This window comes from Bacteroidota bacterium (assembly GCA_020161395.1).
GTDB lineage: Bacteria > Bacteroidota > Ignavibacteria > Ignavibacteriales > Ignavibacteriaceae > UTCHB3.
The window spans coordinates 346029-403699 of record JAIUOE010000004.1 but is presented as its reverse complement, the minus strand read 5'-3'; the positions used below and the strand labels follow the sequence as shown (position 1 = coordinate 403699).

Below are 57671 nucleotides of genomic sequence, written 5' to 3'. Positions count from 1 at the left end.
GCAGGTGACCGAAATAATCGAGTCGACAGCACAGGAAGCGGGTTTCGCTCAAAAGGATATCTATGACATTTTGATAGCAGTCGATGAGATATTGTCGAACATTGTTTACTATGCCTATGAGGAAGGGGAAGAGGGACAAATCGAAATCAGGATGATTTACAGCGACAAGTCTCTCCGGCTCGAATTTATCGACGAAGGCAGGGAGTTCAATCCTTTGATAAAGTCAGATCCTGATCTTTCCATTCCACCTGAGGAACGGGAAATTGGAGGACTGGGAATTTTTATAGTTAAAAAATTGATGGATTCTGTTGTCTACTCCCGGGAGGGAAAGCGGAATATTTTAAAGATTACAAAAACAAAAACCGGAGAATAAAATGGATATTAAAATCAACCGGAGCGCCGGACAATTGGAACTGGAACTTGACGGAAGACTTGATATAACTTTTCAGGAGGTACTTGAAAACGCTGTAACCGATACTTTCGCTGAAAGGCCGGAAAAAGTGACTATCAACTGTGCTAAACTCACTTTTATCTCGAGTGCCGGTCTTCGTGTTTTTATGAAGGCACACAAACTCTCTGCAACTTCGGGTACTCAGCTTTTTATTTCAAATTTGAACGAAACAACCAGAAAGATATTTGATATCACAGGATACCTTTCTATTTTTAATTTAATCGATTAACCGGAAGTAAATCATGGATATTACCAAAAGCACAAAAAGTGATGTAACAATTCTGGAACTGAAAGGAAGGTGTGAGATTCAGGATTTTGATCTTTTGAGCAAGCACTTGACAGACATTATCGAATTGGGTGAAAAGAGGCTGATTTTGGATTTTTCGTCACTTCATTTTATCAACAGTGCCGGTTTAAGAGCCATAATTGTGGCTGTTCAAAAAATGAACAATGCCTCCGGAAAAGTGGTTTTTTGCAATGTAAACGAGACAGTTGAAAAACTTTTCGGGATCACAGGATACTCCTCGCTGCTCGAAAGATATTCATCTGTCGAAGAAGCGCTCGAAGGCATAAAAGGTTAGAAAACCGGCTTTAGATTGTCTAATGGTTTCTTGACGGTTTGTTTCCCTTTCCCGATATTTTTTGGAACGGCGATATTGAAGAGCAGTTTATTATCGCCGTTTGTAAATTCCACGGCATCCCTCGTGGAGAGCAGACTGATCTTTCCATCTTGGATAAAAAGAGTAAACTCGAGATTTCCGTTCATTCTGTCCCAAATCTGTAACAATCCGGTGGAGGAAAGCGCTGCGACATGTGATTTTCCGAATTCGGATAAACCGGTTAAAGCGAAATCACTCTCTTCGAATTGAGAAATTGCTCCCTTCTCTATCTCTATTGATGAGAGAAGCCCGCCATCTCCGGTTGTCAGCACACTTCCTTTGGTGTTGAATATTGCACCTGAAACTATCCCGTTCTCATTCTGGTAGGTTCTAAAATTAAACAACTGATTCGTGTTCCAAAAACGGGTAGTCCTGTCGTCAGAAGTTGAAACCAGATACCCACCCTTGTCACCTGTAACAACCGAGTTAACAGCTCCTGTGTGTCCGGAGAAGGTGCTTTCCTTTTTCCCTGTAAAAGGATCGACAAAGTAGATAACACCCTCATATGTTCCGGCAATGGCAAGTTTGAGCTCCTCTGAAAATCCCGTTGAAGTAAATTTACCTTTTAGCTCGGAAGTAATGGCATTGAGGGCACCTAAGGCATTTGCAGGCATAATTTTTAATTTTCGGTCGCCACCGCTTGAAATCAGAAAATCCTTGCTAAACTTTAACGAAATTATTTCTTTTTCGTGGATTTTCTCCAACAAATCAATCTCTCCGTTTTGCAGGTTTATCACACATATTTCTCCATCCTGATTGCCAATTGCCACTTTTTTGCCATTGTTGTTGAGCGAAAGAGCAGTTACGGGGGAGAGAGCTTTATAAATATTCTCAGGTTTAAATGTGCCATTTAATGCAACTTTGAATACTTCACCACCGGAGGTGGAGTAAACAAGATAGTCTTTTCCTGATGCGAAGAGTGCAATTTCTCCCTGAAAAGAGTTAAATTCTCTTTTTTCCAGTTCTGTTTTGTTTAGATCCCAAAAAAGTGATCTGAAGCCGAATGAGAAACTGACACCCTCGGTATCATTTTTGAAAAGGAAAAGCGACAAGGTATATTCATGTGCGTTAAATGATTTGTAGATGGTTTTTTCACCGATATTTATCAGTAAAATCTGATTTTCGAGGGTTGTAGCTGCTGCCAGTCTTCCGGAGGGGGAGGCTGACAGAGAGGTAATCATTGAAACAGGTTTTGTACTCATGACTCTGTTCTGTTTAGGTGTTCCGGCAGGATTACAATCAAAAAATTTTATATCACCGTTAAAAGATGAAGCAAGCAGCACTTTCCCGTCGTCGAAATTTTGAAGTCCTGATACATCTGAATCGAATATCTCGCTTGAATCGGTGATTTTCTGCTGACGGGTATCGAAGAGATACAGTTTTCCTGAAGTTGCCCCCAAATACAGAATACCGGTTTCTTTGGCAAAAGTTGCTGTGTTGATATCTGCAGGAAGGTTTTTCATGTCAAATAGTGTAGTCAGGGAATCGGGATCCAGCCCAATCAGAAGACCCCCAAAACCGCTGCACCAAATAATATTTGAAGTTTTATCGAATATAACACTATTAATTGCCCTTGTTGAAATTTTCCTTTTCGATAGAAGCTTCATTGACTCAATATCATAAAGACTGACCACACCCTTCGAGTCACCGGTGAGTAAAATATTCCCGGAGAAGAAATTCATTGAATTGACAACACCCGGCAAATTTTTAATATTTCCTGTCAGAATGCCTGTATCGTAATCCCAAATCTTAAGCAGATTATCGAATCCGGAGGTTATGCAGATTGTACCGTCTGGTGAGATAACGGCAGTTCTTACTCCGCTGGAGTGATTGTTCTGAGGAACAATTTTTTCTGCCTGAGGGTAAGAAAAGTTGACCATTAAGGTACATAACAGGAATAAAACCGCCGTGAAATAGTTAGGCATCTGCATTTCCTTTTAAAGTTTTCCGATTTTCCATAAATTAAAAATAGTAAATCTTTAATTTACACTTTAAAAGAATTTTCTTTTTGGTGAATAGCACAAAAACGGAGAGAAATTGAGCGAGACATATGAAAAAGCCGGAGTGAGTATAGAAGCCGGTGAAGAAACAGTAAGAAGAATCAAGAAAATGGCAAAATCCACCTTTAATAAAAGTGTCCTGAGTGATATCGGGCTTTTTGGCTCATTTTATGAACTTGATCTTGAAAAATATAAAAAACCGGTTCTGGTTTCAAGCGTGGACGGTGTAGGAACAAAGTTAAAAGTGGCATTTGCGATGGGAAAACATGATACGGTTGGTCACGATCTTGTGAATCATTGTGTTAATGATATTGCTGTATGCGGAGCGGAACCTCTTTATTTTCTGGATTACATGGCGTTCGGAAAACTGAATCCCGCCGTTGCAGAGGATATTGTCAAAGGGTTTACACAAGGCTGTCTCGAGAACGGTTGTGCACTTATTGGTGGGGAGACCGCTGAGATGCCCGGTTTGTACAACGAGGGGGAATATGACATGTCGGGAACCATCGTTGGTGTGGTCGAGAAGGAAAAGGTAATAAACGGATCAAAAATTAAGAATGGTAATCTGCTGATAGGATTCAAGTCCTCAGGTTTGCATACGAACGGTTACTCTCTTGCGAGGAAAGTATTATTCTCAAAGTTTTTACCGACTGACTATTCGGAGGATCTTGGTAAATCCTATGGTGAGGAGTTGTTGAGCATCCACAAATCGTATTTAAAATTGATTAGAGCCTTTACTGAGCATGATCTGGTTTCGGGGCTCTCCCATATCACCGGAGGAGGTATAGAAGGAAACACAAACAGAATTCTACGGGAAGGTTTGGCTCTCTCTATTGATTGGTCCGCCTGGGAGTTTCCTGCAATATTTAATATCATCCAAAAGACCGGCAACATTTCCGATGAAGAGATGCGACATGTCTTCAATCTTGGAGTCGGGCTTGTTGCAGTGGTACCGGAATCCAATGTTGACGCTGTTACAAAAATCTCCCTGAAAGAAGGTGAGACTCCTGTTGTAATGGGTAAGGTGGTAACCGCATAGATGAGGCGATTCATTCCTTTAGCCATTCTGATTTTATCTTTTTCGATTAACACTTTTTCGCAAGAGGTTACCGGTAAACCTTTCGACACTTGTATCGATGTAATTTCGTATCATCTTGAACTCAACCTCGTAGATGCATTCAAAAAGAGAAACAATCGAGCTTTTGAGGGAGAGGAGATTATCTCTCTTGCGGTCAAACACTTTCCTAAAGATGGAAATATCTGGCTAAATGCTTCGAAGAATTCAATTGAAATTAAAAGTGTGTCAGGTCATTTACAAATTTCAGAACGGGATGGTGACAAAGTCCATTTTCTACTTGATAAAAGTGTAAAAAAGGGGGACACGATAGTCTTCTCGATGAAATATGCACATACCGGAGTGATTGATGAAGGATTGTATGTTTCTCCCGGATCCGTCTTTACCAATAATGCACCGATAGAAGCGAGGGACTGGTTCATTTGTAAAGATCATCCGAGTGACAAGGCATTTTTCTCCGCTAAAATTTCGGTGCCATCCAACATCACTGTTGGTGCCGTAGGACTGCTCGAAAGTGTCAGCGATTCAGCAGGAATAAAAAAATGGTACTGGAAGAGCCGGTTCCCGATGTCCACCTATTTAATGGTCTTTTCCGCTTCTTCAGATTACAAAACTGAAAAGTTTAATGTAAGTTCTAAATTGACCGGCAATGAAATTCCGGTAGAACTATACTGGCGGAAGGGGGAGGACAAAGAGAGTGTGGACTATATCAGAAAAGCAATGCCATATATGCTCGATTTCTTCGAGGAGAGATTTGGTAAGTATCCTTTCGAGAAGATAGGTTTTGCAACTCTTACTTCAGATTTTCCTTATGGTGGCATGGAAAACCAGTCTTTCATAACGCTTTGTGCCGGTTGCTGGGACGAACTGCTCATTGTACACGAATTTTCGCATCAGTGGTTTGGTGATCTTGTCTCTCCAAAGAGCTGGAAAGACCTGTGGTTAAATGAGGGCTTTGCTGAATATATGGAAGCCCACTGGGTCGAGATTTGGACACCAAAAGAGAAGAATTACTACAAATCGATCATTGAAGACTATGCGAATTACTATTTTATCATAAACCCCAAGGAAGCCATCTCGGAAAAATCGTGGGACTATAATACTCCCCCAGGGGGTGAACTTTACAATCCTGCACTCGTTTATAAAAAAGCCGCATGTGTGATACACATGTTGAGACAGGAGCTTGGCGATTCAACATTTTTCCATCTGTTGAAAAGATTTATGTCTGAGCCCTCCTTTATGTATGCAAATGCATCAACAGAAGATTTCGTAAAGCTGACTAATGAGGTGAGTGGCAGAGACTATTCCTGGTTCTTCCATCAGTGGCTCGATTTCCCGGGTCACCCTGTTTACGCTAACAGGACGCGTTTATTCACCGAGAATGGATCTGACTGGCTGGAGATTACTCTTATTCAAAAGGATTGGGAAAGAGTATATTACAAATCAAATTTCGAACTTCTGGTTGAATATGAAGACGGAAGGAAAGAAACTTTCAAAGGATTCAACAAAGAGAATGGAGAGACTTTCAGATTTAAAACCGGAAAAGGGGCGAAATCCGTAATTTTTGATCCGGATAACAAAATTATATTAAAGAAGGAGGAATAATCCTCCTTCCACTTTACATCAATAGAAAAATCATCAACCCGGAGGCCATGTCATTTTTCTGCCGCCGAGCAGGTGGATGTGTAAATGATGAACCTCCTGTCCACTGTCATCCCCGTTGTTGATTACCAGCCTGTAACCTGATTTGTCCACTCCTTCGGATACCGCAATTTTTTGTGCAGCATCGATTAGAGAAGCTAGTAATCCTGAATCCCGGGATAAATCGAAATTTTGAATTTTATCAATTTCCAGTTTTGGAATTATAAGAATATGAACCGGAGCTTTCGGATTGATATCCCTGAAAGCGAGCACTTCATCATTTTCAAAAACGATGTTCGCCGGGATTTCTTTCCGAACGATTTTAGAAAAGATGGTTTCTGCCATTCTATTCTCCTTTTTCGATACCGTATTTTTTAAGTTTGTTGTACAAATGACTCCTTTGGATATCCAGGTCTTCGGCTGTCTTGCTTATATTCCAACTGTTTATCTCAAGTTGTCTTAGTATATAAGCTTTTTCCGCCTTGTCCTTGAAATCCTGAAAAGAACTGCTCTCAGATATGAGATCATCAATCGAGACTTTTTCGACCGGCAGAAGAAAGTCGATATCTGCGAGTTTTATCACCGGTGAATTAGCCAGAATGATTATCCGCTCGATAATGTTTCTAAGCTCTCTCACATTTCCGGTCCACTTCAGTTTTTTGAGGAGGGTTATTGCGTCATCGGCGAATTGAGGCACAGTTTTTTTATGCTTTGTCGCAATTTCTTTTGCAAAGTGCCGGACAAGAACGGGGATATCATCGACCCTTTCGCGTAGAGGAGGCACCCTGACCGGGATCACATTTAATCGGTGATAAAGATCTTCTCTGAATTCACCTTTGGCGATCATCTCGTTCAAATCCCTGTTTGTTGCCGAAACAAGTCGCACATCGACAGGTATTTTCTTTGATCCACCCACCCGTTCAATTTTTCCATCTTCAATTGCCCTTAAAACTTTTGCCTGTGCCTGCAGGCTCATGTCACCAATTTCATCGAGGAAGAGGGTACCCTTGTCGGCAAGTTCAAATTTCCCCGTCCTTTGGTTCATGGCACCGGTAAAAGACCCCTTTTCGTGACCAAACAGTTCAGATTCGATCAACTCATTTGGTATCGCAGCGCAATTTACCTCCACAAAAGGCATCGAAGAGCGGGGAGACGCGGAGTGAATTGCTCTTGCTACAAGCTCTTTGCCGGTACCGTTTTCGCCAAGAATCAGAATCCTGGCATCCGTCGGGGCTACTTTTTTAATTATTTCAAGAATCGAGGTTATCTGTGATGAAATGCCGAGAATAGGAGAAGGAGCTTCAATCTCTTTCTTGATTGTCTCAAATTCTTTTTTCAGAATTGCAGTTTCAGATGCATTCCTCACGGTTATGAGCAACTTTTCCCTGTCGACGGGCTTTTCAAGAAAATCGAAAGCTCCGTTTCTGGTTGCTTTTATCGCATTGTCTATGTTGCCATAGGCAGAAATAATTACAACATTCAGATTCTTGTCAATTTCCCTGATATGCTTAAGAGTCTGGAATCCATCCATTCCGGGCATATTGATATCGAGCAGGACAGCATCAAACTTGTCTTCTTTTATTAATGTGAGTGCCCGTTCTCCATTTTCTGCAGATCCGGTTTCATAACCCTCATAGTCGAGGATCATTGCGATACTTTCTCTTATTCCGGGCTCATCATCTACAATAAGTATTCTTGGCATTTGGTGTCTATTTATTCGGTTTATACAATTTCAGGTAATTTGACGGGAGTTCCCCGCTTTTTTTTCTTAATTCATTTCCAAATTTAATTCCCAGCAAGTTAACAGAAATATCTTTGCCTGAAAATTTTGAGTCAATTTTGAAAGATTCTTCGAATACTTCGATAAAATAGCCAAAAAGCTCTGTAATCCCCGGGATAAAACTGTTGTACTCAAGAAATGCAGATCCAAAAAAATGAGACAACTTGTCGATATCGCCATATTCTGTCTTTGGTGAATCATAAAAAAGAAATCTGGGAAGATTCCGGTTTTTTTCTTTGAAAATTTCAGTGGAAGATGAGAAAAAGGGGATGCTCAATCTCATTTTTAACAGAGGTGTAACAACTGTGGCTTCTTTTACTGTGAGACAAGCCCATGTGCAGGCAATCAGTGCATCAGATATATCAGAGTTTGAAATTATAAGACTTTCCTTAAAAATGGAGTCAACTGATGCAAGTTCTCCATACTGCTGCCTGATCTCAGCAAACCCGGGAGAGGAGATATAACGGGAAAGTTGATCCACATTTCTGCCGGTCGTACTTTGCTGAGAATAGACGATGTTTGCGAATCCGGAAATTGTTACTGACAATATCAGAAATATTTTAAAAGGAGCCATTTCCAAATATAAAAAACTTTCTCATCTCGAGTTATTTTTGTAAGTTTACATAATAATTATAGGTATAAAAGGAGATCATATGGAGACGAATAACAAGAGCAATGAAATGCTCGACGAGTCTCTCTATTCGGCTGAAACACATCTTATATACGGTAAGAATGTCAGCTCTAAATGGGACTATTCCCATCATGTGGTTTCACCACTTTCATCTTCAGTTATCTTCAGGCTCGATTCAGTTGAGAGAGGAGCCGAAGGTTTTCTGGAATTTGGTGATACAAATGTATTAAACTCTGAACTTCAACCAATCTATATTTACGACAGACTTGGTGAACCTAACAAGGATTTACTCGAAGAGAATCTGTCGTATATTGAAAAAGGTGAAATGGCAGTCACCTATACAACAGGTATGGGAGCAATTTCCGCCGTTCTGGGTGTCCTGCTTCGTGCGGGTGATGAGATTATTGCGCACAGAACTTTGTATGGCTGCACTTTTTCCCTCTTCAAAAACTGGTACCCCAGACTGAATATCCGGTATGTTTCAACCGATCTTACTCAGACGGAAGACCTCGCCAATCTTATAACCCCGGATACTAAAGTAATCTACTTCGAAACACCGGGAAATCCGAATCTTGATCTGATCGACATTGGTGAAATAAGAAAAATCGTGGATGAAGAGAACAAAAAACGGGCGGAACAGGACTGGATATATATCGTAGTCGACAACACTTTTGCCACTCCATTTTGTCAGAGGCCCATTGAACTGGGAGCAGATTTTTCAGTTCACTCCCTTACGAAGGGAATTGGAGGATTCGGGACTGACATGGGGGGGGTTGTAATTGGGCCGAAAAAGTTTCAGAGTCTGCTTTTACTATACAGAAAAGACTTTGGAGCTGTTCTGGGTACGAAAGCCGCCTGGACCGTTCTGACCTACGGATTACCTACATTGCACCTCCGAATCAGCAGACAGACAGAAAATGCCGGAAAAATTGCCGGGTTTCTTGTAAATCACCCAAAAGTGGAGTTCGTTAATTATCCCGGATTACCTTCCTACAGATTTTACGAACTCGCACAAAAACAGATGACTGACTTTAAAGGTAATTTTGCACCGGGAAGTCTGATGTTTTTTGGAGTAAAAGGTGATACACTCGAGGAGCAGAAGGAAAAAGCAAGAATTGTTATGAATTATGCAGCAAAGTATGCATACACACTCACTCTGGCAGTCAGTCTCGGGCACACCAGAACACTTATTGAACATCCTGCAACCATGACACACTCGGTTATACCGGCTTCGGAGTTACCGGGTCACGGTATACACCCCGGAGGGATAAGGCTGGCAGTCGGAATAGAAAATCCTGACGATATCATTAAAGATCTTGCGAGATCACTGGAACAAATTTAAGAACAAACAATTCGGATTCACAATGAGAATAGGAATACCAAAAGAAACAAAATTCGAAGAGAAAAGAGTCGCTCTTGCACCGGCAGGAGTTGATGCGCTGGTCAGGAACGGACATACAGTCTATATACAGTCCGGTGCGGGTGATGGAAGTCATTTTTCAGATGAGCAGTACAAGCAGGTCGGAGCAAGAATTGTTTACAGTTGCGAAGAGGTATTTGCCCGGTCTGAGATGGTTGTAAAAGTCAGCAGAATATCGGAAGAGGAACTTGGATATTTACAGGACGATCAAATTATTGTATCCTTTTTAAATCTCGCAGTCGTAAGTAAAAAAATAATTTCCACATTTATCGAGAAAAAAATTGTCTCAATCGGTCTGGAACTTATCGAGGATGATTTAGGCTTGCCTGTGCTTCATTCAATGAGTGAAATAGCCGGTCAACTGGCAATTCAAGCGGCTGAAAACCTGCTTGAATCCACAAACGAGATTTCCCGAGGTGTTTTGCTTGGTGGAATACCCGGAGTTGCACCCGCTGCAGTAGTAATTCTTGGAGCAGGAGTTGTGGGAACCGTTGCCGCACAGGCTGCGATTGGAAGAGGTGCACAGGTTATAGTTCTTGACAAGGATATCCACCGTCTCAGAAGACTCGAAAAAATGTTCAACAAGCAGATAACCACTGTGGTTGCAAATCCCTATACGATATCAAGGGGAGTAAAATTTGCAGATGTACTGGTTGGTGCTGTTATGATCAAGGGAGAGAAAACTCCAAATCTTGTAACCGAAGAGATGGTGAAAACAATGAAAAAGGGGAGTGTAATAATAGATGTTTCAATAGATCAGGGAGGATGTATTGAAACAAGCAGACCTACAAGTCTGTCAAGTCCCACATATGTAATGCACAATGTTATTCATTACTGCGTTCCCAACATGACCGCACTTGTTGCCAGAACTGCGAGTTTTGGACTCACCAACGCAGCACTTCCTTATATTCAGTCGATAGCGGACAAGGGAGTAAACAGTGCATTAATGGGCGATCACGGACTGACAAAAGGTGTCTGTACAATGAGTGGTTTCTGCTCCAACGAAGCAATCGCAGAAACTTTTAATGTCGAATTCAGAAGAATTCATATATTTTCAAATAATTAGGTAACGAAAATGACTGATGAAATGAGAGTTAAACCCAGCTTGTCATCCTCCATGTTAAAGAACTACAAGAACAAGTTGGTCAGTGCCGAAAAGGCAGTAAGTGTTATTAAATCCGGTGATAATATCGCCATCCATTCGAATTGTGCGTTCCCAAGGACTCTTATCGAAGCACTGGTTGAAAGAAAAGATGAATTGAGAGATGTACAGTTGATTCATGCTCTGTCTGTTGGTGAATTGCCCTATCTGCAACCCGGGATGAGAGATTCATTCAATCACAAATCATTTTTTATGGGCGGGGAAGCAAGAAAAGCCGTTGGTGATGGAAGAGCTGATTTCATGCCATTGTACCTGTACGAATTTCCCATCCTTGTAAAAAAAGGTTATTTGCACATCAATGTTGCACTTGTGCATCTATCTCCGCCCGATGAGCATGGTTTCTGCAGTTACGGTGTTGAAGTGGGAATTATAAAAACCGCCGCCGAAAATGCCGACATTGTAATAGCACAGGTTAATCCCAACATGCCACGGGCGTTGGGTGACAGCTTTATCCACATCAGCAAAATCGATTATATTGTTGAAGTGGAAGAACCGATTCTTGAACTACCGCAAGGTGCCAAGGACTCCGATCCTGCTATGGATGCTGCATATACCGCAATAGGCAGAAATATAGCTGACCTGATAGAGAATGGTTCCACACTCCAACTCGGAATAGGTGTGATCCCGGATAATGTATTGAAATTTCTTGGTGATAAAAGGGATTTGGGAATTCATTCTGAAACATTCAGTGATGGTCTGATTGATCTGGTGGATCGAGGAATTATAACCAACAGTAAAAAGGGACTCCACGAAGGGAAGATAATTGCCGGATTCGTCCTCGGAACAACAAAACTTTACCAGTTTATTGACAACAATCCTTTGATTGAATTTCATCCACAGGAATATGTAAACGACCCGTTCATTATCGCCAAAAATAAAAAAATGGTTGCCATTAATGCTGCTTTGGAAGTGGATATTACAGGACAGGTTTGTTCAGACTCAATTGGACCCCGACTCTACAGCGGGTTTGGAGGCCAGGTGGATTTCATCAGAGGTGCGACTAGATCCGAAGGAGGAAAGCCTATAATCGCTTTGCCATCTACTACAAAAGATGGCTTAATCTCGAGAATAACCACCCAGTTAAAGCCGGGTGCCGGAGTAGTGACCAACCGTGGTGATGTCCATTATGTGGTCACTGAATACGGTGTTGCCCAACTGTGGGGCAAAACTGTCAGAGAAAGAGTTAGAGAATTAATCAACATTGCTCATCCCAAATTCAGGGAAGAACTTGAATTTTATGCCAAATCAGTAAAATATATCTAAAAATGTTCGCGGTTATTGGCGATATTCACGGTTGTGTAAATACTTTGCGAAGTCTGCACACGCGAGTGAAAGAGACCTATGAGGATATAGAATTTTACTGTACGGGCGATCTTGTCGACCGTGGTAATTATTCACCTGAAGTGTTGGATTTCGTAATGGAAGAAAATATACATCCGGTCCTGGGGAACCATGACCGGATGTTTTTCAGCTATTTCACCAGTCCTGACAGTTCGCCTGCAAACCTGTGGATATATAATTCATCTTCCAAGACCCTTTATGACTATGAGCATAATCCTGGGCGTCTGGTGGATCACCTGGAGTTTGTTGGGAGTCTTCCGCTTTTCTATGATCTGCCTCGACATATTATTTCGCATGCAGGAATAGGAAAACACTGGCTTTCGATCCTGGATAACAGCGGAAATATCGATGTACAGAAATTAAATCAACTGGCAATCGACAATATTGACAATGAGAACGGATTGCTTTGGAACAGAGCCGAATTGTTAAAAACAAACAAGATTCAGATTGTTGGACACACACCTGTTCCAAACTTCAAGTATTATAAAAATCAGAGAGCATATTACATAGATACAGGAGCTGCTGCAGGAAACAAACTGACAGCTTTGATTTTTGGAGAAGGAGATGAGGCTGATATCATTTTTGAACGAACTGATAAAAGGGATTTTAGCTCGACATTCTTCAGATAGTTCAAAAATTATTACATTAACGATTTAGCTGATTTTTTTTAATTTTAGCGATGGATAATCATTAATTTTTGAGTCATAACAGACATTTCTACCATTTTTCACAACATTTGGATTCCCGGCCATTAAAAGAGTTGCGTCTACACCAGTCAGGTTGTCAAAACTCCTAATATTATACTTTATAACGGTACTTTTTGCTTCTATCATAACAGGTTTTATGCCGGAAGTTGAAATACCTGCGAACAAGGTATACTATATTCCAGATTACCTTCTCGATAATGCTTCGAAGAAAGAAACCGTTGAGTCTAAAAAACAGATTCAGAAAAAATCTTCGGTTCCTCGAAATACCATCCAGCCACAGCGAAAAACAATTCCGCTTTTATCGCTCGATTTAACGCCACAGGATACGATCGACAAAAAGGGTGATTCGCTCAAAATATCCGATTCGAGTTTGGTGAAGGATACGGTTAAAAAAGACACTGTCAAAATCGATTCTTTGGCATTGGACTCCACCGCACGACTAAAACACTTCAAAGTTTCAAGGGAAGATGTTCCCTACACAAGTTTTAAAACAGAGAAAAACTCCTCATTTTTTGCTCATTCGGTTAATTACAAACGGGTTATTGAAATTGATTCTGCCGGTGGTTTTGTAAATATAAGGGAATACATTGGAAATACGCCCTACCGATACACATTGCGGGTTCCATTTGATCAGTATTTGCAGATGGCAATTGATAATAAAAGCAAATCGCTGTGGCAGGAACTGGGGTACAAATATGAACTGAAAGTAAAGAAAAAAGAACTTTCGGATCTCCTCAAAGACATCACAGATTTCGAAATTCCACTTCCCAGCGTGGGTGTTTTAAGTATATTTGGACCTCCGGTAATCAGTTTAAGAATTGGCGGTGCTGTGGATATCAGAGCCGCATGGAGAAATGAGTCGACCGAAGGAATTACAGCTTCAAGACTCGGAAACACTCGTAATGAGCCCGATTTCAAACAGCAGGTGCAGATAAATGTAAGCGGAACGATTGGCGACAAGCTTAATATTAACGCCGACTGGAATACAGAGCGAACATTTGAATATGAGAATCAGCTCAAGATCAAGTATACAGGATACGAAGACGAAATAGTACAAAGCGTGGAAGCCGGTAATGTGTCCCTTCAGACATCAGGACTCGTCGGCGGGTCCGAGGCTCTTTTTGGAGTAAAAGCAAACTTTAAAATGGGCCCTTTCACTCTTACGGCACTTGTTTCACAGAAAAAAGCTGAGGTAAAAGAAAAAGACCTCGGCGGCGGTACAATTTCTCAGGATTTCGTAAAAAGAGCATATGATTATTCGATTAATCACTATTTCCTCGATACACTCTATGCAGATACATCTGCTCAGTTGAACCTTTTCTACAGGTATTATTCAAAACCGACTCCCGAAATTATACAGCAGTTTTTCGTCAAGGATATTGAAGTCTGGAAATCGATCAATCAGACTCTAAAAGATCCAAATGAGCGGTCGGCGAATGCGTTTATTTCTCTGCCGCCAATCGCACAGGGCCAATCTTACAACGACAGCTACAGAAGAGTTGATATTGAGGAAGTTCCCGGACAGCAAGTCAAGGGAAGATTCATCAAACTGACAGATGGTGTGGATTACATAATTCACAGGGAGACTGGATTCATTTCCTTTAAAACTAATGTCCAGGATCAGGATATCATTGCAGTTGCCTACAGAACTGAGGGACCAAATCCGTCAAGTGCTGCTGATGATCAGTTTTTTGGCGAATTTCTGGATCAGACTTCCGCACAGAGTGATACAACTCGCAGATTAGTGCTAAAACTGGTAAAACCTCAGTTCCTTCAACCTCAATTGACCACCGCATGGAAACTTCTCCTCAAGAATATCTATCCTATGGGTGGCAGGAATGTGAAAGAAGAGGGGTTCGAGTTCGACATCAAATACGAAATCGATGGCGGTGATCCTCAGTCTGTGTTGGGAGATGTAAGATTATTGAATGCACTAGGTCTCGATCTGGTCGGTCCAAGTAAACTACCACCACCGGATGGTAAATTTGACTTTAAAGCAGGTATCACAATAATTGCTGAGACAGGTGAGGTGATTTTCCCGACACTTCAACCATTTGGTCGAAATCTGCCGAGCACCGTGCCTAACAGTGATTCGATAAAGTATCTTGCCGTCTATGATCAGTCACTTACTTTTGCCAAGCAGGATAAAATAAAAGACAAATGGCTCCTGACAGGAAAGTTTTCAGGCGAAGCGTCATCTACCTACCAGCTTGGATTCAATGTTGTCGAAAATTCAGTAAAAGTTTATTTGGACGGGCGCCAGTTAAGTCCCGGAAGTGATTATATCGTCGACTACAACATTGGTCAGGTTACAATTCGAAATGCAGCCGCACTTGTTCCCGGTGCAAAACTGAGAATAACCTACGAAGAAAACGATCTTTTTCAGCTCGCTTCGAAGACCTTGTTCGGTGCCAGAGGTGTGCTTGACATATCTAAAAAAACAAAACTCGGTTTTTCAGCTCTTACACTTTCGCAACAGACCCTGTCAGACAAGGTAAGAATCGGCGAAGAACCCCTTAGCAATTTTATACTTGGTCTCGACTTTCAGACAGCCCATGATCTTCCGTTTTTGACAGATCTTGTCGATAATCTTTTTTCAACAAAGGAAATGTCGTCAGTCAGTTTCACGGGTGAAATGGCGTATATGAGTCCTGATCCGAATACCAAGAAAAGCACGATTGAGAGCGACGGTGGTAAATCAATTGCGTACATAGATGATTTTGAGGGTGCAAAGCGAACCATTCCGATAGGTATAACTTATGGAGCCTGGAAAGACCTCTCTGTTCCGGACAGTCTTCCGGCTCTCTCCGGGTTGTCGAGAACGGAACGAATGAAGTACAAAGGCAAATCGTGGTGGTTCAATGTGCTTCCATCTGATGTTACAGTATTCAACATCTGGCCCAACAGGCGTGTTGCGAGAGGTGAGGAGCAGGTAACGGTTTTGGACTACATCTTCCAGCCGGACACTGCAGGCAGCTATAATTATGAACCCAATTTCAATGACAAGACGAAATCGTGGGGTGGTATGATGAAAACTTTATCATCGACTGCGAACAACCTTGTTGATGAAAATATTGAGTTTATCGAATTCTGGATGAATATCAGAAATGCACCTGTCAACTCGAAAATGTATATCGATCTCGGTAAAATATCAGAAGATGTTATTCCTAACAACCGTCTGGATTCAGAAGACAGACCTCCGCAGAACGAGTTGATTGATGAAGGTGAGGATACAGGTCTCGACGGGTACTTTGATGCTCAGGAGAGAACTGTATTTAACAGCCAAAAAGGTGACCCGAGCAATGATAACTTTTCTTTCAACAATTCGGGTATTTTCAACCTTTACAATTACTTTAACATTAACGGTACAGAAGGAAATGCTCAGCTTACCGATATCGGTAGAATTCCTGACACAGAGGATTTGAATAAAAACGGTGTGCTCGATCAGGCGAATTCATATTTCAGATATGAAATTCCCATTGACACAACTGCTCAGAACAATCCTTATATTCAAGGTGGTGGTAACAATGCCGGCTGGTATCTTGTTCGAATTCCGTTGAAGGACTTCAAATCGGAAATCGGAAAACCGAGTCTTACACTCGTTGAATATATCAGGCTTTTTGTAACCGGTGCAAATGATCTCGTTGCTATCAGACTTGCCGACTTCAATCTCGTTGGAAATCAGTGGAGAAAATCGATAGAGGGTGATACTGTCCTTTCGATTTCTGTGGTGAACATAGAAGATAACCCTTCCTACAGTTCGCCTCCGGGTGTTCAGAGAGAAAGAGACAGAAGCAGACCTGATCAGGAAATTTTCAGGAATGAGCAGTCTCTTGACCTTGTATTAAATGGACTCAACCCTCAAACCAGCAGGGAAGCGATCAAGTATCTGTTCAGACCTCTTGATGTATTCAATTATTCCGAAATGAAACTCTTTATCCACGGTGATTCGGCACAGGTTCCCGGAGGCGTGTCGTATCAGTATCAGCCGGGAGTCTATTCATCCGAGATTTATTTCCGGTTCGGTACGGATACCAACAACTATTATGAATACCGACAGCCTGTGGAATCGGGTTGGCAGGAAATAGGCATCATCTTTAGTCAACTCACTGCCATTAAACAGGCAAGAGACAGTGCCAACTCGATATACCGCTTACCGGTCGATGGTAAACCCGGTCACTATTATGTTGTTAAAGGAAATGCCACTCTGACATCCATCAAGTTCCTCAGTGTTGGTATTACGAATACTTATCCTTTTGCAGATCTTTTTGGTGAGATATGGATAAATGAGTTGAGGGTGGTCGGTGCTGATAATACGCCCGGATGGGCATATACCGCATCTGCCTCCTTGAAGTTCGCAGATATTCTAACGGTAAATGCGAATGTAAGCCAGACTGATCCTTATTTCCACCGGCTTGCTGACAGATTCGGGAGTAGAATTGAAAGCCGTAACTGGGGTGTTTCTGCCGATCTTGACATCCTTAAACTTTTACCTGTGCCACTTCCGGGAAGCAATCTTAGATTGAACTATTCCCGTACTGAGGGAGTCGGGAATCCTTTATACCTCCCCGGAACAGATATAAAAGTATCTGAAGCCGCAAAAATTCAGAAAGAAAAATTGATAACAGCTGGAGTTGATCCGGCTCAGGCAGAGGTGGTTGCACAACAGATTGTAAGCGATGCACAAACCGTAAATGTATCTGACACCTGGACAGTAGCAAATGTGCAAATAAAAATTCCGAGCGATTTTTGGGTTATCAGGGATATTTTTAACAATCTTACCTATAACTTTAATTACAACAGTTCGTTCAGCAGAAACCCGACGACTCTGTCGTCAAAGAACTGGCTCTGGAATGCAAGTATTAATTACGGAGTTACACTCTCACCAAACAATTATTTTGAACCTGCCAAAATTCCTTTTATCGGTGAGGCACTGGCATTTTTGACAGATTACAAAGATACCAGAATCTATTTTACTCCCCAGAACATAAACTGGAGTGTTTCTGCGAGAAGATCGTTCACTCTTACTCAGACCAGAGCCATAGGGCAGGCACTCTCGCAGGAAACTGTTTCCAGAGATTTTACCGCAAACAGAGGTTTCAACTTTAACTGGAAAGTAACAGAGAAAGCACTGATAAATCTTGCTATCTCCTACCAGACAGACTTTGCATCATCATTGAATTACCTTGAAACAGATGAATTCAATAATCCAAGATCTGAAAGCTCGATTTGGAGCGATATATTCGGCGGTCAGTTCTTTGGTCAGGATTTCCGCTACAATCAAAGCCTTGACTTTAAAACATCACCACGCCTTCCGTCATTCGGTAAAATAAATGAGTATTTCCAGATTACTGCCGGATATAATGTCCGTTACGGCTGGAATAATGATTTCAGACAGCTTCAGGTAGGTAGAAGTGCCGGTTTTCAAAACAGAACCGCTTTTGGCATCAGACTGCGTCTTAAAGCCCTCACTGCGCCGTTGTTTGAAGAGAGTGATCCTTCCAAGGGTCAACCTGAAGTAACTCAGCCTAAACCAAAAACGCGGTCAAGAGAAATTGATGAAACCGGTGAAAACAAAGGTGAGCCGGTTCCTGAAGGAAAATCAGCGCAAACCCCTGATCCTAACGCACCTCAGGACACAGTTCCGAAAGTCAAAAAGCCTTCACTCCTGAATAATGTATGGGGTCTCTTGAAAAACGGAATCCGTATACTTATATTTGACTATGACAATATAACCGTCGATTTTTCGAATGATGTAAGTGTTTCTGCAAATGGTATCAGAGGATTTGGCAACGGCTTTAAGAATTTCTGGGGACTTAAGCAGAGTAATGAAGAAGGTCCAAACAGGATGTTTCTCCTTGGTTTGAACCATGATGTTGGTCCCAGGGCGCCAAATGCTAACCTTACAGACAACTATTCAGAACGAAACAATATCGATATCCGGACTTCAAAACCCCTTTGGGAGGGAGCAAAGATCGATTTATCATGGAAAGTTGGCTGGTCAATAAGTAAGTCAACAACCATGCAGAGCGATAATGATGGAAATCTTTTCATTCAGAATATTTCATCAACAGGAAATACAACAAGATCATTCTTCACGATGCCTCCTGTATTGTTCCTCTCTATCTTCAAGAGTGGAATTAAAAGAGTAAACGAGTTGTATGACAGGAATTCCACAGATCCTGCAGGCAACCTGTCTTCTGCATTCGTCAAAGGATTTGAGTCACTGCCACTTCTCGCAAGTCTGGGACCATTGGGAGAGTTTACAAACTACATTCCAAGACCAAACTGGAGAATGACCTGGGACGGACTTGAGAAACTTGGTATCTTCCAGGGATTTGCAAAGAGGGTTTCCCTTGACCACTCCTACTCCTCGGAATATACGGAAGGTTGGAAAATTACTCCGGATGGAAATAAAGTCGTTCAAACTCAAAGAATCAACTACAGTTTTGCACCATTGATTGGCCTGAATATCACATTCAATAACCTTTGGGGTGGAAACTTTACCGGTAGAATTCAATATAATACCAGAACATCATACGATCTTGGTACTTCAACCCGGAATATCACGGAGAATCTGAACAGAGATATTGGAATTTCCTTCAATTATGCTAAATCCGGATTCGAGATACCTTTATTCGGATTGTCGTTGAAAAATGACATAGAATTCAGTTTCTCCTACACGAGTACAAAAAATTCGACAGTTCAGTTTGACATGGAACGGTTCACCGATGAAGGTATCCCTCAAAACGGAACAACCACAACGACAATTGAGCCGCGAATCAAGTATGTAATCAGTTCCCGTGTAACACTTTCATTATTCTACAAGCGATCAGACACCACACCTGAGGGAGCTGCGCGAATACCTCCGACCACGAGAAATGAAGCCGGTCTCGATATAAAGATTTCGATCCAGTAGCAATTCTTAAATTTTTGAAACCAAAGCCGGATTATCACTTAGAATGTAATCCGGCTTTATTTTTTTTATGAAACTGTTTATTTCATTCTCACTGTTCAACGAGTAAGGGATAACAGAAACAGGATGTTTGTAGAGTGAAGTGTAGTTGCCGTCAAGAAGATGGTGGTTGATACACAGAAAGCCTTTTGATTCATTAATTATTTCCATCAACCGCCCTGAAACAGGTCCGCTTAGAGTATGTTCAAAATCGGGTAGTTTTGTATGCACTCTTCCCGGAGAGAATTCTCTGTTATTGTAATCATCAAAATAAAATTTTATTTCAGGTATCGCTTCAGAATATTTTGGGGAGAAAGGCTTTATCAACGCGACAACTGACTTCTTAATCTTATCATTACCGAATAGAAGTTTTGCCAGACCGTATTTGAATTTTGACCCGGTATAATTGTGACTGAAACAGAGTGGAATTGAAGGATCGATTTTATGGAAGGCAAACAATACTTCAGGGAGCCATGAGACAATTACTGAATTTGGGAGCAGTTGCTTTTGTGCAAGCATCGACCGGATTTTCTCTTCCTCACCAAAATCTTTAATATCGATGAAAATCCTGCTCTCCGGGCGTTTTCTTTTACTGAACTCTTCGAGAATTTCTGAAAGATCCGGCAAGGAGTCAGTCATCCCGGTTTTTTCCTTAAATTCTCTCATCTCGGCCAATGACGATTCAGTAATAGATATTTTAGTGTCTCTTTCTGCCCGGAAAAATGGATCATGATGTACCACGGGCATTCCATCAGCAGTCAACCTTACATCAAATTCAAAATAAATGACGCCAGCGTCGAGCGCATTTTTAAAGGCGGAAATGGAGTTCTCCCGCTCACCAAAACCACGAAATCTGTGGGATACAATTTTCATCGTAAATGCTTACATTTAAAGTTGTGTTTTTTTCTTATCTAAATATAGGTACATTCAGTTGTCAAATAAAAAGAAAAAACTTACCGGCTGGTTGGTTCTTGAAATAGTTCTGATCATGCTGCTATTGTTGACCATTCAGTATCAGCGGTATGTACTTGCCGGAGTTGTAGCGTTAAAACTTCTGTTTGTATCTTTCAGATATTATCACCTGAGGAGACTGCTCGAGTCGTATTCAATGTTTCGGAAATTCAAACATCTGGAGGACGAAGGTACTTTTGAAGGTCAAACCCCCGTAATTTATGAGGGCACAAGGCGTGAAAAAGGTGTACTGTTGATTCATGGTTTCTCTTCCACTCCCAGGGAAATGGGCATTCTGATGGAATTCCTGAGACAGGAGGGAATACCTCATTATGCTCCCGTTCTCACGGGCTTTGGACTTGACGATGTCCATCTGCTTCAAGCCATCCAGCCTTCGGACTGGTTTCGCGATACGATAAATGCCTATGATATTTTTTCCGCTAATTGTAATGAAATTGTTGTTGTTGGGAATTCGATGGGAGGACTCCTCGCCTGTCATATTGCCTCAAAAAGAAAAGTCGATAAACTTGTTCTGCTCGCTCCGTACCTGCTTTCCAAGAAGAAACACGAATTCAGCAAAAAAATGCTTATTGACAGTCCCTTTGCATGGTTGTTAAAACTCTTTAACCCTTATGTAAAGAAAAGCCGGAAACCCGATGATCCAACCGAACATATTCCAAATCCACGATTCGCCTACGATGTACTTCCTGTAAATTCTGTTGAAGCATTGTGGAGACTGCAGGAGAAGGTGGAATACGAAAACATAAAAGCAGGAAAGACCCTGGTCGTTACCGGCAAGCTTGATAATACTGTTGAAAATGAACGGGTATTCGAATTGTTAAGGACTAAAAATGTAGATTTTGAAAGTCTGGAACTCGAGAAATCAGGACATCTTGTTTTTGAAGGTCCCGATTCGGTACAGGGAGTCAAAAAAATAATGGAATTCATCAACAGTTGACGATCAGAATTTTGAGAGCCAGGTTTCTTTCAAAATATCGAAAGCCAGAGAGGGGAGAATCTCACCATTCATCAGTTTTTCTTTCATTTCTGAGAATTGACGGCTTGTATCGTCATTGTTGAAGAATGAATCGAATAAAAAATCCTTTATCATAAATTCAACCCATTCCACATTCTGAGTTCTGCGTCGCTTGTCGAACACTCCTGACTCTTTGGTGATTTTTGCAAACTTTTCAATTTCATTCCACAGTTCAGGAATACCTTCACCGGTAATCGCTGATGCGGTACAGGCAATTGATTCCCAACCTTCTGTCGAAGGATAGAGATAATGGAGTGCAGATGAATATTCCGCCTTTGCAGTAAGTGCCTTTTTCCTGTTCTCTCCGTCTGCTTTATTTATGAGTATGGCATCACAAATTTCCATAACCCCTTTTTTCATTCCTTGAAGTTCATCACCGCCGCCGGAAATCAGAACCAGTAGGAAAAAATCCACCATCGATCTGACGGTAATTTCACTTTGACCCACACCCACGGTTTCGATCAGAATAATGTCGTAACCGGCAGCTTCGCATATAGTAACCGACTCTCTGGTTTTTCTGGCAACACCTCCCAGAGTTCCTCCTGAAGGGGAGGGACGAATGAAGCAGTGTGGATTTTTTGACAGGTTTTCCATTCTTGTTTTATCGCCGAGAATACTGCCTTTGCTGATGGAGCTTGAAGGATCAATAGTGAGAACCGCGACTTTGTGTCCATTATCGATCAACCAGGTACCAAGAGCTTCAATCAAAGTACTTTTACCTGCACCCGGCACACCACTGATGCCAATTCTCAGTGAATTGCCCGCGTAAGGTAAAAGCCGGTTCAAAATTTCTTTTGCCTTCTTTTGATGTGAAATTGAAGTACTCTCGATCAGAGTAATGGTTTTGGCAAGCAGATTTCTTTTGTTTTCAAGTACCCCCTTCACAAGTTCATCATCGGAGTATTCTTTCTTAAAAAACTGTCTGTTGGCAGGTGGTTTGGGCGTGGAATCCACACCTTTAACTATGCGAATCGCAAACTCATCACCATGTTCTTCAGGTACCCAGTCGGGCTGATAGGAATTGTTGTCAGTGTTCTTCATTAAAAATAAAAAAGCCGTATCAATTGAAAAAATTCATTATTCGAATATAACAATTGATACGGCGAAAATTTAGCAGAAAGGGTTATTCACTAAATCTTTTGTGAACTTCTTCCATAATCTTCATTGCGGCTTCCGGTATTTTAGTACCGGGCCCGAAGATTGCGAAGGCACCATGTTCGTAGAGGTAGTCATAATCCTGATGAGGAATCACACCGCCCACGATTACAATGATATCTTCTCTTCCGAGTTTTTGCAGCTCCTCGATAAGTTTCGGGAGAAGTGTCTTATGACCTGCTGCCAGGGAACTCATTCCAACGCAGTGGACATCATTCTCTACAGCCTGTTTAGCTGTCTCCTCAGGTGTCTGGAACAGTGGTCCCATATCAACATCGAATCCCATGTCGGCGTATGCAGTTGCAACCACTTTCGCTCCACGGTCGTGGCCATCCTGACCCATTTTAGCTATCATTATCCTCGGACGCCTTCCTGCTGAGACTGCAAAAGCATCAGTCATTTTTCTGACTTCAATAACGGGATCATGTTCACCGTGAGAGTACTCTTTAGAGTAAACACCTGCAACGGTTCTGGTCTGAGCCTGGAATCTGCCACAAACTTTTTCGATTGCAGAGGAAATTTCACCAAGGGTGGCTCTTTCTCTTGCAGCGAGTACGGATAATTCGAGCAGATTTCCTTCGCCTGTTTCGGCAGCTTTCGTAATTGCCTCGAGACATTTTTCCACTTTTTCGTTGTTCCTGTTGGCTTTCACATCCTGTAATCTTTTTATTTGTGAAATGCGAACTGCAGTGTTGTCAACCTCAAGAATTTCCATCGGTTCCTCTTTGGCAGGTTTGTACTTGTTCACACCAAGGATGGTCTCTGTTCCGCTGTCGATTCGTGCCTGACGGCGGGCAGAGGCTTCTTCGATTCTAAGTTTGGGGATGCCGGCTTCGATAGCCTTGGTCATACCTCCATAAGATTCCACTTCGAGGATGTGTTCCCAGGCTCTGTTCATAAGAGCTGCCGTCAATGCCTCAAGATAATAACTGCCGCCCCAAGGGTCGATAACCTTGCAAATGCCCGTTTCATCCTGAAGGTAAAGCTGGGTGTTTCTGGCAATTCTCGCTGAAAAGTCTGTCGGAAGAGCAATAGCCTCATCAAGTGAATTCGTGTGAAGTGACTGAGTGTGTCCGAGTGCAGCAGCAAGCGCCTCGATACAGGTTCTTACCACATTATTGTAGGGATCCTGTTCGGTCAAACTCCAGCCTGATGTCTGTGAATGGGTCCGTAGTGACATCGACTTCGGATTTTTGGGATTGAACGATTTGATCAGTTTTGCCCAGATCAGTCTGGCAGCCCTCATCTTGGCAACTTCCATAAAATAGTTCATGCCCTGAGCCCAGAAGAATGAAAGTCTTGGAGCAAAAGTATCGATATCGAGTCCGGTTTCGATTCCGGTTCTGATATATTCAAGTCCATCCGCAAGTGTGTACGCCATTTCAAGATCGGCTGTGGCACCTGCTTCCTGCATATGATAACCGGAAATGCTGATACTGTTAAATTTCGGCATGTTGGCAGAAGTAAATTTAAAGATATCTGCAATAATTCGCATCGATGTGGCAGGTGGATAGATGTAGGTATTCCTCACCATGTATTCTTTCAGAATATCATTTTGTATCGTTCCACTTAAAAGTTCAGGTTTTACACCCTGTTCTTCTGCAGCCACGATGTAAAATGCCATAACAGGGAGTACAGCTCCGTTCATGGTCATGGAGACGGACATCTTGTCAAGAGGAATCGAATCAAAAAGAATTTTCATGTCCTCAATTGTGTCAATCGCTACGCCTGCTTTACCAACATCACCTATGACGCGGGGATGATCGGAATCATATCCACGGTGTGTTGCCAAATCGAAAGCAACGGACAATCCCATTTGACCTGCTGCGAGGTTTCTTCTGTAAAATGCGTTACTCTCTTCGGCGGTTGAAAATCCGGCATATTGTCTTACAGTCCAGGGTCTTTGAACATACATCGTCGCATATGGACCTCTCAGAAACGGGGGAATGCCTGCAAGAAAATCGAGATGCTGAACGGCTTTCAAATCCTCTTTTGTATAGAGACTTTTAACAGGTATCTGTTCCATTGTATTCCACATCACATCTTCAGGATTCTGTCCTGTAGCCGAGATGAACTCTTTTTTCCAGGCTTCATATCCTGTTTCACTGTTGTTTTGCGAAACGATAAAATCTTTAAAATCTGGTCTTTTCATTTCACAACTCCGGTTTTGTCAAAAATAGAGGAGATAATAGTCACTACATCGGCACCAAGAAAAATAAATTCGTCGATTCCCGATTGTCTGTGTGCTTCCACCTGATCTTTCGGGTACCCGGCGAGAATGCACAGGTTGGAAGAATCAGCCTTCTTTATTTCTTCAACAAAGGAAGGAACAAGTTCCGGGTAGGTATCATCGGTTGAACAGAGTACGAAGGCACCGGCACAGCTCGAAAGCGCCTGCTGAATACCTTCAGAGATTGTTTGAACGCCTGCAGGATAGATTACTTCACAACCACCGGCTTCAAAGAATCCACGAGCAAAATCAGCCCTTACCTTGTACTGTTTTATTGAGCCGATGTTAAAAAGGTAAATTTTGGGCAGGGAACCCTTTTCCGTTTTCTCCTTAAAGGCTCTCACACGAAGACTTTCGAACCTCTCTGCAGGTCTTAGGGCAGTTACAGTTTCTATTTTCTCGTTATCCGAAGATTTCCTCAGATGGCTGAATATTTCACCAAGAGTTGCTCCTCTTTCTGCGAGTGCTGCGGCACGCGAAATCTGATCAGCTTCATCTCCGGCATGATTAATATTTTCAAGCTCGATCAGGATTGAAGAATGGTTCTCACCGTTCCCAGAAACCCGCAATTTTTGGAGATATTCAGCTCTTTTTTTGTAAACTTCCTCAAGGTCGATTACAGGATTATGAACCGGATTTTCTTTTACATTTGCGTAACTGTTTACACCGACAATCACTGACTTGCGGGTTGCAACATCTTTTTGTCTTTTTTCGTTTATTTGTCTTATATCATTCTGAATCCTGCCTTTGTGCAAAGATTCAACAATCCCTCCAGCTGACTCGATCTCCTTGAAATATTTCCAGGCTTCTGAAGCAATTTCATTTGTGAGAGTTTCTATATAGTATGAACCGCCTGCTGCGTCGATCACATGGTTCAAGTGGGACTCTTCACTAAGAATTATTTGAGTGTTTCTGGCAATTCTTTCTGCAAATTCATCACCGGCAGCGAAGAGGGAGTTAAAGGGAAGTGTTTCAATCATCTGCACACCACCGATCACCGCTGAAAATGCCTGCGTGGTTATTCTGAGCATGTTTACATACGGATCAACAGTTGAGTGGTAGAAACTGCTTGTCCTGGCACTGGTGAACATTTCCACATTATCCTGTGGAATGTTCATTTGATTCAGCACTTCAGAGAATAATATTCTTGCCGCTCTGAACTTGGCGATCTCCATAAAAAGATTGGTGCTGGTTCCAAAAACAAAGACCATCCGGTTTACCAGCGATTCTGGACTTAAACCTGATTCAGATAGTCTCACGAGAGATTCAACAGCAACGGACATTGCCAGACCCAATTCCTGAACCGCAGTTGCACCTTTATCAACGAAAACTGATCCATTGATGCCGATTGTTCGAAGACCGGATTTCTGTTTTTCGAGAAAGAGGATGGTTTTTTTAATCTGGTCGAATGCCTCATTTATGGTTACAGGTATCGAGCCGTTCTCGAACAGGAAACCAACCGGATCACCATAAACAGCTCCCGCAATTTTGGAGATCTCCAGGTTGCTTTTATTCAGATATCCATTCAAAAGTGCCATGAAAGCAAGAGGTGAAAAACCGGCATTAACAAAAAGAGGACATGCAGTCAAATCCACTCCATTAAAAGCTCTGGACAGACTGCCAATACCTGATATGGAAACTCCACCTTTTCCGGTCTCTCCCGGTTTCCCGTAATCAGCATCGAGTCCGGAACGGGAAGTAATATCCAGTGGCAACACTACAGAATTTTGCCCTCTGCTCAGTGCATCGAGCAGCAATGAATTGTACTCCTCGGCATATGGATGGGTGAGGCTTGCAGCAACCAGCCATGGTTGCAGTGTACATCCATCAGGGGCAGAACCTCTGAGAAAATTTGGAAAACCGGGGAAGTTATTTGTTTCTTGAAGTTTTTTCAGGTCTTCAATCGTGTAGATTGGTTGAAGGTTTATTCCTTCGTAAGTTGGGGTAACAAGTTTCTTTTCGAAGGGGACGCCTTTTAAGTCAGCTTCCGCTACCTGTCGCCAGGCATCGTATCCTGAAGGGGAGAAGTCATCCCTAAGATTTAGTTTTGTTGGTAATGAATGATCCATTTTAAGTTTCTTTTTTTTGTCAAAAATCTAATCTTCTGATATGGAAAATTAAGAAAATAATTTCTTATAGTTTCGTCGAAATGGAACAAATTTTACAGAAAATCGTTTAATTAAGTTGTGCACTTGTTTTTAGAACAATTAACCTTTCGCCATTTCTTATATTGCCAAATCATTTTAATATTTTGGATGTGAAATTGATAACCAGAGTCAGGAAATTTATGAGAACTCCTCTTTTTGTTGCAGTCATATTTTTATTCATTTTTTCATTTAATGCATCAGTCTGTTCGCAAACTTCAACAGTTGATACAAGTAAATCGCTGTCACCCGAAGAGAGGCACTCATCAGCTATGCAACTCGTCTCGATGTTCGTGGAGAGATATCATTACAGCCCAAAAACTGTTGATGACAGCCTCTCGGCATGGATTTACAACGATTATCTGAAAGCACTCGATTTTCAGAAGATGTACTTCCTGCAATCGGATGTTGATGAATTCAGTAAATACAAATTTGTCCTGGATCAAAATATGGGGACAGGAAATCTCGTTCCACCGTTTGACATGTTTAACAGGTACAAAGAGAGACTGAATGAAAGAATCAAATTTGTACTTACGGTATTGGATAAGCCTCTTGATCTCACCAAAAATGAGGAAATCAATCTTGACAGAGAGAAAGCCGGTTATGCCAAAGATGAGAAGGAATTGAATGAACTTTGGGTTAAAAGAATTAAATTCGATGTTATTGGCTTGATTCTTGGCGGGAAAGAAGAAAAAGATGCCAGAGAGGTTCTGCAGAAAAGGTATAAAAATTTACATAAAGCGGTACTTCAATACAAGGCAGATGATGTTTTCCAGATATACATGTCATCGGTGATGGAATCCATTGACCCTCACTCCTCATACATGTCGCCAAAGACTTCGCAGGATTTCAACATCAACATGTCACAATCACTTGAGGGAATCGGGGCAACCCTTACTTCAGAGAATGATTATGTCACTATCGTTAGAGTGGTTCCGGGTGGGCCGGCTTCAAAAAGTGGTTTACTCGATGACGGAGACAGAATTATTGCGGTCGCACAAGGGGATGATGGTGAAATGGTGGATATAGTCGGATGGAGAACGGATGATGCGGTTCAACTGATCCGGGGAGCCAAAGGGACGGTTGTCAGACTCTCGATTCTTAAGAAAAAAGATGGTGCAAACGCCATCCCTAAAGAGATCAAACTGGTTCGTGAGAAAATAAAAATCGAGGAGCAGTCGGCAAAGAAAAAGATCATTGAAATAAATGAGGATGGTAAACAATACAAAATTGGAGTGATCGATGTCCCTTCTTTTTATCTCGATTTCGAAGGAAAAAGAAAAGGCGAAAAGGACTTCAAGAGTACATCCAATGATGTTAAGAAAATTCTTGATACCCTTAAAAATGAAGGTGTCAGTGGAATTGTGATGGATTTGAGAAACAACGGCGGTGGATCACTTCTTGAAGCTATTGAATTGACAGGATTATTCATCAGTACCGGTGCAGTAGTTCAGGTTAAGGAAGCAGACGGTTCGGTAAAAGTAAACAAAGATACCGATCCTTCAATTGCATGGGATGGTCCAATGGCTGTATTGATAAACTCCGGAAGTGCTTCAGCAAGCGAGATTTTTGCGGCTGCAATACAGGACTACGGCAGGGGAGTGATACTCGGTGAACAGTCTTTTGGTAAAGGCACGGTTCAGAATCTGATTGATCTTGACAAGGTTTCGGGCGGACAGAAGCTCGGACAATTGACACTGACCATTGCTAAATTTTACAGAATATCCGGAGGCAGTACACAACACAAAGGTGTGATTCCGGATATCCTTTTCCCTTCAGCATTTGATCCTTCTGAGACAGGCGAGAGCAGCTACCCGACTGCCCTTCCGTGGGATAAAATCAATGCCACTGCATTTCAGGCGTCTTCCGGTTTATCTTCAACTATCACTGATCTTGAGGCAAAGCACGATGCAAGGACCGGTAAAAACAGTGAATATCAATATTTCATTAAAGATCTCGATAAATCAAAAGGACACAGAGGAAAGAAAGTATTTTCTCTGAACCTTGAGAAAAGGAAACTTGAACAGGAAGAGATTAAGAAGGAAGAAGAAGCCCGCAAGAAGGAAAGAGCCAACAAGGGTTTGATCGAACTTGACAAAGACGGTAAAGTTGTTAAGGAAAAACTCGTTGTTGAAGATCCGCTTCTTGAAGAAAGTGGTCACATTCTGGCAAATCTGATTGAACTTGTGGATACAGGTAAAAAAGCGAAAAAGAATTGATTATAATGAAAGAGGCTGTCCGGTTATTCAGACAGCCTCTTCAAATTTAAAGGAAATTATTTTTGTCCGTAAACAAAGAGCATGTTGCCTTTGACATAGTGTTCCAATCTTTTAAGGGTTGACGGGAACAATCCGAGCAGGTCGGTCATTGCGATTGGTGTGCCGACCTCACCCCGTTTATATAGAAATCGAAGATACCTGCCACCCCGTTTGCGATCTGTGGTAAGGCAGGAAAAGTAGAACTCACCACCATCAGCCAGAACCCTCAGACCCTCGTTAATAAATTCGGTTTTGTTGTCGAACATGTGAAGCATACCAAAACTTACGACAGATTCGAAATGATTGTCATCAAATGGAAGTTTTATGGCATCCGCGTGGAGGAGAGTAATCTTGCCGGGGAAGGGGATTGATTGTTCCATCAGTCTTTCTTTTCCGATCTTTAGCATCTCAATGGAGTTATCGAGAAGTACCACTTCATGCCGGTTTCTTGCATAGATTTTATGGGTTTGAACCAAACCGCCACATCCGATATCAAGAATTTTCCCGTTAGCAGAATTGTATGCCAAAGTAGCAAAGCCTGCATAATCCTGAACAGTGGTTCCCCACATAAATTTGTTGTAAAATTCCGAACTGACCAGTTTTTCATAAAGTCGTGCTTTATTGTCGTATAAAGCTTTTTCGGAACCATTAAGAACGGATACAATTCCGTCCTCAACATTGTAAAACTCCTGATTAAGGTGCATTTCCATTTCTCTCTCCAATTAAACTAAATTGACTGAGACAAAATTAACTAATGGGAATATCACGCATAATCTGAAGTGATGGGGAGTAAAATACTGTTATTTAAGGACTAAAACGCAGGTTAACCGGAAACACCTTTCGTTACAGCATCTTTATACCAGCCCATAACCACTCTTGGACGGGTGATTACAGTGCCGACAACGACAGCAAAAGCACCAAGTTCCATCATTTTTTTTGCCTCTTCAGGCGATTTTATCTTTCCTTCAGCAATAACAGGAATGCTGCTGTCTTTCGCCAGTCTCTCAAGGAGTGAAAAGTCGGGAACATCTTTTGGCAGATGTATAGTTTCCGGGGTGTAGCCGCTAAGCGTTGTAGAAAGACAATCTGCTCCGCTTTCTTCACAAGCTATCCCCTCATCATGGGTAGCGATGTCAGCCATAATCAGAGTGCCGGGAAATTCAGATTTTATTTTTTTGATAAATTCAGGACCTGTAAGGTTTTCCCTTTTTCTGAAGGTACCATCAATTGCAATAATTTCGCAACCCAGCTTGACAAGTTGTTTGACCTGGTGTGTCGATCCGGTTATTTTAACCGTACCATCCGGAAAGGTTCCTTTTAATAAACCAATAATCGGCAGCGGTACATGCTTTTTGATCATCCGAATCTTGGCAAGACCCTGCGATCTGATTGCCGCAGCACCCGCCATTTGAGCTGCTTTTGCAAAAAGTGTGACACCGGATGGTGTGTTGAAAGGGTCGGAGCCTTCAGACTGACAGGAGACGATCAATCCGTTTTTAATTTGTTCGAATACCTTGTTCATTTTTTCTCTTCTGCAATAATTACACATTTGGAATCAGCCGGGAGATTCTTAATTTCGATTTCAGCGATGGAAACGAGTTGGGTCTCGGAAATCAATCCGCTCAAGTCGATAATTTTTGGACCTGCAATGAGATAAATTCCGGGAATCAGAGCTCCGGCATCGCCGTAAGTAGTCATTTCGGCAATAATTGAACTGATTTTGCTCTTCACCCCTTCGGCACTGACAGCATAAGCTTTTGCACCATTAATCTGGAGTTTAACGGTTCCTTCATCGTCAATAACCTTTACTCCGGTTCCTTTTTCCTTGAACAGTCCAAACAACTTCGATTTTTGATGTTCTGCAGAGAAAACGAACAGGGAACCTGTATCTCCCTTGAACTCAATTTTGTTTTCAGGAAGTCTGAAGGCATTCGATGCGGTTTTATGAATTCCGGCAAAATCAAGAGTGGTAATACCCAGGTCTTTTGTGCGCAATTCTCCCGATCCAAGGGCAGTGGCAATCACTTTTTTATTTTGATTATCGATCTCGATGGTGACTTCCACTGAATCAGGATTGGCACCCATTTTGACGACAGACTCGAAGGCTTCCTGTCTGATCGACAGGATATCGTTTTCCGAGGGATTAATGATGTTTCTTTCAACTGAATCTCTGATAATTCCCAGTGCGGCACCAATTGCAGAAATAACCTCACTGTTTTCGGCAATTTTATGGGGCAGATTCATATAGTTTGCAGTAAACGGTACAATGGCTGATGCTCCACCGCCACCTCCGACAAACTCAATCAAGGCTTCATCCAGTTTATATTCCCGACTGAGTTGCTTTATTACCGGTTTAACCTTTTCGGCAGATATGGTCAGGATTTGCTTTGCCATTTCCTTCGCGGAAATATGCGTCAGATTTTCGAGTCGTTCCAAAATTTTTGCGATTGCGTCACTGTTGGCAGCGCCATGTCCAAAATCTGATACCAATCCCAGGAAGTAGGAACACTCGGTCGGTGTAAGAGTGTAACTCGTCTCTTCACTTGGCAGTTTTATACTCAAATAGTCACCGGGATCACCTTTCAGAGGTGTGACCGGTTCGATCTGACCCTGGCTAAAATCAACATTCTTTGAGTATGCAGCATAATGCAAACCGGCAATATGTGCTGATCTTGGACCAACATCAATAAAATGACCGTTTGAGTATCTTGGGACCGATCCGCCTGCAATACCCAGAGTTCTTACATCGAGAGTTCTTACAAAGAGTCTGTTTTTACCAATTTGTGCGGTTTTAACCTGCGGTTTACCGTTTTTAATTACACTGATGTCAGTGGAAGTACCGCCTACCTCGAGAAAAATTCCATCTGATATTTTCACATATTTCAATGCCGCAGCCACACCGGCAGCAGGACCGGAGAGCATTGTAAGAATGGGTCTTTTCCTCATCTCATTGATGTCCATAATGCCACCATCAGAACGCATAACCATCAAAGGAGCATTGATTCCGCTTTCTCTTACCGCTTTCTCTGTCATATCAGCAGTCTCAAGCATTTTCGGCATCATGCTTGCGTTGATAACGGCTGTCCGGGTTCTTACCCGAAGTCCGTAGAGTTTAGTGATCCCACTTGCTGTCGTAGTCAGTATCCCTTTTTTTGAAGCAGTCTCTGCAACGAAATCTTCGTTCGCCGGGTCATCAACCCCAAAGGCTTCAGTGGCAACAATAACCTGTGCACCTTCCTGAACAAGTTCATCGATCATCTGCGGGACTGAATCTCTCCAGTTTTTTGTACCACAGTCAATAAACCTGAACTTTGCGTTAAGCAGTTTTCCGGGCGACAACTCAATATTCGTAGGGTTACACTCTTTTTTTGCGAGTAAGGCTTCGAATCCCTTTGCCATTCCGATAACGCCCACAGTCGCTACATCTCCCTCAAGAAGGGCATTTGTCGCCTGTGTCGTGGAATGTGCGATAAGGATTACCTCTTCAGGGTGAATCTCACATTCCTTAACGAGAGTGAGCATCGAATCAACCACACCTCTTGCCACGCCTTCTTTCGATTTATGTGTAGTGGGAACGCACGATTTTCCCACAATGGAATAGTCGGAAATGTCCACAGCTACTGCATGCGTAAAGGTGCCGCCAACATCGATTCCTATTTTAATTTTTCTGTTTTTATTCATATTTAAAACCTCAATAGAAAATCAGGGCAGAAGCCATGAGTCCAAGAATTGCAGCACCCCATGTATAGGGAATAGTGTTCCACATAATTTTTTGTACATCGATTTTCATTTCATTTGCCAGCCAGACATTTTGGGTGTTCGTCGGATCAGAAATTCCCTGAATCTGTCCTACTGCCATGAGCAAGCCCATGATCGCACCTGCCGGCATTCCACCGGCAAGAAAAATGGCAGCGATTCCATATCCCATACCCCACACATTAAGGGGTCCTCTATAGAGGGCAAGAGGAGCGGCGAGACTGAACAAAAGGATATAACTTAAGGCTGATTCAGGTTTGATCGCCTGTAAAACAGGCTTTAGCAGCAACAAGACAGGCCATCCGGCTTTGTAGTTCTCCATCAGGGCAGCGGGTGGACCCATGACAGCATTTAAAAGCATTCCAATTCCCAGCATCAGAGCGACTGCAGGCATCACAACAGCTCCGCCATCAAGCACCGACCTGATAAGAATATTCAGTGAACTTTTACGATATGTAGAGAGATAACCGTAAGCCAAACCTGCTATGAAAGCCGCAATAAAATTGATTCCGAATACCAGAATCAGAAACAGGGGTACAATTGGAATAAAATAAGCTGTAAAGTAAACTTTATCAGTCTCTCCGTCTCTGAATACTCTAATTACTGAAAGCAATACCAGCAGTGCGATTCCTGAACCGGTCAGATACTTCAAAAAAGAGGGGAAAAATGAGAGCAGGTCTGAAATTCCCGTTTTAAGGTTATCGGGGAGGAAATTCCAGACTGCATATCCCGCCGATCCAACTGCAAGGATAATAACAGAGTAGATTGCAATTTTGGAAAAATTGATATCATGACCGTCCCTGTAGAGTTGAATAGTTATATATATGATGGCAATCACAAACATAATCAGAAGCATCACAAGTGCAAATGACTGAACCTCACCTGTTTGCAATTTCAACACTTGAGTGTAAACAGCCCAGTTTCCGACATTCAGGATACCGCCAATACTCAAGCCGGTCAGGAAAATTCCGGTTGTAGTCACGGGACCGACACCTACCGAAGCAAGAATTGGCAGCACAACTGTTGAAACCATTATAATGGCGCCAAGTCCTCCAAGAGTCGTGAAAAGCAGAGTAATCAGGAGCAACATAACCATTGAAATTGCCCATGGTTTGTCACCCGACAGTTCGGCACCTGTTTTAATAAAACTTTCTGCCACGCCGGTCTTTTGCATCATTATAGAAAGCATACTTCCAAATATTGCGATGGTGTATGCTTCTGATAATTTGGTTGATCCGTTCCCAAGGACGAGGGTCACCACATCAACAACATTCACCCCTGAAATCACAGGAATAAAGAATGCAAGAATCGGTAACGCCAGTAGTGCCGGTATCTTCCTGAGAAACATCAGGATGACAAAGGCTAAAAATACTGCGAGCAGTAAAAAGAGTTGTAGTGTTTCCATGAAATATTGTTATTAATATTTATTATCCAAAACTCAAATTTAAAATAATTTTTTATTCGATGGTGGATTATTTAAATTAAACAGGTTGTTTTTTTAAGTTAAGGAAATTGATGAATATCAAGAAAAACAAATCTCTCCTGGAATTTAATACATTTGGTGTGGAATCCACCGTGGCACATTATCTTAAAATAGCCACAGAGGAGGATTTGTATGATTCAATAAAGTATGTCGAGAAAAACCGGCTTAAATATTTTTTTCTCGGTGGGGGAAGCAATATCCTTTTAACCTCGGAAAAATATAATATGGCAGCTCTCCACATCCAAACCTCCGGAATAGAGATTATCGATGAAGACGATGAGAGTATAACAATTCGATGTGCCGCAGGCGAAAACTGGGATGATGTGGTTGCATTTTCTGTTGAGAGGGGATTGGGTGGAATTGAGAACATGTCGCTCATACCGGGAACCATCGGGGCGGCACCAATTCAGAACATTGGGGCTTATGGACAGGAGCTCAAAGATACTTTCGTGGAAGCCAGGGTTCTGCTTACCGATACAAAAAAAACTGTCGACATTTCCAATGAAGAGTGCAATTTCGGCTATCGGGACAGTATATTCAAAAAAGAACTCAAGGACAAAGCGGTAATTTTGTATGTAACCCTGAAATTGAGAAAAAATCCTAAACTGAACTACTCATACAAGGGAGTAAGGGAGATTATATTTGTTCGAGGTGATGAGCAGGTGACAGTAAAGGAGATCAGAAATGCAATAATTCAGTTGCGAACTGAAAAATTGCCTGATCCTGCGATTCTTGGGAATGCAGGAAGTTTTTTCAAAAATCCCGAAATACTGGAAGAATCTTACAACATTTTAAAACGGTTTTCTCCTGAAATAGAAGGATTCAAGACCAAAGATGGTAAAGTTAAACTTTCTGCCGCAAAATTAATCGAACTTTCAGGATGGAAAGGGAGACGGGAAGGAAACTGCGGAGTTTACGAGAATCATTCCCTTGTCCTGGTAAACTATGGTGGAGCCAAAGGGTCAGAAATTGCTTCAGTTGCCAAAAAAATTATTAACGATGTCTTCGAAACATTCGGTATTAAGCTGACCGCAGAGGTCAATTTTTTCTAAGTGAAAATTTTGGCGAAAAATTCTGCCAAAGAGAAATAAAGTGGGATACCTAATATTATATTAAACGGAAAAGTTATTGCAAGCGACGCCGTCAGGTAGATGGAGGGGTTCGCTTCAGGTAACACTATTCTCACTGCTGCCGGAGCTGCGATATATGAAGAGCTTGCCGCCAGTACCCCAAATAACAGTGAGTTACCTGTACCAAGTCCCAGTAATGTTGCAAAGAGAGTGCCTGTAATTCCGTTGAAAATCGGAAAAGTTATGGCGAATATCGTGAGGGGAATTCCGACTTTTCCAAATTCATGAAGTTTCCTTCCGGCTACAATTCCCATGTCAAGCAGGAAAAAAGTCAACACACCTTGAAACGGATCGATAAAAAATGGTTTAGTGAGAGCATACCCTTTGTCAGCTGTTATAATTCCTATCAGAAGACTTCCACCAAGAAGTATTACACTTTCGTTGGTAATTGACTCGTGAATCACAGTCCGCATCGATTTTGAACCGGAAGATTTGGATGTATAGTAAAGTGCAAGTCCGATACCAGCCAGAATCGCAGGGAATTCCATCAGAGCCATTACTCCGACCATAAACCCGCCGAATTCAATTCCTGCTCTGTCGATGTACGATATTGCAGTAACAAATGTAACAACACTTACAGAACCGTAGTGTGCAGCAAGTGCACCTGAATTGATAGCATCAAGTTTTACAAACCCCCGCAACAGATAAAACGCCATCACCGGAATAATAGCTGCCAGAACCAGTGCCAAACCCGCAGAAGCCATCAGTTCAGGACTAAAACCTGTTTTTGATATCTCATAACCACCTTTAAAACCAATCGAAGCCATCAAATAGTAGGAAAACATCTTAATAATCGGATCGGGAATCTTCAATTCCGATCTGATCAAGGCAACTGTAAGCCCAAGAAGAAAGAAGAGAATTGCCGGGTTTTTTAAGTTAATAAGTCCATTTGAGATAAAATCGAACATACAACCTCTCTTTTTGAGACAAAAAAAATCGAAAATTGACTCGCAAAAGAACGAAAAAAAAACTATTTTGCGGTACAATATTTTAATAATTATTAGATAGACTTTAGTGCGTTATTTTCAAGCAACATTTTTAATCTTTATTCTGTTCTATTCCAACATTCTTTCACAGACAACAGTCACACCAAAACAAGAGAAATCATTCACAATCGGGTTAAGGGGAATCTATTCCACGGGCCCTTGGATGAATCAAGCGGGACTTGGTGCCGGAGGTAATCTAAAATTTGAATGGAAACTCGGGAAGCGGATAGCATGGTATCTTCAAGGAGGGTACTACTATATCAACGGTAGACAGGCGACTTCGAATGGAATTACTTACAAGACCTACTTCAATGACGGTGAGATTTCGACCGGAGTGAAATTTCTTTCTGACAAAAACTATTTCGGACTTGCCGGAATCAGTATAAATTCGTTGATGAGGAGAACAGATGTCGTTCAATATTTAGGCGGATGGAAGCAGGAAAGCACCTCTTCGAGCACTGCCGAAAAATTTGGTTTGATAATCGGTGGCGGTTATACATACCATTTTAGTGACCTGATTGCGGTTGAAGGGTTGGGTCTCTACAACTATCTTGGCGATGAAGGTTCAAATCTCGCATTAAACATTGGCGTTAAATTTAAGTTTTATTAACAATTTACAAAAGTTACGGAGTAGAAATGGCACACATGATAAGCTGGTTCGAGATTCCTGTAAAGGATATGAAAAGAGCCAAAAAATTCTATGAAGAAGTGTTTAATGTTGAGATGACTTTGATGTCGTTCGGCGGCCATGACATGGCATTTTTCCCTTCCGAGGGGATGGGTGACATTTCCGGAGCACTGTGTGCCGGTCCCGATTATAATCCTTCTTCTGAGGGTACACTTGTTTACTTTAGCGGTAATCCTGATATGCAAAAAATACTGGATCGCATACCTGGAGCGGGGGGCGTGATACTTCTCCCTAAAAGAGAGATCTCAGCCGAATACGGGTTTATGGCACTTTTTATGGATACTGAAGGCAACAGGCTCGCACTTCATTCATTGAAATAGCATGAAAAGATATCTGAGTGTTTCACTTCTGGCAGTATTTCTGCTCACAGCAGCCGGTTTTTATTCGGTAGAAAGAAAAGATCCTTCCATTACTCAACTCCACTGGTTGAAAGGGAAGTGGTCTAGAATTGCTTCCGGAGTGGAACACTATGAATTGTGGAATATCGTTAAAGACTCTTTGCTCGAGGGTGAAGGTTATTATATGAAAACCAATAACAAAAAAGTCACCGAAAAACTTGCAATCAGGTGGATTAACAAAAAACTGTTTTATATTGCTGATGTTCCCGGGAACGACGGACCAGTAAACTTCGAGAATATATTTCTTAACGATACTATGGCAGTATTCGAAAATCGAACTCATGATTATCCTAACAAGATAACCTATATCAAAACGAGTAAACGGGACTTTAAAGTCATTCTTAGTGACAACTCAGGTCAGAATAAAAGATCCATGAGCTTTAAACTCGTAACCAAAAGGTGATTGCTAACCCAGTTCAAAGGAAGTAACACCGAAAATCTTCTCACTGTCCCTTTCAGGATTTCCGTTGTGATACATTCGGGCAGTTTCAAACACGAACTGCATTCCAAACTCTTTCGCCAGTGTAATTGCCTGCGGGTTAATCTCCGGAGTATCAAGATAAACCGGCTTGCCTTCTGCAAAATCCGCTAATGCCAAAAATAGTTTCCTGGCAATTTCATAGTCATCTGCAAATAATGGGCCGATTTTAAAGCCACTATTGTGACATTTTCTTATGGTTCCATACCCTTGAATAACAATACCCTGTTCCGCTTTTAGTGTCAGGCTTTCGGGCATGGCTACCCATTCTTTAATAAAAGCCGCTCTGTTGGCTGGAAAAACCGTCTTGTCGTAATCAAGCAAATTGCAGAGATCTTCATCAGTGACGGGTTTTACTTCAAATGATTTTTTAGGTATCAAATCCTTCGCTTCAAACCGGATATGCCTGTAGGCGAATTCATATCCTGATTGAATATAATTGTGTTGCTGCTCGACTACACCATCCATCCCTGAGGGAATATCCCGGATTCTCTCAAACCCCGCTTTCCAAAGCTGGTATCCGTATCCTTTGCCGCGGAACTCAGGCTTAACTATATAAAATCCCATGAAACCGAATTCATTTCCATATCTGACAGCCGATTTTGTCGCAATTATCTCTCCGTCCAGTTCACCGACGAGAAATCCTGCCGGGTCCGAAAACAAAAACGGACGATCATCATGTAAACCGGGATTCCAGCCTTCCTTTTCAGCCCACTGTATGAAGATCTTAATTTCTTTTGGCAGGATTTTACGGATTTTGTAGCTCATGGCACGCTCCTTTGTCAGAATGATGTAAAAGCAAAGCGGAAATTATAAATAATTCGATTAAAAAAAAACATCATCCCCTGAAATAATCAATTCCTGTTAAATTGGAAAAGCGGGCGGCTTTCCTGATCAGGTTCATTCCGTGAGCAGATTCCGGTTTCCTGTTTTTACAAAAAATCTCATATTAAGCATTAGTGAGGAGGCGATCAGGCTGAGAGACAGACCATACCAGATCCCTTCAGTACCCAATCCCAATGGAAATCCGAGAATATAAGCCCCCGGCAGTCCAATCAGCCAGTAGGCAATGAAAGTGATTACAGTTGGAATTTTAACATCTGTAATACCTCGTAAATTTCCGAGTGCGATAGCTTGAGTGCCATCAAATATCTGAAAGAAAGCGGCAATCATTAACAACTTTGGTGCTATCGTTACCACCTCGGGATCGGATGTGTAAAGAAATGGAATGTATTCTTTAAATACAATCAGAAGAATCCCGGCGCAAACCATGAACGATGCCCCGAGAAAAATCGCCACAGAGGCTGCTTTCCTCACTTGCGTGATGTTTTTTGCCCCGACAGCATTTCCCACTCTTATTGTGCCTGCAGTGGATAAGCCCAAACATACCAGATATGTCAGAGAAGCCACATTTAAAGCAATTTGATGTGATGCAAGCTCATCTTTTCCTATCCAGCCAACCATGAAAGCAGCGGTGGCAAAACAACCAACTTCAAAAAAATACTGGATTCCACTCGGTATTCCGATACGCAAAATTTCCTTTCCGTTTTCATCAAGACCTTTGAAAGGAAATATTTTTAGACCAAATCGCTTGAATTCTCTGTTTTTGTGCACAAAAACCGCAAGAGCAACGAACATGAAGATTCGTGATCCGAGGGTTGCGTAACCGGCTCCATCCAATCCCAACGCAGGGGCTCCCCAGTTCCCGTAAATGAATATCCAGTTAAAAAAGAAGTTGACAACATTCGCAGCAATTGAAATTACCATTGCCGGACGGGTGAAAGAAAGACCTTCTATAAACTGTTTGTATCCGGTAAACAGGAGCATCGGGGGGATGGAAAATGAGATAATACGGGTGTAACTTAATGCAAGATCAACCACTTCTTTGGGTTGATCCATATAAGAAATTATGTCCGTCCCAAAGTAAACAACAATATTCAAAATGATGGCTGAGAAAAGACTTACCCAAATTCCCTGATGAAAAACTCTGGAACATTTCTCACTGTCGGAGGAACCGACTGCAATTGCTACAAGGGGAGTCATAGCCATCACGATTCCCAAGCCGATTACGGTAATGATGAAGAACAGGCTTAAACTTAGTGAGGAGGCAGCAAGCGGAGCATCACCAAGGCGACCAACCATGGCTGAATCCACTACACCCATCATGACAAAACCCACCTGGGCGATCACGACAGGCAAAGCCAGCGATACCGTTTCTTTTAAATGTTCTTTTATGGTCATGCTATTTTTAATAAATCAGATGGCAAATGTAAATATTCAAATAAAATAAACGGCTATTTTTTGCCGGATAAATTATGTTTTGTCGTTATTTATGATGAACGGTCATTTATTTACCGGATAAAAGCCAAACATTTTCTTTGAAATCTTTGACAATATTCCTACATTTACAGTCTGTTTATCTGAAATTTATGATGGAAATTATGGAGAGATGGCAGAGTGGTTGAATGCGGCAGTCTCGAAAACTGTTGTGGGCTACGGTTCACCGGGAGTTCGAATCTCCCTCTCTCCGCCACTTTATGGATGCTTCCGTTATATCTTCAATGAACAGAAATTGTATGGGCAATTGGAAAGGTGCTAGAGTGGTTGAATAGGCTCGCCTGGAAAGCGTGTGTACTTTTACCGGTACCGCGGGTTCGAATCCCGCCCTTTCCGCTCATTGGAAAAGATCAGTTTTTACTGATCTTTTCTGTTTTAAACAGGTAAACATCTTCAATTTTGCACCCGTTCTTTCATCAGGGGAGATTATGCCTGTGATTCGTTATATTCCGGCAAAACTGTAACATTAAAATTAATCGTTCATCTCATTTTATATCCATTTATCATTAATGGATTGAAATTTTATCATTGCGGATGTAATTTTACGCCGTAAACAAACAGGAGTCCGAGATGGAAAAGAGAATATACAAATCACGCAAAGAAAGAATGATTGGTGGAGTTGCCGGTGGTATCGCGGAATATTTTGATGTTGATCCCGTCATCATCAGATTTGCATTTATTGCATTGACTTTGGTAAATGGAGTGGGACTTGCTATATACATAGTTGGTTTGATAATAATTCCTGAGCAGGTTATGCAATATAATGTCAATTCAGAGCAGTCAACCCCGTTCGCTGTACCTGATATAAAACCTTCAGCTGAAAATAAAGGGAAGTTCTCAATCTATTTAGGAGTCTTGCTTATCGTTGCCGGTATTTTATTCGGTCTCGATAATTTTGTTCCTCATTTTGATATTGTTGACGCTTTCCCGTTAATTCTTGTCCTGCTGGGTGTTTGGATAATATTCACCGGAAGGAAAAAAAGCCATGGAGAGAAATATGAAACCGAGTAAAATTTTCTGGGGAGTCTTTTTTCTGGGACTTGGGGTCCTGTTACTGGTTAAGAACTTTTCAGATGTTGATTTTTATATGCCGGAAATAAGGAAATTCTGGCCATTGCTTCTGATCGCTGGTGGAGTGGTTTATCTGACAAAAAACCTGATCGTCCGAAATGTGCTTGCGGGAGTTGCCGGATTTTGCCTGGCGTTCTTTCTGCTCACGGTTTCAGCATCCATACATAATCTGCCAAAGAAGTTTTTTGGACATGTAAAGTCGTCAAAGGACAAAAACAGCCTTATATCGATAAAAACTGAACCCTACGATACAACGATAAAATTTGTTGAACTAAGTTTTGATGGCGGTGCCGGAACCTATATTGTGAACTGTAGAGACACAAATTTAATGACATTAAAAACTGACAGAAGCAACAGGAAATTTTCGGTAAATAACAATATCGCAGGCGGTAAAGCAAACCTTGATATTCAGATGGCTGAGTTTCATTTTGACACTGACGACACTTCGTTTGCTTCACTTGTAGAGTTGAATATAAACCCGAAACCATTTTATGAAAGCCTTAATTTTCAAATTGGTGCATCCGAGTTTGAGCTGAATATATCCCAGTTGCAGTTCAGGAAACTTAACATCGATATGGGTGCCAGTTCGACGAGACTGTTTCTTCCAAAGCCTGCACCGGGAAGCAGTGAAGTGACGATTGAATGTGGTGCCAGCAGCATGGATATAATTGTGAGCAAGGATGCTCAGGTAAAATTGATTAATTCCATGGCATTAAGCGATTCACATGTGCCAAAAGGTTTTGTGGAGAAAAATGGTGTCATTTACTCTGAAAATTTCACCGGAACCGGAGACATTCTCACCATAAAACTTGACGGGGGAGTGAACAGTTTGAAGATCAGAAGAGATTAATTTAGTTTACATTTGGAAAATATTGTTAAAAACGGCTGAAATATGCCGTTTTTTTATTTTAAAAGGTGATTTTAACTATAAATAATCATATTGTTTCTTTTTTATGATCTTAAGAAAAACTATTTTTGATAACAAAAGGTACAAAAATTTCTCAAGACCGATGACTGACGAAGAAACACTATCATTTATTTATCGTTTTAAGCTTCCATCTGAAGTGAAAGAGTTCTCAGTCTGTCTGCGGCGCTCTGATCTTTCCATAATCAGAGATGAAGAGAACTCAGTAAAAACCGACTGGGCACTCCTGAAAAATTTTGCCTGTCCGCATTGCCCACTCGATCAAACAGTAAACGAATATTGTCCTCTGGCGTTGAATCTCTACCATCTTATTATGGAATTCAACCATTTTGCTTCCTATGACGATGTGGAAGTGGAAGTCGAAACTTATTCGAGAAACTTTACCAAAAGCACAGCTCTTCAGTCGGGAGTCAGCAGCCTTCTTGGTATTTTGATGGTTTCGAGTGGCTGTCCCATCATGGGAAAACTGAAACCGCTTTTATACAGTCATTTACCGTTTGCCACACTCGATGAAACCCAGTTGAGAGTTTTTTCTCTCTATCTTCTTTCACAATATATCAGGTATAAAAAAGGTGATCAACCTGATTGGGAAATGAATAATCTTGTCGAGATTTACAACAGAATCTCGATTCTGAACAGAAATGTCAGTAAACAGATTGTTCTCCTTGAGGAAAAGGATGCAAGCATCAACAGTCTGATAATTCTGAACAATTTTGCGGAATATGTAACATTTACGATCAACGAAAAGATGATCGATGAGATAGAATTTTTTGTAAAGTCATTTAATGATTAGTTAACTGTCGGGAAGGGTATTTTGTGAAAGACAAGCCGAATTTAGTTTTTCTATTCCTGGGAATGTTTTTTGTTTCCAATGCTGTATTAGCTGAATTTATTGGAGTAAAAATCTTCTCACTTGAAAAGACATTCGGTCTCGATCCCGTCTCATTTTCATTCTTTGGTCAGGAAAATCTTTCCTTCAATCTTACCGCCGGTGTGCTTCTCTGGCCCATCGTCTTCATCTTTACAGACATCATAAATGAATATTTTGGCAGGAAAGGAGTTCGCCTGCTTTCCTTCATATCAGCCGGTTTAATCGGTTACGCATATGTGATGGTCTATTTTTCGATGGGACTTGTGCCTGCAGATTTTTGGGTCATGCGGGACACTGCAACCGGACCGGTTAACATGAACACAGCATTTAATGCCATATTCGGACAGGGACTGTGGATTATTATTGGTTCGCTGGTTGCTTTTTTAGTGGGTCAGATTGTCGATGTCACGGTATTCCAATGGGTAAGAAAACACACGGGATCAAAATGGATTTGGGCAAGAGCTACAGGATCAACCCTTATATCCCAGTTTATTGACAGTTTTGTTGTGCTTTTTATCGCATTTTACTTCGGAGCGAACTGGAGCCTTGGTCTTGTTTTGGCAATTGGCATGATGAACTACATCTACAAGTGTGGCGTAGCAATCTTTCTAACCCCCATATTATATGTATTACATACAATAATCGACCGTTATCTTGGCAAGGATATTGCCCATCAGTTGATGGAAAAAGCAGCTTCCGAAGAACTTTAGCTACAATTCAAGATTCTGTACATCCTCAATGGTTATCTTAACGAGATCGTCATCGCTTAGGTTGCTCAAAGTCAGAATTCTTTCTTCCTGATTCCCGATAGCCTTATAAAGGACATTCCGTACTGTTCTGGCATTTCCAAAATTTTGATCCCTGTTATCATAAATTTCCTTGAAGACATGCGTCAGGTGCGCCATTGCTGATTCATCCAGTTTGTATCCGCTCTTTTCACTCAGCACTTTGGTGATATCAAGCATCTCATCGGGAGTGTAATCCTCAAACATAAAGAAATTTGTAAACCGGCTCTGAAGACCCGGATTGGAGTCGAGGAAATTTCTCATCTCATTGGGATATCCGGCGACGATTACAACAAGTTTGTCTGAGTAATCTTCCATTCTTTTCAGAAGTGTATCGATTGCTTCCTGACCGAAGTCATTACCGCCGCGGGAAAGAGTATAAGCCTCATCAATGAAAAGAGTGCCTCCAAGAGCCTGTTTTATTACATCATCGGTTTTTTGGGCTGTCTGACCCTGATAACCGGCTACCAGGGATGACCTGTCAACTTCTATCAGATGTCCCTTTTCGAGCAGTCCCAGTTCTTTGTATATCTTGCTAAGCAGTCTGGCAACGGTGGTTTTTCCTGTACCCGGGTTACCCATGAAGACAACATGAAGATTTTTCTTGATAACTTTTAAGCCCCGTTCTTCCCGAAGTTTGGCAATCTTTAATGAGCTTATAAGTTTTTCCGTTGCCTTTTTTACTTCACCCAATCCGGTGAGAGATTCAAGTTCTTTGAGATGTTGCTCCAATAGTTTGGCATCACCTTCAACCCTGACCTGCTTCTTTGCCGCAACCGGTGCCAGTTCTTCAATATCTTCCACAGTTATTGTGTGCGACATTTCGTCGGTAATCGATTCTTTGGGCACTTCAACCATTCTCAGAAGCTGTCTTTTTATTGCAGCTTCCGCAATGTTTCTCACCATTCGGGCATTGGAAAATGTTTTGTCGCGCTGGCGATACTTTTCATTAAAATAAACTTTAAGTTTCGCCATCGTCTCAGGGGTCATAGCCAGTTGTTTCGACTTAAAGATATTAACGGCTATGCTGACCAGTTCATCAGGGGTATAGTCCTCGAAGAGGATAAATTTTGTAAACCGTGACTTGAGGCCCGCATTACTGTCAAGGAATTTTTCCATATCCTCTGTATAGCCGGCTGCGATTACTATAAATTTACCGCGGTCATCTTCCATTCTTTTTAGAAGAGTATCGATTGCTTCCTTCCCAAAATCGCTGCCTGAATTATCACCGGCTTTTACAAGCGTATAGGCTTCATCCACAAACAGGGTGCCACCTAACGACTGATTGATTACTTCGGTGGTCTTGGCGGCAGTTTGACCCACATAGCTCGAAACAAGATTTTGCCTGTCCGTTTCCACGAGATGGCCCTTGGGCAGTATCCCCAAAGACGAGTAGATATCGCTGAATATTCTTGCAACAGTTGTTTTTCCGGTTCCGGGATTCCCGAGGAATATGATGTGGTCAGAAAATTTGTTCTGGAGATTCTCACCCCTCTCAAAATAGAATCTGGCAATCTTCACGAGTTCATTAATTTCTTTTTTGACAAGGGTTAAACCCATCAAACCGTTGAGTTTATCCAGCGATTCCTTAAGTTTTTCCTCATTAATTCCCACATCAAATTGTTTGGCTTCATCCTTCTTAAATACCGCCGCTATATCTTCGGGTTCGAATGTGGTCAGTGCTTCTTCGGTTCTCATTCCGGGAGGCAGTTTGAGGTATCTTTTGCTTAACCTCATTTTCGCATCGTCATATACATTCCTGACAAGCCTTCCGTTCCCAAAAGTTTTGTCACGATTTCTGTAAAGATTTGTGAACTCTTTATTGAGAATATCCTTCGCCTGTTGAGACAAAGAATAATCTTCTTTCTTTGCCATCATCTCGAAAATTTGAATCATCTCATCCGGAGTATAATCCTCAAATTGGAAGAACTGTGTGAACCTTGATTTCATTCCGGGGTTTGATTCGAGAAAATCATTCATTTCATTGGGGTAACCGGCGACGATAGTCACGAACTCACCGGCTTTGTCTTCCATCCGTTTTAGCAGGGTATCAATTGCTTCCTGACCAAAATCCTGCCCGGTACCCCCTTTTTTTACGAGAGTATAAGCCTCATCGATAAAGAGGATTCCCCCCATGGCATCTTCGATCACTTTTTCAGTTTTTTGGGCAGTTTCGCCTACATACTGTCCAACCAATGTAGCCCTGTCAACTTCGATGATATGTCCCTTCGGGAGAAGGTTCATAGCCTTGAAAACATCTCCAATAACTCTTGCAACAGTTGTTTTTCCGGTTCCGGGATTGCCCAAAAACACAGAATTGATGGAGAGCCCTTCTTTTGTTTTTAGACCCAGCTTTTTTCTCTCCTGGATAAAGTTCAGATAGTCAACGAAATCGCGCATTGTCTGTTTCACTGTTCCCAAGCCGATAAAACCGTCCAGATCAGCAAGAACCTTTTCTACAGTAAGTTCACCGTCAGCTCCTTGTGAGGCCTGCGATTCCTCCATTTCCTCTATTTCATTAATATCATAGTGCTCGAGGTCATAAATAACAGAGAATCCGAGAATGAACCATTTGGTGCAGATTAATTCGTTGTTGAGGTATATTTCAACCCGTCCCTGTCCTGGAGTCCAAAATCCGGGGTTTCCTGTTCCCCAACTCTGCACAACAGCGACATTGCTCCATTCAGATTCAATTTGGAGCTCAAAATTGCTTTCACCAATCTGTTTTTCATTAATATACCAAAGAGCCTGACCATCGACTGAAACATCTTTATTGTTGAAATAAGGGTTCTTGACGATAAGTTCTACTGCGATAAAACCTTGAGCGGGTGCATTAAACTGATGGACAAAATATTTCCTGCCCGACTTCAACTGTTCTGAAAGGTCAAAAGTTCTGGCATAATAGCCTCTGAATTTGACTCCCTTTTGAAGTTCGAAGTCAGTTCGTTTGCCGGAGGAAGCAGGAGCGGAAACCGAAGCCTTTTCCTTTTTGGATTCTTCTGCTTTGCTTTCTCTTTTACTTTCAGGACTAAGATCGATTACTCCTTTTGGTTCCGGTTTTGTTGCCGGCTCGGAGGGGGAGGGGAGTGAAGGTTCGACCGGTTCCGGTTTAAGCGGCACTTCCTCAATTATATCTTCCTGAACTGTATTTCTGGTTTCGATCTCCTCCATTTTAACGGCGATTTCGATCAGAACAGGATTACCCGGGAAAAGAGGGTGCAATTCTTTAAGCAAGGCTTTTGCAGGTAATAATTTGAATTGACTAAAAAGGATTTTTAACTGTAAAAGCTTCGCATTATTCTTTTTGTCCTCATCACCGGTACCATCAATGATCTTTTTAAGAGCATACTCCGCGTACCAAAGTTCCTGACAGGCAATCGCGTCTTCTGCGTCGATCAGTAAATCACCTGCCGGAGCGAGTAATTTACTCAGGAAGGAAGATTTCTGTCCCGCAAGACTTTTCAACCATTCACGGAGTCTTGGTTTCCTGTGGGAGAGGGAATGGTCGATGCTCAAGGTAGTGTCGTAGAATCTCATGGCATCGGCATATTTACCAAGAGCGGCAAGGCAGGAAACTTTGTATTCGAGAGCTTTGGCTCCGAATTCTGCGGAAAGGTTAATTACATAGTCGAAATCGAGAAGTGCAGATTCATACATCCCCATTTTGTACTGAATTTGTCCTCTGAAAAATCTGGCATTGGGATCCCTGTCGGCAAGTTTTACGGCAATATTCGCATATTCAAAAGCATCTGAGATGCGAAAATCTTCGAGACATACCACTGCGAAGAGATAGTTTGCCTCGGGGTCGAGAGGGAATGCTTCCAGCATCCTCGAAGCAGCTTCTCTGGCAGCCTTAATATCCTTTTTTTGCAGGTTAATATTAACCTGATCCTTCAACTCTCTTATATCTTTGGAACTTAATACCTGGTTCATTTTTCTTGTGCTGATCTCTTCCGGAAACTTCAAAATCGAAATTAGAATATACTTGATTTATGATAAAGATAAAAGAAGTGAATTGGATAATAAAAAAAAGCCCCCGACATTTCTGCAAGGGGCTTTGAAAAGGGGTGAACTATTAATAGTCCATTCCACCCATACCTCCGGGAGGCATCATTGGAGCGGATTCTTTTTCTTTTTTCTCATAAACCACTGCTTCAGTAGTGAGGAGTAAACCTGATACTGATGCTGCGTTTTCAAGAGCTGTTCTTGATACCTTGGTAGGATCAATAACACCAACTTTGATAAGATCTTCATATACTTCAGTTGCAGCGTTGAAACCATAGTTTCCTTCACCTGCTTTTACATTGTTCACAACAACGGAACCTTCGAGACCGGCGTTGAAAACAATCTGTCTCAATGGTTCTTCAAGAGCTCTTTTTACGATCTCGATACCGGTTGACTGGTCTTCGTTAGCGCCTTTGAGGTCTGCGAGAGCATTGATGGCTCTGATGAAAGCAACACCACCACCTGGAACGATACCTTCTTCAACAGCAGCACGGGTAGCATGAAGAGCATCTTCAACTCTGGCTTTGATTTCTTTCATCTCGATTTCAGTTGAAGCACCAATTTTCAGAACGGCAACACCACCGGAAAGTTTTGCAAGTCTTTCCTGGAGTTTTTCTCTGTCGTAATCTGAGGTTGTTTTTTCAATCTGAGCTTTGATCTCATTGATTCTTTTCTTGATTTCAGTATCTTCGCCTTTACCTTCAACTATGGTTGTATTGTCTTTGTCAATAACAACTTTTGAAGCGGTTCCAAGATATCCGAGCTGAGCGTTATCAAGTTTGTAACCTTTTTCTTCGCTGATAACCTGTCCATTGGTGAGGATAGCGATATCTTCGAGCATGGCTTTTCTTCTGTCGCCAAATCCGGGAGCTTTAACTGCAGCAACACGGAGGGTGCCTCTCAATTTGTTTACTACGAGGGTAGCGAGAGCTTCACCTTCAACATCTTCAGCGATGATAAGAAGTGGTCTTCCTTGCTGTACGGTTTTCTCGAGAATTGGGAGAAGATCTTTCATGGCAGAGATCTTTTTGTCATAGATAAGAATGAAAGGATCTTCGAGAACTGCTTCCATCGAGTCAGCATCTGTAATGAAGTATGGTGAGAGATAACCACGGTCGAACTGCATACCTTCAACTACATCCAGTACTGATTCTGTACCTTTTGCTTCTTCAACTGTGATAACACCTTCTTTACCAACTCTGTTCATGGCTTCAGCGATTCTTTCGCCAATCCATTTTTCGTTGTTAGCGGAGATTGTACCAACCTGAGCAATTTCTTCATTTGTCTCGATTGGTTTTGAGATTGATCTCAGGTATTCTACAACTTTTATAACTGCAAGGTCGATACCGCGTTTCAGATCCATTGGATTGGCACCTGCGGTAACATTTTTCAGACCTTCTTTGAAGATTGACTGTGCAAGCACTGTTGCGGTGGTTGTTCCATCACCAGCAACATCACTGGTTTTGGAAGCAACTTCCTTAACCATCTGCGCGCCCATGTTCTCAACTGCATCTTCGAGTTCGATTTCTTTAGCAACTGATACACCGTCTTTTGTTACAAGAGGAGCACCAAATTTTTTCTCCAGAATTACATTTCTTCCTTTAGGTCCTAATGTAACTTTTACCGTGTTGGCGAGCTGATCCACACCTTTTTTAAGTTTGGAACGAGCATCAACATCAAATTCAATTAATTTTGAAGCCATTTTTAAATTTCCTTGTTTTGTTTGTTACTTAATGATTGCAAAAATATCGCTCTCACGCATGATCAAATACTGTGTACCGTCGATGGTTACTTCGGTACCTGAATATTTACCATAGAGAACTTTATCGTTTACCTTAACTGACATTGGAGCGGTTTTACCGTCATCGGTAACTTTTCCCGGTCCTGCAGCTACCACTAAGCCTTCAATTGGTTTTTCTTTTGCGGTGTCGGGAAGATATAAACCACTTTTGGTCACTTCCTCAGCTTCCTGTGGTTTAATAATAACCCTGTCAGCGAGGGGTTGAAGATTTAATGACATATTTACCTCTGTTTTTTGTTTGAAAAACAATTGTTATTAGCACTCAATAATTGCGAGTGCTAAATTAACATTTTTTTTCGTGACAGTCAAGAGCATTTTGAAGACACAGCATGATATTTCAACTTTTTTACATTAATTTAACATTCATTTATTCTTGAATTCAAAACTTCGCTATGGTTCCTGAAATTTACAGGACAAAAACTAAAATTGTATATCAAATCAATACTCTCAAATCAATCACACTAACACAGGAGAAGTCATGAAAAAAACGATTCAGATTGTTTTTTTGTTTTTCACTCTCTTTACCACTGATGCTCTGACACAACCGGCATCGGTCGCCCTGAAGGATGGCAGCGGTTCGCCAATCAGCACACATGCCTCAATTACTGAAGCATATGGTGCGATCGTAACACCAATGACACAGGGTTATATAATAGAACTTACCAGTGGTTACACAGGTGCCAACGAGACCTTTCCAATTTCCTTAACTCAAAAGGCAGGTATAGATTCTTCGAAAAGGATCACAATCAGACCGGCAGCCGGAGTAAATCTGGTGACAATTTCTTCGCTTCAGGCAAGTCTTCCTGTGATTCTGTTTGACGGTGGAGATTTTATTACTATCGACGGGCGAGCGGGTGGAATCGGCTCTTCAATAAATCTCTATATCGAAAACACCACACTGTCCGGTGCAAATACCACCACAATCAATTTTATTAATGGCGCGACATACAATGAATTAAGGTATCTACATGCTAAAAACAGCCTGCAGAACTCTGCAGGTCCCCGTGTTATTTTGTTCTCCACTTCAGCCAACAATCCTGAAGGCAACTCATATAACAAAGTGACCAATTGCAAAATTGAAGGAAGCAGGACCGGGATAGCATCGAGTGGCACAGTAACTGTTTTCAATAGATTTCTGGTTATTGAAGAGAATGAAATATTTAACTGGGGATATGCCGGTATATGGTTACTCTCGGCATGTTCAGATGTTGTAGTTAAAAACAATATAATCTACCAGACGCAGGGTTATAACAACACCATCGTGTCGGGTATTATAACCGGAGCAGTAGTCGGGCAGAATCTGACCATATCAGGCAATAAAATTTTCGGCATGAACAGTGCTTCCACGAGCTCCACCCAAATTAGAGGTATTGCCATAACTCCCGGCAGGGATGCCAACTTTAAGATATTCAATAATTTTATAGCCCTTGATCAGAATGGACCCTCGAATGTTAGTGCCTGTTACGGGGTTCTTGTATCCGGTACCATCCCGTTCACATTTTCCTTCGATTTTAATTCGGTGAACATCGGCGGTGTGCACAGTGGTGGGACCACAGCTACCGTACTCTCAGCAGCATTTGCGAAGAGTTCGACTAACGATACCTCTGTGTTTAAGATCAGAAACAACCTTTTTAAAAACACACGGACAGGTGGTGTTGCAGGTGGTTTCCATGCAGGCAGCATTATTACTCCAAACGGTATTGCTGAAATGAACTTTAATGTTTCTTTCTCGACAGGTTCAGTGGATAATTTTCATGCCGGATGGGGAGGTACATTGTATAACGACCTTGGTCAGTATAAAACCGCTGCTTCGCCACATGAGTCCAATACCATCTTCAAAGACATTTCGTACACTTCTGCAACAGATTTGCACCTTCTGCCACCATCCGATGGTGATCCCGATCTTGCAGGTATGCCTGTTCCCGAAATAACATCAGATATCGATAACCAGATCAGGAATGCCACTGCTCCTTACAGGGGAGCTGATGAGGCAACCAATCCTGTCCCGGTCGAACTTGCATCTTTTATTTCCAATGTCACTGGAAATTCTGTAACATTAAAATGGGTTACAGCGTCAGAAAAGAATAACAGCGGTTTCCAGATTGAGAGATCAACCGGAAAGAGTGATTGGGCTTCGGTCGGATTTGTTACCGGCAAAGGTACATCAGTTTCATTAAACGAATATTCGTTTGTTGATAAAGGACTTGTTGCCGGTAAGTATTCGTATCGTCTGAAGCAAATTGATCACGACGGTTCTGTTAGGTACTATCAACTCGCAAGTGAAGTGGAAATAGGAATACCTTCTGAATTCAATATTTCGCAGAATTATCCCAATCCATTTAATCCAACGACAAAGATAGATTTTTCAGTTGCAGAACTCGCATCAGTCAGCATTGAGCTGTTCGACATCTCAGGATCAAAGGCTGCAACTCTTTATAATGGAATCAATGAACCTGGTTTCTATTCCATGACACTTGACCTTCAAAAGTATGGCTTAAGCTCGGGTAACTACTTTTACAGATTTACAGCAACAGGTGTAAAACAAGGAAAAATCTTCACATCATTCAAAAAAATGACCCTCTTAAAATAGTTTAAAAACAAAAGAGCCGGCTTAAAACCCGGCTCTTTATTTAACTTCTGTTAAGACTATTTCAAAGCGGCAAGCGCAGCAGCATAATCAGGTTCCTGTGCAATCTCTGGTACCTGTTCTTTATAGATAACTTTACCTTCTTCATTAACCACAACAACCGCTCTTGAATACAATCCGGTGAAACCACCTTCAACTATTGTAACACCGTAATCTTCGCCAAAAGATGAGCTACGAAATCCGCTAAGTCCGCGAACTTTGTCCAGACCTTCAGTCGTACAAAATCTTGAATGAGCGAAAGGTAGGTCCATCGAAATGCAAAGAACTTCAGTATTTGTCAAGTTTGAAGCCTCGGCGTTAAATTTTCTTACAGAAGCGGCGCACACACCGGTATCCAGACTGGGAAAAATATTCAGGACAAGTCTTTTACCTTTTAATTCGTTGAGTGATACTTCTGCCAGTGAAGTATTTACGAGACTAAAATCGGGTGCATCAGTTCCTTCTTCGGGAAGGAAACCAATCGTGTTTATTTTATTGCCTTTTAGTGTAATTTCTGCCATGGGTTCTCCATAAATTAGTGATAATAAAATAACCTCTATTCGTCCTTATTAGTTTCAGTCGGAGGTTTCATTTTAAAACTTTTTGTAATAATCGTAGTCGGATCCCAACTCCGCATCCTTTTTCCTTCGGTATCCTCTGGAAATCCCATCACTCTGCCAAACATTGCAGTCTCGGGAAATTGTTCCAGCATCACTTTAAAAATAACGAGCATTGGTATGCCGAGAAATAAACCGCTGACACCCCAGAGACTGCCCCAGAAGACAAGTCCAAACATCGCAGTAATGGTATTAAGTCTCAGTTTATTGCCCATTAAGACGGGTTCCAGAATGTTTCCCATTCCCATCTGAATTGTTGTAAGCAGCACAAAAACCAGTCCCGGAACGAAAATATTATCAAACTGGACGAGTGCCATAAGTGAAGGGAAAAGCACCGAGATTATTGCTCCGATAAATGGTATAAAATGGAGTAAAAAAGCTACAAATCCCCATAAAAATGCAAATTTAACTCCAAAAATTATGCAGACTGTATAGACAAGAATACCAACAATCAGATTGATGAAGAGTTTTATGTTGGCATAAGAGTAGATGAATTTTTGAATGGTCAGATATGCACTGGTAACCATTTCAAGATTCTGTCCACCAGCCACATACCTCAAATATCTTTTATAGTTAGGAAGGGCAAAAAGAAAAACAACAAAATATATGGAAAACCAGAAAAAACTGTTTGTGAATGCAGTGAATGAAGAGACCAGTCCCTTCGCCGTCGAAGTAATAAAATCTTTTGAAAGGAGTTGAGTCAACTCCTTTTCAATATCGACTGTAGTATGAAAACGAAGGTTTATAACATTTTCGATTCCGTTGAGCAACCTGTCAAGTTTTACTATCAGCACCTGCACAAAGTCATCACTTTGTGCTCCAATCTCACCGAAAGTCGATGAAATTATCAGGTACATCATAAACAACACCCCCAATGTTATAATTGAAATTGAGGGGATTATGAGATAAAACGGCACTTTCTTGCTTCTTAAGAAAATTGTAATCGGTTGAAACATGGTTGCAGCAAGAAATGCGAAGGTAAGAGGTATAATAATTGCGGAGAATGCTGCGAGAAGATAGAAAGCTAACACTACCGCAAAAAAGAGAAGCAGAACGAATATTCGATTAAGGCTTTTTTCCATTAAAATCTTTAAAATTGTTAAAGCAAGATAACAGAAATCGAGAGTAAAAAAAAGAAAAAGGCGATCAAATTATCATTAAATCTGACCGCCTGTAAATTTAGAATAACAGATTGTTGGGAGTTCTTGGGTAGGGAATAACATCACGGATGTTTTTCATTCCTGTAAGATACATGACAGCACGCTCGAGACCAAGCCCGAATCCCGCATGAGGGAATGAACCGAATTTTCTGATATCCTGATACCACTCATACTCTTCCGGTACTATACCGACAGCAAGCATCTTCTGATGGAGAACATCATAGTTTTCCTCTCTCTGGCTTCCGCCGATTATCTCACCAACACCGGGAACCAGTAAATCCATGGCTCTAACAGTCTTGTTGTCGCTGTTCAGCTTCATGTAAAACGCTTTGATATCCTTTGGATAGTCAATAACAAAGACGGGTTTTTTAAAGATTTCCTCGGTGATGTATCTTTCATGTTCCGTTTGGAGATTTTCACCCCATTCAACAGGATATTCAAATGTATGACCCGATTTTTTTAGATAATCGATTGCTTCTGTGTATGTAATGGTTACGAAATCCGAGTTCAAAACATTGTCAAGACGGGACAAAAGTTCGTTATCAACAAACTTGTTAAAAAATTCCAGTTCATCAGGCGCCTGTGTCATTACTTCATTCAGGACGAATTTCATCATATCCTGAGCGAGTTTCATGTCATCTTCCAGCTCTGCAAATGCTATTTCCGGTTCGATCATCCAAAATTCATTCGCATGACGGGCAGTATTTGAATTTTCAGCACGGAAAGTCGGACCAAATGTGTAAACATTTCTGAAGGCAAAACAGAATGCTTCCACTGCGAGTTGTCCCGACACGGTAAGAAAAGACGGTTTTCCAAAGAGTTCCTGTGAAAAATCTATCTGCCTGTTTTCATCCCGTGGAGGATTGTCAATGTTCAGAGTCGTGACTCGAAACATTTCTCCCGCACCCTCTGCATCAGTACTTGTGATGATTGGGGTGTGGACATAAACGAAACCCTTTTCCTGAAAGAATTTGTGGATTGCATACGAAACTATCGATCTAACCCGGAAAGTAGCCATAAAAGTATTGGTTCGGGGTCTTAGATGAGCGATAGTTCTGAGAAATTCGAAGGAATGGCGTTTCTTCTGGATGGGATTATCAAGTGATGCAAAGCCAACCACTTTTATTTCATCAGCTTTTAATTCGAATGGTTGCTTGTCACCCAATGAGCGGACATAAGCACCATTGATTTCGAGTGATGATCCGATGGAAATCTTTTCGATTTCTTCAAAATTGGAGATTGAGTCATCAAAAACAACCTGAAGGTTCTTGAAGCAGGAACCGTCATTTAGCTCTATAAATCCAAAATTCTTTGATGTGCGGGAAGTTCTTACCCAACCGGTAAGTTTTAATTTTTCGCCTTCAAATTTTTCTCCTCCGGCGAGCAGATCTTTAACCGTAACGGCATTATATGACATATTGATCCAAAATTTTTTCTAATTCAATTCCAAATTTAGTGAAAATTTGTTTGTCAGGGCTCTACTCACAAATGTTCTTTTAAAATCGGGCTGTCTAAACTATGTTTGTATTAAAGAATTCATAAAAAATGGAAAAAATGTGAAAGTACTGTTTGTTTGTCTCGGGAATATCTGCCGTTCACCTGCTGCAGAGGGAGTGTTTCGTGAGAAAGTTAAAATAGCCGGGCTGGAAAGTAATTTTGAGATAGATTCAGCAGGGACTGCAGGTTACCATATTGGTGAATCGGCTGACAGAAGAATGATAACACATTGTAAAGAAAGAGGTTATGATATATCACCTCACAGGGCTAGAAAACTGTCTGCAACTGATCTGGGAGAATATGACATCATTCTGGCGATGGACCGGTCGAATTATTATAACATTACATCCCTGGATCCGGAGGGGAAATATCGCGAAAAAATCAGAATGATGACCGATTTTGTTACTCAGTGGAATGTGACTGAAGTGCCGGATCCGTATTATGACGGACCTGAGGCATTCCACCATGTAATCGACCTCCTCGAAGATGGATGTGACAATTTATTGAATTACCTTCTAAATCATTACAATTCCAAATGATTAATTTATCAGAGTTAATTGGCGAGAATGTCAGTTTTGTGAGGAGGGCCGGAGGTGGTTGCATAGCTGATTCTGCTATCTTCTCAGGAGCAAGCGGTACTTATTATTTTGTAAAAACCTACAGGGGTGCAGGTGGCAATCTGAAGGCGGGAGCGGAAGAAAAAGGGCTGAATGAACTTGCAAAACAGAAGTTGATTCGTGTTCCAAAAGTCTTTACCTGCTCGGGGAATACTCTTGTAATGGAAATGATAAAAGAAGGGCGTGAACGATATAATTTTTCGGAAAATTTCGGCAGAGATCTCTTTATTTTTCACGAAATAGTGTCTGACTCGGGTTTCGGTTTCCATGAAAACAATTTTATCGGGGACACATTGCAGCAAAATACTCCATTCATGGCGTCTTGGATCGATTTCTACAGGGAAAAAAGGCTTGTACCTCAATTTCGAATGATGAGCCAAAACGGTTACACCGATAAATCGCTTGCTTTGAAATTTGATGCTCTGTTAAAAAGATTACCTGAATTGATCGATGACAAATCGGTTAAACCATCATTGCTGCATGGTGATTTATGGTACGGAAATGTATTGACTGACGAGAAAGGCGAGGCTGTAATCATCGATCCGGCAGTTTATTATGGTGACCGGGAAACAGATATTGCAATGACAGAGCTGTTTGGCGGATTCGACGGCGACTTTTACGGGGCGTATTTCGAAAGTTACAGTTGGTATAACCAATACAAAAAGAGAAGAGATGTCTACCAGCTTTACCATCTCATGAATCATTTAAATCTTTTTGGGTCAGGTTATCTGGAGCAAGTGAAGAGCATAATTCAAAAATATGCTTAGTTACACTTCAACTATTTTATTCCTGTCGACAACTTTGAAGAAGTATTTACCCGGTTCAAATTCCTGAAGTGCTTCCT

General features: G+C 41.5%; 46 protein-coding genes and 2 tRNA genes (2 of these 48 cut by a window edge). 25 read left to right on the top strand and 23 right to left on the bottom strand.

Translation table 11 applies throughout. From position 1 onward, the window contains the following. The 3 genes in view from LCH52_09170 to LCH52_09160 are tightly spaced (at most 13 nt apart) and all read left to right on the top strand, a layout consistent with a single transcriptional unit that may run on beyond the window. Window positions 1-373, top strand: partial view of an ATP-binding protein gene (locus LCH52_09170; GenBank protein MCA0388651.1) — the 3' portion only. 50 nt of this gene lie to the left of the window's left edge; the window shows 373 of its 423 coding nt (coding positions 51-423); its start codon lies off the left edge, out of view; the stop codon is at window positions 371-373. A 1-nt stretch (window position 374) separates the two neighbouring features. Then, window positions 375-680, top strand: coding sequence for an STAS domain-containing protein (locus LCH52_09165; protein MCA0388650.1), 306 nt, complete (start codon window positions 375-377; stop codon window positions 678-680). Window positions 681-693: 13 nt separating this feature from the next. Beyond that, window positions 694-1032 (top strand): STAS domain-containing protein, encoded by a 339-nt coding sequence (locus LCH52_09160; protein ID MCA0388649.1) that lies wholly within the window; start codon window positions 694-696, stop codon window positions 1030-1032. Here LCH52_09160 and LCH52_09155 read toward each other — a convergent pair. Continuing rightward, the gene (locus LCH52_09155) at window positions 1029-3035 is read right to left on the bottom strand and encodes a hypothetical protein (GenBank protein MCA0388648.1); all 2007 of its coding nucleotides are present in this window, start codon (window positions 3033-3035) and stop codon (window positions 1029-1031) included. The two genes, LCH52_09160 and LCH52_09155, sit on opposite strands and share 4 nt — an antisense overlap. 112 nt (window positions 3036-3147) lie before the next feature. Between LCH52_09155 and purM the strand changes: the two genes are divergently transcribed. Continuing rightward, window positions 3148-4149 carry a phosphoribosylformylglycinamidine cyclo-ligase gene (purM, locus tag LCH52_09150; GenBank protein ID MCA0388647.1) on the top strand — a complete coding sequence of 334 codons (1002 nt, stop codon included), beginning with the start codon at window positions 3148-3150 and terminating at the stop codon, window positions 4147-4149. Next, entirely contained in the window at window positions 4150-5790 is a 1641-nt protein-coding gene (locus LCH52_09145; protein ID MCA0388646.1) for a M1 family metallopeptidase, read from the top strand. Between the two features lie 33 nt (window positions 5791-5823). Here LCH52_09145 and LCH52_09140 read toward each other — a convergent pair whose 3' ends face one another. The 3 genes from LCH52_09140 to LCH52_09130 are packed head-to-tail and all read right to left on the bottom strand — an operon-like array spanning window position 5824 to window position 8180. Next, entirely contained in the window at window positions 5824-6171 is a 348-nt protein-coding gene (locus LCH52_09140) for a histidine triad nucleotide-binding protein (protein MCA0388645.1), read from the bottom strand. 1 nt (window position 6172) lies between these two features. Further along, window positions 6173-7528, bottom strand: a complete 1356-nt coding sequence (locus LCH52_09135; GenBank protein MCA0388644.1) for a sigma-54 dependent transcriptional regulator — start codon at window positions 7526-7528, stop codon at window positions 6173-6175. A gap of 7 nt (window positions 7529-7535) precedes the next feature. Continuing rightward, window positions 7536-8180, bottom strand: coding sequence for a YfiM family protein (locus tag LCH52_09130; GenBank protein ID MCA0388643.1), 645 nt, complete (start codon window positions 8178-8180; stop codon window positions 7536-7538). 79 nt (window positions 8181-8259) lie between these two features. Here LCH52_09130 and LCH52_09125 point away from each other — a divergent pair, with 79 nt between their 5' ends. The 4 genes from LCH52_09125 to LCH52_09110 are packed head-to-tail and all read left to right on the top strand — an operon-like array spanning window position 8260 to window position 12789. Then, a complete protein-coding gene (locus LCH52_09125; GenBank protein MCA0388642.1) occupies window positions 8260-9579 on the top strand; it encodes an aminotransferase class I/II-fold pyridoxal phosphate-dependent enzyme in 1320 nt (439 codons plus the stop codon). Between the two features lie 22 nt (window positions 9580-9601). Further along, window positions 9602-10723: an alanine dehydrogenase gene (locus tag LCH52_09120; protein ID MCA0388641.1), complete on the top strand. Its 1122-nt coding sequence runs from the start codon at window positions 9602-9604 to the stop codon at window positions 10721-10723. Window positions 10724-10732: 9 nt separating this feature from the next. Continuing rightward, window positions 10733-12082, top strand: coding sequence for a 4-hydroxybutyrate CoA-transferase (locus LCH52_09115; GenBank protein MCA0388640.1), 1350 nt, complete (start codon window positions 10733-10735; stop codon window positions 12080-12082). 2 nt (window positions 12083-12084) lie between these two features. Further along, a complete protein-coding gene (locus LCH52_09110; protein MCA0388639.1) occupies window positions 12085-12789 on the top strand; it encodes a metallophosphoesterase in 705 nt (234 codons plus the stop codon). Between the two features lie 24 nt (window positions 12790-12813). On the opposite strand, the gene LCH52_09105 is transcribed toward LCH52_09110, so the two are convergent. Then, window positions 12814-12993 (bottom strand): hypothetical protein, encoded by a 180-nt coding sequence (locus tag LCH52_09105; GenBank protein MCA0388638.1) that lies wholly within the window; start codon window positions 12991-12993, stop codon window positions 12814-12816. Between the two features lie 10 nt (window positions 12994-13003). On the opposite strand from LCH52_09105, the gene sprA reads away from it, so the two are divergent. Then, entirely contained in the window at window positions 13004-19786 is a 6783-nt protein-coding gene (gene sprA / locus LCH52_09100) for a cell surface protein SprA (GenBank protein MCA0388637.1), read from the top strand. Window positions 19787-19792: 6 nt separating this feature from the next. Here the strand turns inward: sprA and LCH52_09095 are convergent, their stop codons facing one another. Continuing rightward, complete coding sequence (locus LCH52_09095) at window positions 19793-20695, bottom strand: glycerophosphodiester phosphodiesterase (GenBank protein MCA0388636.1); 903 nt, start codon at window positions 20693-20695, stop codon at window positions 19793-19795. Between the two features lie 58 nt (window positions 20696-20753). Between LCH52_09095 and LCH52_09090 the strand changes: the two genes are divergently transcribed. Then, window positions 20754-21731: an alpha/beta fold hydrolase gene (locus LCH52_09090; GenBank protein ID MCA0388635.1), complete on the top strand. Its 978-nt coding sequence runs from the start codon at window positions 20754-20756 to the stop codon at window positions 21729-21731. Between the two features lie 3 nt (window positions 21732-21734). On the opposite strand, the gene meaB is transcribed toward LCH52_09090, so the two are convergent. The 3 genes from meaB to LCH52_09075 form a co-directional block, all read right to left on the bottom strand. After that, window positions 21735-22850, bottom strand: coding sequence for a methylmalonyl Co-A mutase-associated GTPase MeaB (meaB, locus tag LCH52_09085; protein MCA0388634.1), 1116 nt, complete (start codon window positions 22848-22850; stop codon window positions 21735-21737). Window positions 22851-22932: 82 nt separating this feature from the next. Continuing rightward, window positions 22933-25116 carry a methylmalonyl-CoA mutase gene (scpA, locus tag LCH52_09080; GenBank protein MCA0388633.1) on the bottom strand — a complete coding sequence of 728 codons (2184 nt, stop codon included), beginning with the start codon at window positions 25114-25116 and terminating at the stop codon, window positions 22933-22935. Continuing rightward, on the bottom strand, window positions 25113-27263 hold the full coding sequence (locus tag LCH52_09075) for an acyl-CoA mutase large subunit family protein (protein MCA0388632.1): 2151 nt from the start codon (window positions 27261-27263) through the stop codon (window positions 25113-25115). The genes scpA and LCH52_09075 overlap by 4 nt, the downstream gene beginning before the upstream one ends. 218 nt (window positions 27264-27481) lie before the next feature. On the opposite strand from LCH52_09075, the gene LCH52_09070 reads away from it, so the two are divergent. Then, a complete protein-coding gene (locus LCH52_09070; GenBank protein MCA0388631.1) occupies window positions 27482-29557 on the top strand; it encodes a carboxy terminal-processing peptidase in 2076 nt (691 codons plus the stop codon). Window positions 29558-29613: 56 nt separating this feature from the next. Here the strand turns inward: LCH52_09070 and LCH52_09065 are convergent, their stop codons facing one another. From LCH52_09065 to LCH52_09050, 4 genes are all read right to left on the bottom strand, one after another. Next, on the bottom strand, window positions 29614-30306 hold the full coding sequence (locus LCH52_09065) for a class I SAM-dependent methyltransferase (protein MCA0388630.1): 693 nt from the start codon (window positions 30304-30306) through the stop codon (window positions 29614-29616). A gap of 113 nt (window positions 30307-30419) precedes the next feature. Continuing rightward, the gene (locus LCH52_09060; protein MCA0388629.1) at window positions 30420-31118 is read right to left on the bottom strand and encodes a putative N-acetylmannosamine-6-phosphate 2-epimerase; all 699 of its coding nucleotides are present in this window, start codon (window positions 31116-31118) and stop codon (window positions 30420-30422) included. After that, the gene (locus tag LCH52_09055) at window positions 31115-33277 is read right to left on the bottom strand and encodes a hydantoinase (protein MCA0388628.1); all 2163 of its coding nucleotides are present in this window, start codon (window positions 33275-33277) and stop codon (window positions 31115-31117) included. The genes LCH52_09060 and LCH52_09055 overlap by 4 nt, the downstream gene beginning before the upstream one ends. A 10-nt stretch (window positions 33278-33287) precedes the next feature. Beyond that, a complete protein-coding gene (locus LCH52_09050) occupies window positions 33288-34757 on the bottom strand; it encodes a citrate transporter (GenBank protein ID MCA0388627.1) in 1470 nt (489 codons plus the stop codon). A 110-nt stretch (window positions 34758-34867) separates the two neighbouring features. On the opposite strand from LCH52_09050, the gene murB reads away from it, so the two are divergent. Next, a complete protein-coding gene (gene murB / locus LCH52_09045; protein MCA0388626.1) occupies window positions 34868-35887 on the top strand; it encodes a UDP-N-acetylmuramate dehydrogenase in 1020 nt (339 codons plus the stop codon). On the opposite strand, the gene LCH52_09040 is transcribed toward murB, so the two are convergent. Further along, window positions 35884-36873 carry a sodium-dependent bicarbonate transport family permease gene (locus tag LCH52_09040; protein MCA0388625.1) on the bottom strand — a complete coding sequence of 330 codons (990 nt, stop codon included), beginning with the start codon at window positions 36871-36873 and terminating at the stop codon, window positions 35884-35886. The two genes, murB and LCH52_09040, sit on opposite strands and share 4 nt — an antisense overlap. A 106-nt stretch (window positions 36874-36979) precedes the next feature. Between LCH52_09040 and LCH52_09035 the strand changes: the two genes are divergently transcribed. Genes LCH52_09035 through LCH52_09025 form a run of 3 tightly spaced genes read left to right on the top strand, consistent with a single transcriptional unit; the run spans window position 36980 to window position 38440 of the window. Continuing rightward, a complete protein-coding gene (locus LCH52_09035) occupies window positions 36980-37561 on the top strand; it encodes a hypothetical protein (GenBank protein ID MCA0388624.1) in 582 nt (193 codons plus the stop codon). A 26-nt stretch (window positions 37562-37587) separates the two neighbouring features. Continuing rightward, window positions 37588-37959, top strand: coding sequence for a VOC family protein (locus LCH52_09030; GenBank protein MCA0388623.1), 372 nt, complete (start codon window positions 37588-37590; stop codon window positions 37957-37959). Between the two features lies 1 nt (window position 37960). Further along, window positions 37961-38440 (top strand): DUF6265 family protein, encoded by a 480-nt coding sequence (locus LCH52_09025; protein ID MCA0388622.1) that lies wholly within the window; start codon window positions 37961-37963, stop codon window positions 38438-38440. Window positions 38441-38443: 3 nt separating this feature from the next. Here the strand turns inward: LCH52_09025 and LCH52_09020 are convergent, their stop codons facing one another. Continuing rightward, a complete protein-coding gene (locus LCH52_09020) occupies window positions 38444-39283 on the bottom strand; it encodes a GNAT family N-acetyltransferase (GenBank protein ID MCA0388621.1) in 840 nt (279 codons plus the stop codon). A gap of 132 nt (window positions 39284-39415) precedes the next feature. Beyond that, on the bottom strand, window positions 39416-40756 hold the full coding sequence (locus LCH52_09015; protein MCA0388620.1) for an MATE family efflux transporter: 1341 nt from the start codon (window positions 40754-40756) through the stop codon (window positions 39416-39418). A 202-nt stretch (window positions 40757-40958) separates the two neighbouring features. On the opposite strand from LCH52_09015, the gene LCH52_09010 reads away from it, so the two are divergent. From LCH52_09010 to LCH52_08985, 6 genes are all read left to right on the top strand, one after another. Further along, a tRNA-Ser gene (locus tag LCH52_09010) sits at window positions 40959-41048 on the top strand. A 53-nt stretch (window positions 41049-41101) separates the two neighbouring features. Continuing rightward, window positions 41102-41188, top strand: a tRNA-Ser gene (locus tag LCH52_09005). 234 nt (window positions 41189-41422) lie between these two features. After that, on the top strand, window positions 41423-41863 hold the full coding sequence (locus LCH52_09000; protein MCA0388619.1) for a PspC domain-containing protein: 441 nt from the start codon (window positions 41423-41425) through the stop codon (window positions 41861-41863). Continuing rightward, window positions 41850-42773, top strand: coding sequence for a DUF5668 domain-containing protein (locus LCH52_08995; protein MCA0388618.1), 924 nt, complete (start codon window positions 41850-41852; stop codon window positions 42771-42773). The genes LCH52_09000 and LCH52_08995 overlap by 14 nt, the downstream gene beginning before the upstream one ends. 160 nt (window positions 42774-42933) lie before the next feature. Then, on the top strand, window positions 42934-43641 hold the full coding sequence (locus LCH52_08990; GenBank protein ID MCA0388617.1) for a hypothetical protein: 708 nt from the start codon (window positions 42934-42936) through the stop codon (window positions 43639-43641). 23 nt (window positions 43642-43664) lie between these two features. Continuing rightward, window positions 43665-44429, top strand: coding sequence for a queuosine precursor transporter (locus LCH52_08985; protein ID MCA0388616.1), 765 nt, complete (start codon window positions 43665-43667; stop codon window positions 44427-44429). Here the strand turns inward: LCH52_08985 and LCH52_08980 are convergent, their stop codons facing one another. From LCH52_08980 to groES, 3 genes are all read right to left on the bottom strand, one after another. After that, window positions 44430-48437 carry an AAA family ATPase gene (locus LCH52_08980; protein MCA0388615.1) on the bottom strand — a complete coding sequence of 1336 codons (4008 nt, stop codon included), beginning with the start codon at window positions 48435-48437 and terminating at the stop codon, window positions 44430-44432. It lies immediately after the preceding gene. 142 nt (window positions 48438-48579) lie between these two features. Continuing rightward, window positions 48580-50211 (bottom strand): chaperonin GroEL, encoded by a 1632-nt coding sequence (gene groL / locus LCH52_08975; GenBank protein ID MCA0388614.1) that lies wholly within the window; start codon window positions 50209-50211, stop codon window positions 48580-48582. Window positions 50212-50235: 24 nt separating this feature from the next. Then, window positions 50236-50529, bottom strand: coding sequence for a co-chaperone GroES (groES, locus tag LCH52_08970; protein ID MCA0388613.1), 294 nt, complete (start codon window positions 50527-50529; stop codon window positions 50236-50238). 259 nt (window positions 50530-50788) lie between these two features. Between groES and LCH52_08965 the strand changes: the two genes are divergently transcribed. Then, window positions 50789-52900, top strand: a complete 2112-nt coding sequence (locus LCH52_08965) for a hypothetical protein (GenBank protein MCA0388612.1) — start codon at window positions 50789-50791, stop codon at window positions 52898-52900. Between the two features lie 56 nt (window positions 52901-52956). On the opposite strand, the gene tpx is transcribed toward LCH52_08965, so the two are convergent. The 3 genes from tpx to asnS form a co-directional block, all read right to left on the bottom strand. Further along, window positions 52957-53457, bottom strand: a complete 501-nt coding sequence (gene tpx, locus LCH52_08960) for a thiol peroxidase (protein MCA0388611.1) — start codon at window positions 53455-53457, stop codon at window positions 52957-52959. A 35-nt stretch (window positions 53458-53492) separates the two neighbouring features. After that, window positions 53493-54635 carry an AI-2E family transporter gene (locus LCH52_08955; GenBank protein MCA0388610.1) on the bottom strand — a complete coding sequence of 381 codons (1143 nt, stop codon included), beginning with the start codon at window positions 54633-54635 and terminating at the stop codon, window positions 53493-53495. Between the two features lie 97 nt (window positions 54636-54732). Next, the gene (gene asnS / locus LCH52_08950) at window positions 54733-56130 is read right to left on the bottom strand and encodes an asparagine--tRNA ligase (GenBank protein ID MCA0388609.1); all 1398 of its coding nucleotides are present in this window, start codon (window positions 56128-56130) and stop codon (window positions 54733-54735) included. Window positions 56131-56269: 139 nt separating this feature from the next. On the opposite strand from asnS, the gene LCH52_08945 reads away from it, so the two are divergent. Continuing rightward, a complete protein-coding gene (locus LCH52_08945; GenBank protein MCA0388608.1) occupies window positions 56270-56749 on the top strand; it encodes a low molecular weight phosphotyrosine protein phosphatase in 480 nt (159 codons plus the stop codon). Next, complete coding sequence (locus LCH52_08940; GenBank protein MCA0388607.1) at window positions 56746-57594, top strand: fructosamine kinase family protein; 849 nt, start codon at window positions 56746-56748, stop codon at window positions 57592-57594. The genes LCH52_08945 and LCH52_08940 overlap by 4 nt, the downstream gene beginning before the upstream one ends. Here LCH52_08940 and LCH52_08935 read toward each other — a convergent pair whose 3' ends face one another. After that, window positions 57595-57671, bottom strand: partial view of an S-adenosylmethionine decarboxylase gene (locus LCH52_08935; protein ID MCA0388606.1) — the final stretch only. The gene runs 277 nt beyond the window's last position; the window shows 77 of its 354 coding nt (coding positions 278-354); its start codon lies beyond the right edge, outside the window — the gene reads right to left on this strand; its stop codon occupies window positions 57595-57597.

Excerpts from the sequence above, each read along its gene's own strand:
- LCH52_09165 (MCA0388650.1), top strand. The coding sequence starts at position 375 with ATGGATATTAAAATCAACCGGAGCGCCGGACAATTGGAACTGGAACTT.
- LCH52_09160 (MCA0388649.1), top strand. The coding sequence starts at position 694 with ATGGATATTACCAAAAGCACAAAAAGTGATGTAACAATTCTGGAACTG.
- LCH52_09155 (MCA0388648.1), bottom strand. The coding sequence starts at position 3,035 with ATGCCTAACTATTTCACGGCGGTTTTATTCCTGTTATGTACCTTAATG.
- LCH52_09145 (MCA0388646.1), top strand. The coding sequence starts at position 4,150 with ATGAGGCGATTCATTCCTTTAGCCATTCTGATTTTATCTTTTTCGATT.
- LCH52_09140 (MCA0388645.1), bottom strand. The coding sequence starts at position 6,171 with ATGGCAGAAACCATCTTTTCTAAAATCGTTCGGAAAGAAATCCCGGCG.
- LCH52_09135 (MCA0388644.1), bottom strand. The coding sequence starts at position 7,528 with ATGCCAAGAATACTTATTGTAGATGATGAGCCCGGAATAAGAGAAAGT.
- LCH52_09130 (MCA0388643.1), bottom strand. The coding sequence starts at position 8,180 with ATGGCTCCTTTTAAAATATTTCTGATATTGTCAGTAACAATTTCCGGA.
- LCH52_09125 (MCA0388642.1), top strand. The coding sequence starts at position 8,260 with ATGGAGACGAATAACAAGAGCAATGAAATGCTCGACGAGTCTCTCTAT.
- LCH52_09120 (MCA0388641.1), top strand. The coding sequence starts at position 9,602 with ATGAGAATAGGAATACCAAAAGAAACAAAATTCGAAGAGAAAAGAGTC.
- LCH52_09115 (MCA0388640.1), top strand. The coding sequence starts at position 10,733 with ATGACTGATGAAATGAGAGTTAAACCCAGCTTGTCATCCTCCATGTTA.
- LCH52_09110 (MCA0388639.1), top strand. The coding sequence starts at position 12,085 with ATGTTCGCGGTTATTGGCGATATTCACGGTTGTGTAAATACTTTGCGA.
- LCH52_09105 (MCA0388638.1), bottom strand. The coding sequence starts at position 12,993 with ATGATAGAAGCAAAAAGTACCGTTATAAAGTATAATATTAGGAGTTTT.
- sprA (MCA0388637.1), top strand. The coding sequence starts at position 13,004 with ATGCCGGAAGTTGAAATACCTGCGAACAAGGTATACTATATTCCAGAT.
- LCH52_09095 (MCA0388636.1), bottom strand. The coding sequence starts at position 20,695 with ATGAAAATTGTATCCCACAGATTTCGTGGTTTTGGTGAGCGGGAGAAC.
- meaB (MCA0388634.1), bottom strand. The coding sequence starts at position 22,850 with ATGAAGAACACTGACAACAATTCCTATCAGCCCGACTGGGTACCTGAA.
- scpA (MCA0388633.1), bottom strand. The coding sequence starts at position 25,116 with ATGAAAAGACCAGATTTTAAAGATTTTATCGTTTCGCAAAACAACAGT.
- LCH52_09075 (MCA0388632.1), bottom strand. The coding sequence starts at position 27,263 with ATGGATCATTCATTACCAACAAAACTAAATCTTAGGGATGACTTCTCC.
- LCH52_09070 (MCA0388631.1), top strand. The coding sequence starts at position 27,482 with ATGAGAACTCCTCTTTTTGTTGCAGTCATATTTTTATTCATTTTTTCA.
- LCH52_09065 (MCA0388630.1), bottom strand. The coding sequence starts at position 30,306 with ATGGAAATGCACCTTAATCAGGAGTTTTACAATGTTGAGGACGGAATT.
- LCH52_09060 (MCA0388629.1), bottom strand. The coding sequence starts at position 31,118 with ATGAACAAGGTATTCGAACAAATTAAAAACGGATTGATCGTCTCCTGT.
- LCH52_09055 (MCA0388628.1), bottom strand. The coding sequence starts at position 33,277 with ATGAATAAAAACAGAAAAATTAAAATAGGAATCGATGTTGGCGGCACC.
- LCH52_09050 (MCA0388627.1), bottom strand. The coding sequence starts at position 34,757 with ATGGAAACACTACAACTCTTTTTACTGCTCGCAGTATTTTTAGCCTTT.
- murB (MCA0388626.1), top strand. The coding sequence starts at position 34,868 with ATGAATATCAAGAAAAACAAATCTCTCCTGGAATTTAATACATTTGGT.
- LCH52_09040 (MCA0388625.1), bottom strand. The coding sequence starts at position 36,873 with ATGTTCGATTTTATCTCAAATGGACTTATTAACTTAAAAAACCCGGCA.
- LCH52_09030 (MCA0388623.1), top strand. The coding sequence starts at position 37,588 with ATGGCACACATGATAAGCTGGTTCGAGATTCCTGTAAAGGATATGAAA.
- LCH52_09025 (MCA0388622.1), top strand. The coding sequence starts at position 37,961 with ATGAAAAGATATCTGAGTGTTTCACTTCTGGCAGTATTTCTGCTCACA.
- LCH52_09020 (MCA0388621.1), bottom strand. The coding sequence starts at position 39,283 with ATGAGCTACAAAATCCGTAAAATCCTGCCAAAAGAAATTAAGATCTTC.
- LCH52_09015 (MCA0388620.1), bottom strand. The coding sequence starts at position 40,756 with ATGACCATAAAAGAACATTTAAAAGAAACGGTATCGCTGGCTTTGCCT.
- LCH52_09000 (MCA0388619.1), top strand. The coding sequence starts at position 41,423 with ATGGAAAAGAGAATATACAAATCACGCAAAGAAAGAATGATTGGTGGA.
- LCH52_08995 (MCA0388618.1), top strand. The coding sequence starts at position 41,850 with ATGAAACCGAGTAAAATTTTCTGGGGAGTCTTTTTTCTGGGACTTGGG.
- LCH52_08990 (MCA0388617.1), top strand. The coding sequence starts at position 42,934 with ATGACTGACGAAGAAACACTATCATTTATTTATCGTTTTAAGCTTCCA.
- LCH52_08980 (MCA0388615.1), bottom strand. The coding sequence starts at position 48,437 with ATGAACCAGGTATTAAGTTCCAAAGATATAAGAGAGTTGAAGGATCAG.
- groL (MCA0388614.1), bottom strand. The coding sequence starts at position 50,211 with ATGGCTTCAAAATTAATTGAATTTGATGTTGATGCTCGTTCCAAACTT.
- groES (MCA0388613.1), bottom strand. The coding sequence starts at position 50,529 with ATGTCATTAAATCTTCAACCCCTCGCTGACAGGGTTATTATTAAACCA.
- LCH52_08965 (MCA0388612.1), top strand. The coding sequence starts at position 50,789 with ATGAAAAAAACGATTCAGATTGTTTTTTTGTTTTTCACTCTCTTTACC.
- tpx (MCA0388611.1), bottom strand. The coding sequence starts at position 53,457 with ATGGCAGAAATTACACTAAAAGGCAATAAAATAAACACGATTGGTTTC.
- LCH52_08955 (MCA0388610.1), bottom strand. The coding sequence starts at position 54,635 with ATGGAAAAAAGCCTTAATCGAATATTCGTTCTGCTTCTCTTTTTTGCG.
- asnS (MCA0388609.1), bottom strand. The coding sequence starts at position 56,130 with ATGTCATATAATGCCGTTACGGTTAAAGATCTGCTCGCCGGAGGAGAA.
- LCH52_08940 (MCA0388607.1), top strand. The coding sequence starts at position 56,746 with ATGATTAATTTATCAGAGTTAATTGGCGAGAATGTCAGTTTTGTGAGG.